The organism is Luteococcus peritonei, assembly GCF_039526385.1.
GTDB classification, from domain to species: Bacteria; Actinomycetota; Actinomycetes; order Propionibacteriales; family Propionibacteriaceae; genus Luteococcus; species Luteococcus peritonei.
In genome coordinates this window covers 1-56,712 of sequence record NZ_BAAAIX010000037.1, presented here as the reverse complement: position 1 = coordinate 56,712, position 56,712 = coordinate 1, and the positions used below count along the sequence as shown (strand labels likewise).

Below are 56,712 nucleotides of genomic sequence, written 5' to 3'. Positions count from 1 at the left end.
TAGCTGGCCAGATAGGCGTCCACCTCGGGGAACTGCGCGATGTCATGGGGATTGCGCACCGCGATCACCACCACCGGGGTGTCGGTGGCCAGCAGCGCCTGCACCAGCGTGCGCTGGGCCGAGGTGGCCGTCACGTTGTAGGTGGTGACCACCACCAGGTCGGCCTTCGCGGCCGCGGCCACCGCGGCGTCGATCTGCGCGTGGCCGGGCGCTGCCCCGGTGGCGACGGTGACCGGGCGCGCCTTGTGCCGGGCCAGTTCTGCGGCCACGACCTCCAGGGTGGTGGTGCCGCTGCTCCAGCCGCAGACCACCACATCGAGTCCCTTGGCCCGCACCGGCAGCACGTCCTGGTTGCGCAACAGGGTGGTGGAGTCGTTGGCCACGGCCTCGGCGATCCGCTGGTTGCGGGCGGTGCCCACCAGGCGCCCCAGCGCCCCGACCTCCACCAGGGGCCGCTTCACCACGCCCCGCTTGGCCTTGAGCTGCAGGTTGCGCAGCACCGCCTCGTCCAGCCGGGCCATCGGCAGCCGGCCGCTGCGCACCGCCGCCAGCACCGCATTCCAGGCCTTCGGCAGGTCCGGCGACTGCAGCAGCATGTCGTCGCCGGCCAGCAGGGCCCGCACCGCCACTTCGTCGTCGCCGTACTTCTCGCGCACGCCGGCCATCGCCAGGCCGTCGGTGACCACCAGGCCGGTGAAGCCGAGCTCCTCGCGCAGCACGCCCGTGATGATGCGCGGGCTGAGCGTGGCGGGATCGCCGGAGTCGTCGAGGGCGGGCACCAGCAGGTGGGCTGTCATGATCGCGTCGATGCCGGCCTCGATGGCGGCCCTGAAGGGCGGCAGGTCGGTGGCCTCCCACTGCTCGCGGCTGTGGGTGATGACGGGCAGGCCGAGGTGGGAGTCGGTGGCGGTGTCGCCGTGGCCCGGGAAGTGCTTGGCGGTGGCGGAGACGCCCTTGGCCGACTGCAGCCCCTCCACCTGGGCGGCGACGACGGCGGCCACCAGCTGCGGGTCGCTGCCCGAGGAGCGGACCCCGATCACCGGGTTGGCCGGGTTCACGTTCACGTCGGCCACCGGCGCGAAGTCCATGGTGATGCCCATGGCGCGCAGTTCCTCGCCGGTGACCCGGCCGGCCTTGCGGGCGTCCACGTCGGAGCCGGTGGCGCCCAGCGCCATTGCCCCCGGGAAGAGGGTGGCTGGGGCACCGATCCGGGTGACCAGGCCCTGTTCCTGGTCGGTGGAGATGGTGAGGGGAATGCCGCGCCCGTCGGCCAGCACCGCCCGCTGCAGTCCGTTGGAGAGCTCGGCGATCTGGGTGGGGTTGGCGACGTTGTTGCTCCAGGCGAAGTAGATGACACCACCCAGGTGGTACTTCTGCACCACCTCGGCCGGGGTGCGCACCCCGTAGAGCGCCAGGTTCTGGGCGGCCTCGGCCTCGGTGACGGTGGTGGCGGAGGCGCCGTGGACATAGGAGTTGAAGACCTGGCCCACCTTCTGCTCCAGGCTCATGCCGCGCAGCATGCGACGGGCCCAGGCGCGGTCGGCGGCGCTGGCGCCCGGGATGGCCACCTCACCGGGTCGTGGCCGGGGTTCGGCGAGCGCGGGGCTCGCCGCGCCGGGGCAGGCGTTGGCTGCGGCCGCGACGCCGAGGCCGGCGAGCAGGTGTCGACGGTTGATCTGGAAGTCCTGGGACATGGGGGCTGCTCCTGGGGTGTGCCAGCGGGTGGCCGCGCGACGCTGCCCGGCCACGCCCGCGACGATGCGGACCTCCGCAGGATTCCATCGCCATGCCGCCACGTCCAGAGCTGCGGCCCGATTCGCGGAGCCGGTCAGCGAGGCGAGCTGGGGGCTCCTCGGCGATCCGGGCGTCGACATCGCCGGACTGCGCGATGCCCGCGATCCCTTGCCCGCCACGCCTGTGGGCGCATCATGCCCGTGGCCACGCGGCAGAGACCGCCCCCTTGCACGGCGCCTGGTGGGTCGGTGCTGCACATCGCACCCGTTGGTTCGTGATCGCGGCGCATGGTGGCTCGTCACCCCTGTTCGAGCAGGGGCGATGCGACGCCCACGGCCGCGATGTGATGTCGCGGGGTGTGATGTGCCGGCGCGAGGGGTGATGTCCGGAACGGGGTGGAGACCGGGGCGACCTGCCTGCGCGGCGAATGCAAGGGGAGATGATGCCGGCGGACTCTGGCGAACCCTGAGATCCACGCCGTCGATCTGGCTTCGCGCCCGATTCGGGCCGTTCTCGTGATCGAGGGTGTGGATCCCCAGGGTTGGGCGGACGACCAATTCCGCCGGGATCGGTCTCTGCCCGGCGACACCGCCGCGGCCCATGCCAAGGCGCTGGCCAGCAGCAAGCTCGACAAGCCCAGCGAGGTCTTCCTCCTGGTGCGCGACGGCCACGCCATGGTCGTCGTACAGAGCCTGGACGCCTCGGGGTAGTCGACCAGGGGCCAGCAGCCGATCGATTGAGCAGGCCGTCGCGCTACTTGAGCAGTTTGCTCATCCGTCGGTCTGCCAGCACCTTGCCGCCGGTCTGGCAGGTGGGGCAGTACTGCAGCGAGGAGTCGGAGAAGCTCACCTCGGCGATGGTGGTGCCGCAGACCGGGCAGGCCTGGCCAGTGCGCCCGTGCACCTGCAGGTTGCTGCGCTTGTCGTCCTTGAGATCCTTGGCGGCCAGCCCACGGGCACGCTCCACCGCCGCGGACAGCGTCTCGCGCAGCGCGCGGTAGAGCTCGGCGCGCTCGTCCTCGTCCAGCGAGTTCGCGGCCTTGAAGGGGCTGAGCCGGGCGGCGTGCAGGATCTCGTCGGAGTAGGCATTGCCGATCCCGGCGATGGTCCGCTGCTCGCGCAGCACCCCCTTGAGCTGGGCCCGACCGGCCTGGTCCAGGATGGCGTCGAAGGCCTGCCGGTCGAAGTCGGCCGACAGCGGGTCCGGCCCCAGGGTGGCGATCCGCTCCACCTCCTGCGCCTCCGCCACCACGTGGATGGCCAACTTGCGCTGGGTGCCGGCCTCGGTGAGGTCGAAGCCGGACTCGTCGTCCAGCACCACGCGCAGCGCCAGCGGCCCCTTGCCCGGTCTCGGGATCCCGGCCGGGGCCACCTCGTGCCACTTCACCCAGCCGGCGCGGGCCAGGTGGAAGCACAGGTGCACGCCCTGGGCGTCCACGTCGAGGTACTTGCCGTGCCGGGAGACCTCTTCGATCTCCAGACCCAGCAGGGACTCCAGCGGCAGCTGGAAGGTCTTCAGGGCGCTGAAGGCGGTCAGGTGCAGCCGGGCGATGCTGCGGCCCACCAGTTTCTCGTCCAGGAAGCCGCGCAGCGCCTCCACCTCGGGCAGTTCAGGCACGGTGCTCCTTCGTGGTGGGCAGCTGGCTGACCAGTTCCAGCAGGGTGGCGCCGGCCATCGGGGCCTCCGGATCTGCGGAGCCCCGGGTCCAGTCGACGGGATCGGCGTCGAGGGCCAGGTCGAGCAGGCTGAGATAGGTGATCCGGCCCACCTCGACGACGCCCAGGCTGGCCAGGTGGTCGGTGCGCCACTGCACGTCCAGCAGCCGGTGGCGGCCGCCGTCGTGCAGCGCGGTCACCAGCCGCATCAGCGCCACCTTGGAGGCGTCGCGGCCCAGCACCGGGTCGTGGAACATGCTCTCGCCGGCGAACAGGCCGCGCACCGAGACCCCGTAGAGCCCGCCCACCAGGTGTCCCTGCTCGTCCCAGGTCTCGACGCTGTGGGCCACGCCCCGCTCGTGCAGCTCGGTGTAGACCCGGCGGATGTCGGCGTCGATCCAGCCGTCCGGCCGCGCAGGGTCCCCGCAGCGGTCCAGGACCTGGTCGAAGCAGGCGTCGACGGTGGTGGTGTAGCGGCGCGCGCTCTTGCGCAGGCTGCGGGTCACGCGCAGGCCCTCGAGCGGCAGGATGCCGCGCTTCACCGGCGACCACCAGCCCATCTCACCCTCGAAGCCGGAGTGGTGCAGTGGCATCGGGAAGAGCCCGGAGCAGTAGGCGGCCAGCGCGAGGTCCTCGTCGAACTCCGTGGAGAAGGCGACGAGGTCCTGGTCCGGCCACTGGGTCCAGGGGCCGAAGACATGAGCCAGCACGAGGGCCAGTCTGGCACCAGCCGCCGACAGTTTCGTCGCGTCCCGCCACCGGCGTTGCGCCGTGGGCGATATGGGGGTGATCCCGGGGTCGCGACGCTGGGTGGGGGACACCGGCAGCGACTACCGTGGAGGGCCAGGCACGCATCCGAGGAGGAAACCATGGCCACCGCACGCGACATCGGCAAGAGCATCCTGGCGCAGGCGCCGAACATCGCGCCCGGCGCCTCCACGATGGCGTTGCGCAAGGCCCTGGACCTGGCCATCGACGGGGTCTCGCGGATCCCGGGCGCCAAGGTGACCGCGGCCGGTGCGCTGCAGAAGGCGGGCTCCGCCGAGCTGGCCATCGACAGCCTGATCAAGCAGCACGTGGCGATGGCCGGGGCACAGGGCTTCGTCACCAACCTGGGCGGCGTCGCGACGCTGGCCGTCTCCATCCCCGCGAACGTCTCCGGCGTGACCGTGGTGCAGTGCCGCATGGTGGCCGCGATCGCGCACCTGCGCGGCTATGACATCGAGGACCCGCGGGTCCGTTCGGCCATCCTGATGTGCCTGCTGGGTGAGGGGAACGTGAAGGAGGCCATCGCGCGCCAGGAGCTGCCCAGCTCCGCGCTGGCCATCGCCACCGCGCCGGTGCACGACCCCGCGCTGGACAACACCATCTCGGAGAAGGTGCTCAGCCACCTGATGGGACAGGTGGGCGGCAAGCGCGTCGGGCTGCTGGCCGGCAAGAAGATCCCCGGTGTCGGTGGTGGCGTGGGCGCCGTGACCGACGGATGGTCCACCTGGTCCACCGGTTCCTATGCCAAGGCGCAGTTCATCAACCGTCGCCGCTGAGCCGGCTCCCGGAGGCCTCCCGGCCCCCGTCGATCCCTGGCCCCGCGAACCTCCGGTTCAGTCCTGCCCGCCGCCGACGTGGTGGCGCACCACCCGACGTGCCACGGCACAGGTGACCTCGTAGCTGATCGTGCCGATGGTGGCGGCGATCTCGTCGGCGTCAACCGTCTCGTCGCCCTGCCGCCCCATCACCACCACCTCGTCGCCGGCCCGCGCGGGCGGCTCGGGGAAGTCGGCCAGGGTGCCGAGCAGGATCATGGTCTGGTCCATGCAGACCCGGCCCACGACGGGCCAGCTGCGCCCGTGCACCAGCATCCGGCCGGTACCGGAGTTGCGTCGGCTGTAGCCGTCGGCATAGCCCACCGGCACGGTCGCCACCCAGCAGTCCTGCTCGGCGGTCCAGGTGCGGCCGTAGCCCACCGTCTGCCCGGCCCCGACGCGCTTCACGAAGGAGAGCCGGGAACGCACCTCCATGGCGGGACGCAGCTCCACCACGCGCGGCGTGCTGGCATCGGGGAAGTAGCCGTAGGCCATGATGCCGGGGCGCACCAGCGTCATGTCGGCCAGGTCGTGCCACAGCGTTCCGCCCGAGGGGGTGGCGTGCACCCAGGGCAGTCGTCGCCCGATCTGGGAATGGACGGCGGCCACCACCAGCCGGAAGAGGTCGATCTCGGCGGCGGTCCACTCCTGGTCGTCGGCCATGTCGCTGACCGGTAGGTGGGTGAAGATGCCCTCCAGCTCGACGTGCTCCAAGGACTCGGCCAGCAGCGCCAGAGCCGGTGCCTGCTCAGGCTCGGCGCCGATCCGTCGCATCCCGGTGTCCACCTTGAGGTGCACCCGGGCGGCTCGTCCTGTCCGCGCCCCGGCCTCCTCCGCCCGGCGCAGGGTCTGCTCGTCGACCACGGCAAAGACCAGGTCCGCGGCCAGGGCGGCATCGAGCTCCTCGGGGAAGCAGTGCGAGAGCTTCAGCACGGGCAGCGTGATCCCTGCCGCGCGCAGCTCGAGGGCCTCGGGCACCGTGGCGACGCCCAGCCAGTCGGCCGCGCCGGAGCGCTGGGCCATAGCGGCCACCGCCACCGCCCCGTGGCCGTAGGCGTCGGCCTTCACCGGCAGCAGGACGGCCCGGTCGCCGGCCCGGGAGCGGGCCTGCGCCAGGTTGTGTGCGATGGCGTCCAGGTCGACGACGGCGTGGGTTGCGTAGAGCACCCGTCGATCATCCCACCGCGCTGCGGCAGCGGCGCACAGCGACAGCCCGCACGCAGCTCCGAGCCCCCACGGCGTTCGACGTGCGCCGTGATGAGGTGGTCACCGTGGGACCACGCCCGAAAGACTATATCAGTCGATGGGTACTTAACCCATTGATACTAGTCGGCCTTTTTGCCTTCTGCCAGAAACCCACCCTTTTTGGGGCATACTGACCACGTGAAAAGTCGGACACTACGCATCGCCCTGGTCAACGACTACGAGATCGTGCTGGCGGGCATCAAGGAGATGCTCGCTCCCTACGCCGACCGTCTCGCCGTCGTCGAGATCAGCGCCAACACCGATGTCATCAGTCCGGTGGACATCGCCCTCTACGACACCTACGGCCAGGACCAGGCGGCGCTGGACTCGATCCGCCAGCCGCTGCGCGCCCGTCACGTGGACAAGGTGGTGCTCTACACCTGGGCCCACACCCCCGCGCTGGTGCAGGCAGCGTGGGCCGCCGGCATCGACGGCCTGCTGTCCAAGACGCTCGGTGCCGACGAGCTGGTGGACCAGCTGCTGCAGATCGCCAACGGGGAGCGGTTGCTCTCCTCTCCCGGCGAGCCCGCCCCCGACCTGGGCCCTCAGGACCAGTCCTCGGCCAACTGGCCGGGGCGCGAGGAGGGACTGACCATGCGGGAGGCCGAGATGGTCAGCCTGATCGCCCAGGGCCTGTCCAATGCCGAGATCGCCGGGCGCACCTACCTGAGCCCCAACTCGGTCAAGTCCTACATCCGGTCCGCCTACCGCAAGATCGGCGTACAGCGCCGCTCGCAGGCGGTGGCCTGGGGTATCGACCACGGCATGGTGCCGAACCGTTCGCGCCACCTGGTGGAGCCCACGCACATCCTCCCCACGGCACTGTGACGCCGGGCGGGGACCCCGCCTGATTTTTCACGTCACGCGCCTTGTAGAGTCGCCTCACAGGAGGTGACCATGCCACGCATCATCGTCGTCGGAGCCGGCATCACCGGTCTCGTGGCCGCTCGCGAGCTGGCCCGCGTCCCCGATCTCGACGTCACCGTGCTGGAGTCGTCCAGCCGTCCCGGTGGCCAGATCCGCACCGAGGACCTGGATGGTGCCCGCGTCGACGTCGGCGCCGAGGCCGTGCACCTGGGCGCACCGCACGTGGCCGCGCTGGTGCGCGAGCTGGGGCTGGACTCCAGCGTCGTGGGTGCCGCCCCCGGCGGTTCGGTGATGGCCACCCGCAAGGGTCTGCGGCCGCTGCCGGCAGGCGTAGGCCCCACCGGTCCCACCAGGATCTGGCCCGTGCTGAGGTCGGGCATCCTGACCCTGCCCGGACTGGTGCGCGCAGGCCTGGAACCGCTGATGGCACGCCGTGCCGTCACCGGCGACACCTCGGTGGGTGCCTTCACCACCGGCCGCTTCGGCCGCGAGGTGACCCAGACCTTCGTCGACCCGCTGCTGGGCAACCTGCACGGTGGCGACGTGGACCAGCTCTCGCTGCGCTCCACCGCCCCGCAGCTGGTGGGCGATGCTCGCGACCGGGTCTCGCTGCTGCTCAAGAACCTGCGCCGCAAGCCGACTGGCCGTCCCGGTGCCGCTCAGCCCTCCGCCCTGCCGATGTTCGCCACCTGGCCCGGTGGCCTGGCCACCTTCACCGACGCGCTCGCCGCCGAGCTGGGCGACCGGCTGCAGCTCGAGGCGCCGGTTGCCGCCGTGCATCGCGCCGGCGACGGCTGGGAGGTGGAGCTGGCCGGCGGAGAACGCCTGGCCGCCGCCCACCTGCTGCTCACGACTCCGGCACCGGTGACCGCCGAGCTGCTGCGGCCACACTGCCCCGAAGCCGCTGCGGCCCTGGAGGCGGTGCCGATGGTCTCGGTGGCCACCGTGGTGCTGGGCTATGACCCCTCGTCCGCCGCAGGCAACCAGGTGCTGCGCGAGCACAACGGCCTCCTGCTGCCCAGCACCCGGGTGCGCACCTTCAAGGCCGCCACGAACCTGAGCCGCAAGTGGCCCGCTCTGGGTGCCGCCCACCACCTGCTGCGCGCCTCCGTGGGGCGTGCCGGCAGCAGCTTGGCCGACGAACTGGACGACGAGCAGATCACCACCCGGGTGGCCGACGAGCTCGGTGAGCTCACCGGCCTGGCCGCGCGCCCGCAGCTGCGTCAGGTCTTCCGCTGGCCTGATGCCATGCCGCAGCTCGTGGTGGGCCACCAGGAACGCGTCGCCGGCCTGCGACGGGCCCTCGACGAGCTCGGCGGGATCGACGTGGCAGGCTGCGGCGTCGACGGCCTGGGCATCAGCTCCACCGTGCGCTCCGGCCAGCAGGCCGCCCGCAGCATCATCAGCAAGATCAACCAGAGCGAGGAATCGTGACCACCACCGTCCAGGGCACCAGTCACCGGCATGCCCCGGTCGTGCGCACCATCAAGCACGACATCAACACCAAGCCCTTCATCGTGATCTGGGAGGTCACGCGGGCCTGCGCGCTGGTCTGCAAGCACTGCCGCGCCGATGCCCAGCACCGGGCACACCCGCAGCAGCTGACCACCGAGCAGGGCAAGCAGCTGCTCGACGACCTGGCGGCCTACGACACCCCGCGCCCGCTGGTGGTCTTCACCGGCGGCGACCCCTTCGAGCGTCCTGACCTGGCCGAGCTGTGCCGCTACGGCACCGACCTGGGCCTGTCGGTGAGCCTGTCCCCCTCGGTCACGCCGCGGCTGAACCCGGAGCGGCTGCACGAGATGCGTGAGGCCGGCGGCAAGGCGATGAGCGTCAGCCTGGACGGCGCCACCGCCGAGACCCATGACGCCTTCCGCGGCTTCTCCGGCACCTTCGACAAGACCGTCGAGGCCGCCGGCTGGATCAATGCCGAGGGCTACCGGCTGCAGGTCAACTCCACCTTCACCAAGGGCAACATCCACGAGGCCCCGGCCCTGCTGCAGACCGTGCTGGGGATGGGCGCGAAGATGTGGTACACCTTCCTGCTCGTGCCCACCGGCCGCGGCGCCGACCTGCAGGCGCTCAGCCCCGAGGAGCGCGAGGACGTGCTCAACTGGCTGCACGACATCAGCGACCGGATCGCCATCAAGACCACCGAGGCACCGCAATACCGTCGCATCGCCATCCAGCGCGAGCAGGCCCGCAACGGCAAGCCGGTGCCCGAGCAGGTGGCGCAGCGTGGCGAGCTCTACCACTACCTCACCGAGGAGACCACGCGGCTGCTGGGCGAGCACCCCGAGAAGCCGCGCCTGCCGCGTGCCCCGATGGCGGTGAACTCCGGCTCCGGCTTCGCCTTCATCGACCACATCGGCGACGTCTACCCCAACGGCTTCCTGCCCAAGCACTGCGGCAACGTCAAGGAGCAGGCCTTCCACGAGATCTACGAGAACTCGCCGGTCTTCAAGGCGCTGCGCCGTCCCGACGAGTTCAAGGGCAAGTGCGGCGTGTGCGAGTTCAACAAGATGTGCGGCGGCTCGCGTTCCACCGCCTACGCGATGACCGGTGACTACCTGGCCAGCGACCCCACCTGCATGTGGGTGCCCGAGGCCTGGAAGGCGCAGACCGAGGGGATGCCGCGCCGCATCGGCTGAGCAGACCCGTCCGGAGCCGCCCCGTACCCACGCTGGGTCCGGGGCGGCTCTAGTCTGTGGCCATGCGCGCACTCGTCTTCGACCTGGGTGGCCCGCTGGTCACCGAGACCCACCAGCTCCCGCCGGTCGTGGCCGGTCTGGGGGCGCAGCCGCCCGCCGGGCACCAGGCCTACTGGGAGACCCGGCTGGGCTACGACGCCGGCACCACCTCCGAGGTGGACTACTGGAGCGGCGTCGCGGGACGCCCCGTCGAGCAGGCGGAGGCCGAGGAACTGGGCCGTCAGGACGCGGCCTACTGGACCAGCATCCGGCCCGAGGCGGAGCAGCTGCTGCGTGAGGTGAGGGCCACCGGAACCCCGCTGTGGGTGCTCTCCAACGCCCCCGCCCTGATCGAGCCGGCCATCGACGCCGCCGGCTGGCGCAGCCAGGTCAGCGGCCGCTTCGTCTCCGGCGTGCTGGGCCTGCTCAAGCCCGACGAGGCGATCTACGCCCACGTCGAGCAGGAGCTGGGCCTGCCGGGCAGCGAGCTCGCCTTCATCGACGACCGCCCCGCCAACCTGGACGCCGCGGCCGCCCACGGCTGGACCACCCACCTGTACGTCGACGACGCCGACACCCGCGCCTGGCTCGTCGAGCTGGGGGTCCTGCCGGGCTGACCGGCCCCCGACCGAGGACATGCCGGACCAACCGAGGCGACGAGGGCCGCTCCCCTGCTGGGGAACGGCCCTCGTCGGTGCGTGGAGCGGTGCGAGACCTCAGTGGGCCTTCTGCACCGTGATGGTCCAGCCGAAGTCGTCGGCCTTCTTGAACTCGGTGACCGGGTAGCCCGACTCGGCGGCCCACTCGGGGATGGACTCGGTGGCCTGGGTGCAGTCGAAGTTGATCACCAGCTCGTCGCCGACGCTCAGGGTCTTGATGGCCTGCTTGGCCTCGATCAGCGGGAAGGGGCAGACCTCGCCGCCGGTCTCCAGGACGTGCTTCGCCATTGTCTTCTCCTCGTGGTTGTGGTGGTTGTGGTTGATCAGGCGGGGACGGCCACGGCGACGGGGCGTCGCGCGGGGCTCTTGCGGCCGACGGGCAGGAAGATGCGGCTGCCGATGCCGACGCCGAGCAGGGTGAAGGCGAAGGCCAGCCACCCTTGGTAGGTGAACTGCGAGCTCTCCACCATCGAGTTGCCGATGGTGCAGCCGCCGGCCCAGGCGGCGCCGACGCCCATGCCCAGGCCACCGCCCAGCGAGCGCAGCACGATGGTGGCGTCGGGAACGCGCACCTTGAACTCGCCGGAGGCCTTGGCGGCGATGAAGCTGCCCACCAGGATGCCCACCACCAGGAAGACGCCCCAGTCGATGCGGTCCGGGTTGCCGGTGACCAGCCAGGCGGTCAGGTTGGCCGACGGGGTGGTGATGCCCAGGCCGGACTCACGGCCCGAGGCGAAGCTCAGCGGGTAGGCGGCGATCGCGATCAGGCCGATGATGACGGCGGTCACGAAGGGGTGCCAGCGCTTCTCGAAGAGCAGGTGGGACAGGCCGGTGCGCTGCGCCGGCAGGGCGGCCATGGCGGTGGAGCGCTTCAGCTCGCGACGCACCAGGACGGCGACGATGGCCACCAGCAGGGCCACCAGCACCCAGGCCGAGATGCCCAGCGAATCGTGGATGGTGGTCACCGGGACGGTGACCTCGCGCAGCGTGGTGTTGAGCTGCTTCAGGGCGCCGAACTTCATCATCGCGGCCGCCAGCGCATAGCCGGCCAGGGCGATCCAGGAGCCGACCAGGCCTTCGCCGGCGCGGTACCAGGTGCCGGTGGCGCAGCCGCCCGCGGCGACGATGGAGACGCCGAAGATCAGCGAGCCCACCACGACGGCCAGCCAGGGCAGCGGGCTGAAGCTGAGCTGGATGACGCCAGTGGACTGCAGGATGGCGACGCCGACGCTCTGCACGGCGATGGTGATCAGGAAGGCCACCAGCCAGCGCGTCTTGTGCGCGATCCAGACGTCACGGAAGGCACCGGTGACGCAGAAACGGCCGCGCTGCAGCACGAAGCCGAAGATGATTCCCAGCAGGAGTCCTGTGTAGACCATGCTCTTTTTCCTCTTGTTTTCCTTGTGGGGTGGGCGTGCCGACGCGTCGGGGCGCGGCATGACGCGGGCGCACGGCGGTGCCGGGGCAGCTGCGTCGGGGCCGGAGGGCGCACGGGGGCACTCCGGGGGCGGCCGTCAGTGACGGTCCGCAGGGCTGCGCTCAGTGACAGGCGCAGCGCTCGGGACAGCGGCACAGCGGGCGGCACTCGCGGAGCGCGGCCAGCGGGCTGCAGGCGCCGACGACCCGGTGCGCGCCAGCCACCGAGGCGCCCACGGGGGCGGTCCGGTCGAGGTGCTGGCGCATGGTCACGAGGCTCCTGGTGCAGGGTGCTGTCCTGGGTGCAACGCTACTGGACGCTGCGGCATTCCCGTCGCCATGGATCAATCGTGGTCACGGATTGCCCGTGCTGCAGGGGGTTGCGCGGGTTCACCACCAGGCGCGGGTGGTCTCCGTCGGCCCGTCCAGCTCGGTGAAGCCGGCGTCCACCACGTGCACCCGGCCGGCATCGGCGGCCCAGCGCTGCTCGTCGACCCCCTCCACCATCACCCGGTGGCCGTCTGCGGCCCAGCGTTGCCGCATCGGCTCGTCCATGGCCTCCCAGGCGAGCTGCGCGGCGTGGGCGCACTGGGCAGCGGCCTTGCCGGTGGTCATCGTGATCAACGGGCTGATCCCCACCCGCACCAGGGCCTCGGTGCTGGCGCTGGGCAGCTCGTCGGACAGCTCGGTGCCGCTGACCTGCAGCTTGTTGAGCCGCGGGTCCAGCGGACGGACCGGGCCGGGGACGAAGGCCCGGGCGGCCGCGAGGTTGCGTCCGGGCACCTGCTGCTCGACGCTCACCCCGTCGACGCCCTGCACCTCCTGCCAGCGCACCTGGCCGCGGGCCCGGCGCACCAGCTTGCGGATCCTGCCGTCGCGCCAGAAGTCGACGGCCTCGCGCCACTGCCCGGTGCGGGCAGCCTCGCTGGCCAGCAGCTCGACGACGGCCCGGGCCGCGGCCTCGCAGGTGTCCACGTGGCTGGCGGGCTGGTGCTTGTCGTAGAGGACGGCCAGCTGCATCGCCCACGGGACCTCGTGGTCGGTGTGGCCGTCGATCGGCGAGGCCTCGCTCACGAGCGGCGTCCCAGCAGTCGGGAGATCAGGTCGAGCTCCTCACGGCCGATGTTTTCCATACCGGCCACCCTAGTCCGGCCGTCGGCAGGCCGGATCCCAGACCTGGTGGGAAAGCGTGCCAGAGGCAGCTCTCCGCGCGGGTCACGGTCGGGTGAACGTTGTGGAAAACCTGCCGCCAGCCCTTGCCTGATCAGGCTGCTGTCAGGAAACGTTTGGCCTGTCGCGTCCCACGGACACCCGTCCGCAGCCGGGGCGTGCCCCCACCGTGCTGAACCGAGGAGTCCCCATGTTCACGTCTGGCCTGGCGCGCATCGCCGCCGCCGGCACCATCGCCGTCGCCATCGTCGCCACCGGAAGCACCGGCGCCCACGCCGGCAAGCCCGCCCCGAAGCCCAAGGCCCCCGTGGTCTGCGAGACCAGCACCACCACGCTGAACCTGCTGGGCTTCAACGACTTCCACGGCCGCATCGCGCCGTCCTCCCCCGACACCGTCGCCTTCTTCGGCACCGTCGAGGCCGCCCGGCAGGCCGCCGGCGAGGACAAGACTCTGCTGATCTCCTCCGGGGACAACGTGGGCGCTTCGCTCTTCCCCTCCGCCGTGCAGGATGACAACCCCACCATCGACATCCTCAATGCGATGGACGTGGACTCCTCCACCGTCGGCAACCACGAGCTGGACCGCGGCTGGAGCGACCTGGTGGGCCGGCTCACCGAGCGCTCCGACTTCCCCTACCTGGCCGCCAACCTCTACAAGGCCGGAACCGCCACCCCGGCCATGCCGGAGTACGCCACCTTCGAGAAGGACGGCCTCACCGTCGCCGTCGTGGGCGCCGTCACCGACGACCTGCCCAGCCTGGTGGGCACCGAGGTCTTCAAGAACGTGACCGTCGGCGACCCGGTGGCCGCCGTGAACCGCGTCACCGCCGAGCTCAGCGACGGCAACCTCGCCAACGGTGAGGCCGACGTGGTGGTGGCCAGCTACCACGAGGGCGCCGCGGTCAGCACCCCGAAGACCCTCGACGAGGCGCTGGCCAGCAAGGTCTTCTCCAACATCGTCACCAACACCTCGCCCGAGGTGGACGCCATCTTCACCGCCCACACCCACCAGAACTACGTCTGGGACGCCCCGATCGCCGGCACCGACCGCACCCGCCCGGTGGTGCAGACCGGCTCCTACGGCGCCTTCGTCGGCCAGGTGCAGCTCACCGTCGACACCTCCCAGCCCTACAAGCCCGGCAAGAACAAGGGCAAGGGCAAGGGGGCCACCAAGCCCGGGCACGCCGGCACCATCTGCTCCTACACCGCCACCAACCTGGCCGTGAAGCCCAGCAGCGAGGTTCCCGCCCTGGTGGCCGCCTACCCGCGCGTCGCCGAGGTGCAGAAGATCGTCACCGACACCCTGGCCCAGGCCAAGATCATCGGCAGCCGCGTGATCGCCACCTCCACCGCCCCGATCACCCGCGGCCTGAACGCCAACGGCAGCCTGGACAACCGCGCCACCGAGAGCACCATGAGCGACATGGTGGCGCAGATGTTCTACGACACCCTGAGCAACGGCGATCCCAACTTCATCGGCGTGCAGAACCCCGGCGGCACCCGCGCCGACCTGCCGCAGGGCGAGATCAGCTATGCCACCGCGGCCGCCGTGCTGCCCTTCGCCAACACCCTGATGACCACCCAGATCAGCGGCGCCCAGGTGAAGACCATGCTCGAGCAGCAGTGGCAGACCAATGCCGACGGCACCACGCCCTCGCGCGCCTACCTGCAGCTGGGCCTGAGCTCCAATGTCACCTACACCTACGACGAGTCCCGTCCCGCCGGTGACCGGATCACCTCGATCAGCATCAACGGCAAGCCGATCGATCCCGCCGCCACCTACACCGTGGGCTCGGGCAACTTCCTGGTCACCGGCGGCGACAACTTCCGCGTGCTGGCCCAGGGCAGCAACACCCGCGACACCGGCGCCAGCGACCTGGCCGCCTGGGTGGACTGGCTGACCACCAAGGGCACCGTCCAGCCCGACTTCGCCCGCCAGGCCGTGAGCGTCAGCCCGATGCCCACCACCCTGACCGCCGGTCAGGCCACCACCCTGACCGTGGGCGCCCCGCAGGGCGCGGTGCAGCTGGACACCCTGGACATGAAGTCCACCGCTGCTCCCGCCAACACCCAGCTGGTGGCCACCATCGGTGACGTGGAGGTGGGCACCGCGGCCGTGACCAATGGCCAGGCCACCATCACGATCACCGTCCCCGCAGGAACCCCGAAGGGCGCCGCCGTGCTGGTGATGAAGGCCGCCCCGACGGGCACCACCGTCAGCATCCCGGTGACCATCGCCTGACGGTCACTGCCTGACGACCTGCGGTGCCCCGGGACCTCCTGGTCCCGGGGCACCGTCCTGTCCGCGTCCGTCCGAGGATCGACCTGAAACCGCCACGATGGCTGGCCGGACTCCTTCCCCGATCACGGCCCGGAGAGCCGCATCACCCCCGTTTGCAGCCGCATCACCCCCGTTGCAGCCGCATCACCCCCGTTGCAGCAGGGGCGACGTGGCACCAACGGCCGTGATGCCGCGCCGGCGTCGGGCATCCAGCAGCATCAACCAGAATCCGCCACGATTCGCGCCCGAAGGCGCAGTGGAACCTGCCAAGCCTGCAGATCCTGGCGGATTCTGGTCAATGGTCGCCCCACCCGGTCCGGCCCGGGCCCGGCCGGCAGACCATGGACAATGAATGTCACAGTTTGGTGGCCGTAGTCCCCCACCAAACTGTGACACTGATGCCCGGGCCTCATTCGCGCCGCCGGATCACCCCGTCGTCCACGATGGCTGGCCGGACTCCTTCCACGATGGCTGGCCGGACTCCTTCCCCGATCACGGCCCGGAGAGCCGCATCACCCCCGTTGCAGCCGCATCACCCCCGTCGCAGCAGGGGCGACATGGCACCAACGGCCGTGATGGCACGCCGGAGCCGGCGGCGCGACCGGAGCACGAGGGCGCGGTCAACCCAGCGGGGCTCGACGCGTGGGGCAGCTCATGCAGCGAGGGCCGCCCCGGCCGCGGCCCAGCTCGTCGCCGGGCACGTCGACCACCTCGATGCCGTTCTCGGCCAGGAAGCGACGGGTGAGCACATTGCGCTGGTAGCCCACCACGACGCCGGGTGCCAGGGCCAGCACATTGCAGGCGTCGTTCCACTGCTCGCGCTGCGCCACCAGCGGGTCGTGCGGCGGGGTGAGCAGCCGCACCCGGTCCACCCCGAGCGCCTCGGCCAGCACAGCCGGGAAGTCCTCGGGATCGTTGCGGGTGATCGAGACCTGGTCGCCGTCGGGGCGCAGCACCCAGGTGGTGCGGTCGCCGAAGCCGGCGTAGCGGATGAAGGAGTGCTCGTCGACCATGGTCATCACGGTGTCCAGGTGCATCTGGGCACGCTCGCGCGGCATGTGCACGGCCACCAGGCAGGTGGCCGCTCCGGCTGCGAAGAGCCGTCTCGCCAGGCGCTCGGCGCCCATCGCCACGGTGCGCTCCGACAGGCCCACCAGCACCGCACCGTTGCCGGCCACCAGCACGTCGCCACCTTCCAGCGCGCCGCGCTCGTCGGGCAGGGCGCCGTGGTCCAGGGCCTCCACCTCGTCGTGCCAGACCCCGCCCCAGCGCCCCACTCCGGCGAAGCGTGGGTGCCAGCGGTAGATGGCCTCGTAGTTCAGCGCCTCGCGGCGACGGGCAGGCATGGCCATGGCGTTCACCTGCACCCGGTCGCCGACCCAGCAGGAGGTGTCACGGGTGAACAGGTGGTTGGGCAGCGGGTCGAGCACGAAGTCGTCGAGCCCCCGCGACATCACGTCCAGCGAGACCGGCTCGTCCACGCGGTCCAGCAGCTCACGTCGGGTGATGCCCGCCACCAGCAGCTGGGCCAGCTCCTGCGGCGTCATCTGCTGGGCCATGTGCTGCAGCACCTCGGCGCCTTGCGGCCCGAAGTGGTGCTCACCGAGGGCGCGGGTGATCACCGCCTCGCGGGCCTGCGGCACCTCCATGGTCTCGGCGAGCAGCTCGGACAGCTGCAGCACCTCGGCTCCGCCGCAGCGCAGCGTCTCGACGAAGGCGTCGTGCTCGGCCTGCGCCTGCTCCAGCCAGAGCAGGTCGTCGAAGAGCAGCTGGTCCATGTTGCCGGGGGTGAGCCGGGTCATCTCTGCGCCGGGACGGTGCACGATGACCTGTTGCAGGGCTCCCACCTCGGAGTCCACCTGGTAGTCCACAAGTCCTCCTCGTCGAGGCCGGCCTGACCAGCCGGTGGTGCCGAACCTACCCGCAGGATCGGCCAAAGTGTCAGACCCCTGGGGTGGGATGGAGCCATGGATGCACCCGTCGACGCGCGCCCCACACGGCTGTTCTACGTCGACGACTCTGGCGCCGAGCGCAGCGGGATCGCCACCTATTCATGGATCGAGCTGACCCTGGAGCAGTGGCGGCCGGCACTGTGCCAGGTGCTCGACTGGCGCGACGCCCTGGACGAGGCGCACGCCATCCCGAAGCAGCGCGAGCTGCACGCCGTGGAGTTCGCCAACGGTCGCGGCAACCCGTCGCTACTGGGCGACGAGTGGAACCGATGCAAGCCGCTGCGCCAGCAGGTGATGGACGAGACCTTCGCCTGCTTCGCCGGCTGGTCCTGGCTGCGTGGGGGCACCGTCTACTCGCGCAGCCGGCTCACCCGCGACGCCTTCGCCCGGGAGCGCGGCCGGGTCTACCGGGAGCTGGTGTCCCTGCTCGACGCCCGACTGGAGGCCGCCGGCGAGTGGGGGATCCTGGTGATGGACGGCGACGGGAGCGACCAGTCCTATGTCCAGGCCCACCGCGGTCTGCCGGTGCGACGTCGGGCCCTGATCGAGGACCCGTGCTTCCAGCAGTCGGCGCGCAGCCAGTGGGTGCAGGTGGCAGACCTGGTGGCCTATGCCGGCTACCAGCACCTGGCCCGGCTGCCGCACAAGCGCTTCGCCTGGGACTGGTATCCCTCCTTGGCCCCGGCCATGGCCGCGCCGGTGGAGGTCTGAGCCTCAGTAGACCTCCACCTGGGAGAGCCGGCAGGCGCCGGTGGCCAGCAGGCGCACCCCGTCGATCGGCTCGGGGCCCAGCAGGTGGGCCTGGGTCTGGTCGGCCCAACGGGAGGCGCGCGGCCTGATGCCGGCGTCCTGCCACTGGCCGGCGCGACGCACCTCGACGCGCAGCGCCGGGGCCTCGAGGCCGGGGCCGGTGAGTGTCAGGTGGCTGGGCACGAAGGGCTCGTCCCAGGTGAGCGTCACCACGTCACGGGCGGCCAGCCGGGTGACGGTGCGGCCACGGTCGTCCATCAGGCTCGCGTGCCCGTCGAGGGTGGCCTCACCGGTGCGGTCACGCTGCCAGCTGCGCGGCTCGCCACTGGCGGTGGAGGCGCTCCACGGCCGGGTGCCGGCGCCCCAGCTGGACGGCTCGGGGCCCAGCTCGAACTCCAGCAGGGCGTCGCCGCGCAACATCTCGGTGGGGATGGTCACCGCATTCCAACGCTCGCCGTTGACCCGCAGCGACTGGATGTAGCGGTGCTCGATGCCGGTGGCTCGGATCTCCAGCCGGCTGCCGTCGGCCCGATTCCAGGCAAGCTTCGCGAACAGCGGCGCGGTGATCGCCAGCTCTCCCCCGCCGACGTAGAGCGGGAACAGTCCCATGGCCAGCAGCAGCCAGTAGCCGCTCATCTCGCCGTTGTCCTCGTCGCCGGGATAGCCCTGGCCGATCTCGGAACCCACGAACTTCTTGTCCAGCAGCTCGCGGGTGAGCCACTGCGTCTTGTGGGGCTGCCCGGCGAACAGGTACATGAAGGGGATGTGGTGGGCGGGCTGGTTGCTGATCGCCAGCTGCCCGATGCCGTCAGCCTGCGCCTCGTTCATCTCCTGGGTGTTGTAGCTGTAGCTGCCCCACATCGAGGGACGGGTGGTGGCCGGGGTGGCCAGCATCTCGTCGAGCTTGCGGCCCAGGGCCGCCTCGCCGCCGAACTGGCGGGCCTGGGCGGCGCCGTCGTGCGGGGCGTGGAAGGCCTGACCCCAGGCATTGGTCTCGGTGTAGTCGTGGCCCCAGTGGCGCGGGTCGAAGTCGGCAGGCTCGACGCGGAAACGCCCGTCGGGACGCCGGCCCAGGTAGAAGCCCACCCGCGGGTCGAACATCTGCTGGTGCACCAGGCCACGGTTGGCGAACCAGGCCTCGTTGGCCTCGAACTCGGCCAGCCGGTCCACCAGCTGCTGCTCCTGGCCCTGCAGCAGGCCCGGGCGCTCCCCCAGCAGCGAGCGGGCGCGGGCGGCGAGCCGTCCCGACCACAGCGAGAGCGCCGCGTCGCCGCAGGCATTGTCCATGGTCCAGGCCAGACCCTCCTCGGTGTCGGTGTCGATCCAGCCGACGAAGCGGCCGTGACCGATGCCCTTGCGTCCGGTGAGCGCGGAGTCCGAGGGGACGCTGGCATTGCGCAGCGCCGAGTCGTAGGCCTCCAGCTCGTCGGCGGCCGAGAGGGTGCCGTGCAGCGAGGCGTCGGCGAAGACCACGTCGGAGCTGGTGCCCGGCATGCAGTCGACGTAGCCGGGCGCCGACCAGCGGGCCATCCAGCCGCCGTCGCGGTACTGCTGCAGGATGCCGCGCAGCAGCTGCGGTGCCTTCTCCGGCACCAGCAGCGAGTACAGCGGCCAGGCGGTGCGGAAGGTGTCCCAGTAGCCGTTGTTGACGTAGAGCTCGCCGTCCACCCGCTCGCAGCCGGTGCGCCGCGGTCCATGCAGCGAGGCGGGCCGGAAGGGCGAGGCATAGGCCCAGTGCGGCTCCTCGGGCGTGCCGATGTTCTCGTGGTGCTCGTTGGGCCAGCAGAACAGGGTGGCCAGGTTGCTCCAGGCGCTGACCCGTTGGTCCAGGGTGCCGCCGTCGATCTCCAGGCGCCCCAGCAGCTCGCGCCAGGCGGACTGGGCGCGTCCCGCCACGTCGTCGAAGACGTCGGAGCCCACCTCCATCTCCAGGTTGCGGCGGGCCTGCTCGACGCCCAGGAAGCTCATCGCGGCCCGCACCTCGACCACGTCCGCCTCGGTCTCCAGGATGGCGGCCTGCGGCCGGGGCAGCGGGACGGTGAGCTTGCCGAACCAGCTCTTGTGCAGCCGCTTGCCGTTGATGACCAGCCCCTCCAGCGGGCTGCGACGCTCGCGGGCGCGGTGGATCGTGGCGGGCACCGAGGTCTCGCCGTAGACATAGGCGGGCGGGCTGGGCCGGTGCAGGCCCACCACCCAGCCCTCGGCCGGGGCGACGGCGGCATGGAAGGCGACGCGGCCGTCGTCGAGCTGCTCGCAGTGCATCGAGCCCAGGAAGGGCTGGTCCAGCACGACGCCGTGGCGGCCGGGCTCGGAGAAGTTGAACTTGAAGATGGCGGCCCGCGAGGTGGGCGTCATCTCGGCCCGGATCCCGCCCTCCAGGTCAACCCGGTAGTAGTGGGGCCGGTCGATCTCGTCGTCATGGCTGAAGCCGCGCGAGCGCCGGGTGGGCGAGACGGTCATCCTCCCCTGCCAGGGCATCACCTGGAAGGCGGAGCGGTCGGCGATCCAGGGGCTGGGCTGGTGGCAGAAGGCCAGCGCCTGCAGCCGGGGGCTGGGGCCACCGTCGCGGTGCCAGCCGTAGAGCCAGTTGCGGTCGCGGCCCTCGGTGAGCGGCACCAGGAAGTTGAAGCCCTGCGGCACGCAGGTGAGCGGCAGCGCATTGCCGCGAGAGTAGAGGAAGGCGGAGTGGGTGCCGCGGGTGGTGCGCACCCGGTCCACCACGTCGGCCTGCTCGACGGGTCGGGGTGCGGGCCCGTAGGCCTGCAACCAGCCGGAGCCGGTGCGGCCGGAGGCACTGGCCAGGCGCACCTCGTGCACCTGCCGCCCCACCAGCGGTTCCAGGTCGAGCTGCAGCAGGTTCCAGTTGTCGGCCACCAGGCAGCCGCGCTCCTCGCCCCAGCGCACCAGGTGCTCGTGCTGGTCCTTGAGGTGCACCACCCCGTCGTCGGTGACCAGTTCGACGGTGACGTGGCAGCCGTCGAAGTTGGGCTCGGGCGAGTCGTTGCTGGTGGAGTCGTGCTCCAGGTCGGGGAAGAAGGCCAGCTCGTAGACCGTGCCCGGCTCCACCGTGAAGCCGTCGGCGATCCGGGTGCTGCCGCCGGAGGCCTGCTGGCGGTAGCGCCAGACCGGCCCGTGGCGCAGCCCGACGAGCGCCATCGAGGCCATCGGGCGGGTGGGTCCGGGTGAGCTGGTCAGCACCGGTCCCGTTCCTGCGGTGGTCTCGGGCATTGTTCCTCCAGCCTCGTGCTCAGGGTGCGTCAGGGCCGCACCCCGGGGTGGGCCCAGCGTAGCCGGGGCGACGCCAGACGGTGATGGGCCCCTCCTGGGCCACCGGCATGTAGCCGCGCGCGACGATCCGGTCCTGCACCACCTGCGGGGCGGGCAACGGGTAGCCCACCTCCTTCTGGCTCATGTCCAGCACGACGAAGTCGCTCTGCCGCGAGGTGAGGGTGGGCAGCGTGACCCGGTTGCTGCGGGTCAGGTGGGCCGCCAGCCGGTCGTCCACCTCGAGACAGGTGTGCGCCGGGATGTGGGCCAGCACGGCCTGCTGGTGGCGCATGATCGGCTTGGTCTGCCAGGACGACCAGGCGAGCCGGATGAAGGGGAAGTTGCGGCCGTTCACGGCCAGGTCGAAGACCGGGGTGAGCAGCAGCAGGACGGCGACGGAGCGGGCCAGCGGCCGGCGCCAGTTGCGCGGGAACCGCTCCAGGGCGTCGACGGTGGCGAAGAGCAGGATCACGAAGATCGGGCCGGAGTAGTGGAACTCCGTGGTCCACAGGTGGGTGCGCGAGCTCAGGAAGCGCTGCGCCAGCAGCGGCAGGGTGACCAGCACCAGCGGCGAGCGCAGCGGCAGCAGGGCCAGTGGCACCAGCAGGTAGAGCAGGGTGCGGGTCTTGACCCACGGAGTGAAGAAGATCTCGGCGGTGCGCAGCGGGTGCAGCAGGATGAACTTCACCGAGCTGGCGGCATCGGGGCCCAGCGCGTCATAGGTCCAGTAGGCGAACTGGCCGCTGGAGGCGAAGTGCGGCAGCACCACCTTGATCACCAGGAAGAAGACCACGGTGCCGAGGGCCACCAGCGCGCCACCCAGCAGCAGTCCCCGGCGCCGCCCCTGCCCGGGCGCGGGACGCTGCAGCATCCTCACCACGCCGAGCATGGCCAGCACCATGCCCATGTCCTCACGCACCAGCAGGAGCACCAGCGAGGCGAGGACGAAGGTGCGGTCGCTGCGTCGGTCCAGGGCATCGAGGGCGATGGCCAGCAGCGGGATGGCGAAACAGATCTCGTGGAAGTCGAAGTCCACCAGGCGTTGCAGCGGCCAGCTCAGCGCATAGCCCACCAGCAGCGCCCAGAAGATCCGGCCGCGGCCCAGGTGGCGCGCCAGGAAGCTCGCCACCACGGGGATCGACGAGGCCACCAGGGCGGCCTGCGCGATCACCAGGGTGCGGGGGTCGTCCCAGATCCAGTAGAGCGGTGCCAGCACGGCCAGGATCGGGTGGAAGTGGTCGCCGAGCAGGTTGTAGTGGTCACCCTTGAGCGGCACCAGCGGCGACTCGAAGTGGGAGTAGCGGCGCACCGCCTGGTCGAAGATGCCCAGGTCGTAACCGGCCGACAGGAACTGCGGGTAGCGGGTCAGCGAGTAGAAGGCATAGAGCCCGAAGACCGCCAGGCTGAACCACGCCACGGCGGGGATCCGGGAGAGCCGGCCGCCGGCACGACGGGGGGCGGGATGGCTCATGGCGGCCAGTCTAGGGGCGGCCCGGCCGCGACATGGGACGTCCTGGTGGCCCAGACCTGTCAGCGAGGCAGGAAAAATGTCTTCCCCGCTCCCTGAGGGTTTTGGCGGGTCATTAGGCCTTCTGCCCGGTCCCGTGTAGTGTTGAAGCCAGTTGTTGAAGTACCAGTACCCGCACGACGAACGGTTTTCGGCCCCAGGCCAAGGCTGTTTTCTGGACGGTTCAAGGTTTCACACAGCTACGGCCGGTTCGACAGTCGATCCGGTCAGCACCCAGAAAACAGGAGTAATTATGACTACCGGCATCGTCAAGTGGTTCAACGCTGAAAAGGGCTTCGGCTTCATCGCTCCCGAGGACGGCTCCGCCGACGTGTTCGCACACTTCAGCGCCATCCAGGGCTCGGGCTTCAAGACCCTCAACGAGAACGACCGCGTCGAGTTCGAGGTTGTCCAGGGCCCCAAGGGCGCCCAGGCTGCCGACATCCGCGTCATCGGCTGACACCAGCTTCCACAACCGCCCATCCGGCTTCGGCCGGGTGGGCGGTTGTCTTTTTCCCGACGAATTTCTCAGACCACTGCAGAACCGAACTCATTCCACCCCACCCGCAACGGTGGGAATGTGAGCGAAGTTCCGGCCCGTATTTGCTTGAACCATAAAATTCATCTGCCCTGCGCGACGAAAGCCGACGGCCCCACCGGAAATCCGGTGGGGCCGTCGTGGTGGGTCGGTCGTCACGTGACTCAGAAGCGTCCCTGCTCGATCAGGTGGGTGCGCTCCTTCTGCAGCGCCACGTCGCGGGGGTAGATCTTGTAGAACATGAACCAGAGCACCGCGTTGAGGATGTAGGGGATGGTGACGAAGTAGAGCAGCGCCCGCTGCAGACCGAACTGGTCGGCCATCCAGCCGGTGGCCAGCGAGTAGACCGCCGTGAGGAAGCCCTGCACCAGGCTGAAGAGCACCGCGAAGCCGGTGGCCGAGAGCTGCTTGGGAGTCACCGAGGAGACCATCGGCAGCACGCAGCCGGAGAAGCCGATCGAGAAGACCAGGCCCAGGCAGAAGGCCACGACGTAGTAGGCGTGGTAGCTGAACTTCACCTGGAAGGCGATGAAGGTCATGGCCGCGAAGCACAGGGCGTAGATCTGGAAGAGCAGGATGCGGCCCTTGTCGCCGAACTTGCGCTGGAACAGGTCGCCCAGGAAGCCGCCGAGGAAGGCCGAGCAGAGCATGCCCAGCTGCATGATCGTGTACAGGTAGGAGGCATTCTTGACGCCGAAGCCCAGGTCCTTGGCCCAGAACTTGGCCTGGAAGCCGAACATCACCAGCGAGGTGATCAGCGGGAGCATCACGGCCATGCCCACCAGCGTCGGGATCTTGAACAGCTTGGCGGCATCGGACCACTTGAAGAAGCCGGCATCGGGGTCGTCGGCGATCCGCTCGGTGCCGCGCTCCGGCTCCTTGACGAAGATCAGGATCAGGATGCCCGAGATGATCGACAGGGCGCCCATCGCGAACATGGCATAGCGCCAGCCGTCGGGATTGTCGCCGAACTGGCCCAGCGCCGGGGTGAGGGCCATGCCGATGAAGGAGGAGACGCCGCGCACCGTGCCGAAGGCCTTGCCCCGCTCGCTCTTCGCGTAGAGCGAGCCCAGCAGGCCGTTCATGATCGGCTCGGAGGCGACGGTGCCCACCAGTGAGATGCCGTAGAGCACCAGCAGCTGGTTCCAGGTCTGCGCGAAACCGGTGGCCAGGGTCCACAGGCCCCACAGGCCGGTGACGATGAACAGGATCTTCTTGCGTCCGAAGCGGTCGGCGGCGATCGCCCAGGCCGGGCCGAAGAGCATCCGGGCGAAGTTGCCCAGCGAGTTCAGCAGGCCCAGTGCGCTGTTGCCCACCTCGAAGGCGGTCATGATCTGGGGGAAGAAGACCTTGGAGACGCCGCCCTCGGTGTTGTCGATGGACTGCGCGGTGGCCAGCGAGACGGCCGCCATGGTGCGGCCCTGGGGCCGGACGAAGTCGGCCTCCTCGTCGACCGGCACATAGGACACGCCGCCCGGGCTGGCGGGGACGGCCACCAGGTCCTCCTGGCCGGGGACCTGGGTGATGGAGGGATTCTCCGGAAGTTGGTGCGTCATCGTTGACCTTTCGCGTCGCGTCGTTGCGGCTGGGTCAACTCTGGGGTCCGCACCAGCAGCCTGATCCGGGTTGCCAACTATTGCTTTGCCAGTCGCTGTGCGAATCGGGACGAGCATCGCCCCGGGCCGCGGTGAGGCGCGGCCCGGGGCGATGGACAGTGGGTGGTCGTCGCAGGATCTGGCTCAGAACTTGCCCTGCTCGATCAGGCGGGTGCGCTCGGCCTGACGGGCGACATCACGGGGGTAGATCCGGTAGAAGATGAACCAGTAGACGGCGTTCAGGGCGTAGGGGATGGTGACGAACCAGAAGAGCGTCTTCTGCAGGCCGATGTCGTCGGCGATGTGGCCCACGAAGATCGAGATCGTCGCGGTCAGGAAGCCCTGGATCAGGCTGAAGAGCACCGCGAAGCTGGTGGCCGAGAGCTGCTTGGGGCAGACGCTGGAGACCATCGGCAGCACGCAGCCGGAGAAGCCGATCGAGAAGATCAGGCCCAGCAGGAAGACCACCACGTAGTAGATGCCGCGTCCCCAGCTCACCTGGAAGGCCAGGAAGGTCATGGCCGCGAAGGTGAGTGCATAGAGCTGGAAGAGGGCGACGCGTCCCTTGTGGCCCATCTTGCGGACGAAGAAGTCGGCCAGGAAGCCACCCAGGAAGGCCGAGAGCATCGAGCCGGCCTGGAAGATCGTGTAGAGGTAGGCGGCATTCTTCACGCCGTATCCCAGCTCGACGGCCCAGTACTTGCCCATGAAACCGAACAGGACCATGGAGGTGATCAGCGGGAGCATGAAGGCGGTGGCCGTGATGGTGGGGATCTTGAAGAGCTTGGCCGCGTCGGAGAGCTTGAACATGCCCGCATCCGGGTCGTCGCTGATGCGCTCGGCCTTCTCCGGCTCCTTGACGAAGGCCAGGATCAGCAGGCCGGAGACGATGGACAGCACGCCCATCACCATCATCGCGTAGCGCCAGCCGTTCGGGTTGTCGCCCAGCTGGCCGATCGCCGGGGTGAGGGCCATGCCCAGCAGCGAGGAGGTGCCGCGGATGGCGCCGAAGGCCTTGCCCCGCTCCGACTTGCGGTACAGCGAGCCGAGCAGGCCGTTGACGATGGGCTCCGAGGCGACCGTGCCCACCAGTGAGATGCCGTAGAGCACCAGCAGCTGGTTCCAGGTCTGCGCGAAACCGGTCGCGACGGTCCACAGGCCCCACAGGCCGGTGACGATGAACAGGATCTTCTTGCGGCCGAAGCGGTCGGCGGCCATCGCCCAGACCGGGCCGAAGATCATCCGGGCGTACATGCTGAGCGCATTGATCAGGCCGAGCCCGGCGTTGCCGACGCCGAAGGCCACCATGATCTGGGGGAAGAAGGTCTTGGAGATGCCACCCTCGGAGTTGTCGATGGCCTGGCTGGTGCCCAGGGCGAAGACCGCCTTGCCGCGGCCGGGAGGCTGGACGAAGTCGCGGTCCTCCTGGGCCTCCTCGTCCACCGGGACATAGGCGGCACCGGTGGTGGGGCTGACCGCCACCAGGTCCTCCTGGTCCGGGAGCTGGGTGATCGACGGGTTCCCGTCGGGATGGCTGAGGGTCATGGAAAAGCCTTTCGCTGTGCGCCGTTGCCCAGTGGTGAGGCCCGGTCATTACGACATCGGGTAGTGCTTCCAGCGTGCGGGCGGGGTCGACGCCGCGGCCTGCACTTGCCGGAAGTTGGCCGCGCCTGACCGCTTGGAAGGCACAGCCGGGCAGCCTGCGAACACCGGCGGGCGGCAGTGGATGGATGCGGCATGATCGAGGACATGGTTGATCTCGAGTCCCTGTCCCCCGACGCCCTGCGAGCTCGCGGCAGCATGAAGTGGAACCGCTTCGGTGCCGACGTCCTGCCGATGTGGGTGGCGGAGATGGACTACCCCATGGCGCCGGCGGTGCTGGAGGCGGTGCGACGCACCGTCGAGCGCGACGGCTTCGGCTATGCCCACGTCGACCAGCGCGTTCCCGAGGCCTTCGCCGACTTCGCTGCCCGTCGCCTGGGGATGCAGGTCAACCCCGAGTGGACCACCGTCGTGCCCCACGTGCTCTCCGGCATCGAGTGGGCGCTGGACGCGATCACCGAGCCCGGCGCCGGCGTCGTGGTGACCACGCCCGCCTACATGCACTTCCTGGAGATCCCCGGCATGATCGGCCGGCCCGTGGTGGACGTGCCGCTGCTGGAGGACCGCGGCGCCACCGACGTCGCCAGCCGCTGGAGCCTCGACCTGGAGGGCATCGAGAAGGCCTTCGCCAACGGGGCCCGCAGCATGATCCTGTGCCAGCCGTACAACCCGGTGGGCAAGGTCTTCAGCCGCGAGGAGCTGGCCGGCATCGCCGAGATCGTCGAGCGGCACGGTGGCTGGGTGCTCAGCGACGAGATCCACGCCCCGCTCACCCTGCCGGGCGTCGAGCACGTCGCCTATTCCAACGTCAGCGAGGCCGCCGCCGCGCACTGCATCACGGTGACCAGCGCCTCGAAGTCCTTCTCCATGCCGGGCCTGCCCTGCGCCACCGTCACCCTGCACAGCCAGGAGGCGCACGACCACTTCCGCGGCAATGTGCACGAGGACCACCTCTACGGCGCCACCACGCTGGGCGTCGAGGCGAACATCGCGGCCTACACCCAGGGCGACGAGTGGCTCGACCAGGTGCGCGAGCACATCGCGAGCAACACCGCCCGGCTCAAGGCCTTCACCGAGGGCCTCGACGGGGTGACCTACACCGCGGCCGAGGCCACCTACCTGGCCTGGATCGACTTCCGCGAGGCCGGCATCCCCGGCGACCCGGCCGACTTCCTGCGCGAGCAGGGCAAGGTGGCACTGAACTCCGGGCCCGCCTTCGGGCCCGTGGGCCAGGGCTTCGCGCGGATGAACCTGGCCACCACCACCGAGCTGCTGGAGGACGGGCTGGAGCGGATCCGCACCGCGCTGGCCAGCCTCTGAGCCGACGCACGGCTGCCGGCTTCCTGGGCCGGCAGCCGTGCCGGCTCCCTCGCGTCCCCGTGGCTGCGGCTCCACAGGGTCGACGCGGTGTCAGTCGACGCTGCCCAGCCGGAACTCGTCCAGCAGCCGGGGCGGCGTCGCGGGGTCACGCACGTCCGCGACCCACGAGCTGACCGTGCCACGGCCACTGTCCAGGCACTGCACCACCACATGGTCATTGCTGGCGACGAAGGGCTGGCCCGGCGCAAGGCCACCCTCGCTGGGCAGCACCGGCTCCAGGCCGCCGGGATCCCCCATGGCGACGTGGTCCTTGGCCGGCCACGGCGCCCCCGGTGCCGGACGGGCCAGGCCCGAGGCGGGATGGTGGGCACCGTAGGAGTTCCCGGTGTTCGACGCCTCCAGGTAGTGGGTCCGACCCCGACGGAAGCGGTTCCACAGGTGCGAGTGGCCGTTCAGCACCAGGTCCACCCCGTGCTCCTCCAGCAACGGCGCCAGCTCGTGCACCAGGGCGTCGCGCTCGATGGGGTACTCGTAGCGGATGCCCACCAGCTCGCCATCCGCATCGCGCTCCTCGACGGTCACCGGCTCCACATAGGGCGGCACCATGTTCTCGCCCAGGCCGTGCGGGCCCTCGTGCAGCTGCACCACGGTCCAGCGGCAGCGGCGTCGGGCCGGTGAGCGCAGCTCGGCCTCCAGCCAGCGGTACTGCTCCGACCCGGCGCGGATGTCGTCGAACCAGAACTCGCCGTGGGAGCGGCGCAGCGGGTCGGTGAGGGTGTCGGCCGCGTCCTGGTGACGCGAGTTGACGGTGCGCTGCGAGGGATCGGCCTGGGCCTGCGGTCCGCGCCAGGCGCGCGTGACGAACAGGGTGATCAGCCGCACCTCACCGATGCTCACCGCATAGCGCCGTACCCCGTCGCCGCCGGTGGTGGGCAAGGAGGAGAAGACCTCCTCGTAGCTGCGGGTGGAGAAGGAGTTGCGCTCGATCCAGGCCTCCCGTTCCGGCCCGTCGACGGTGGGATGCAGCCGGTCGTACTCTGCCGCGGCCACCTCGCGCGGCACGTGGGACAGGGTGGCGGCCTGCAGGTCACCCACGCCGTCGACCCGGCCCATCACCTCGTGGTTGCCGATGACGGGCCAGATCGGCACGTGCTGCAGGATGGCCGCGCCGTGGGCCACCCGACCCGCGGTGTCGGGGCGGTCACCGTGGCCCTGCATCACCGCGAAGAACGCGCTGCCGGAGCCGGAGTCGAACCACTCGCTGGTGCGGTCGGGCACGTCGGCCAGGTCTCCCACCGCCAGCACCGCGTCGAGCGGTCCCAGCACCTGCGCGGCCAGCTGGATGTTGCGGGCCACATTGGGCTTGTCCTGGTGGTCGCTGGTGAGCATCAGGCGCACCGGGTCACGGCGCGATGGCGCCGGCGCCAGCGTGTAGACCGCCGACATCACCACCTCGCCGCCGTCGCCCGAGAGAACGCGATAGGGGGTGCGACGGCCGCGGCGCAAGGGTCCCACCCGGGCCTCATGGCGATGCGCCGGTCGTGCGCTGGGCCCTGCGGGTGGCTCGGGCACCTGCGAGGCCGCATCCTCGCCCATCCGACTGGTCACCGCCGTCGAGGCGCGGAAGACCTGCAGCCCGTCGAAGGCCTGTCCGGCCGCCAGCGCGGGAAGATCCGCCTCGCTGAGCCGGTGCACGCCGCGCCCCAGCAGCACCAGGTTGGTGGCGCAGGGCCGCTCGGTGAACCAGACCACGGTGCAGGTGCGGCGTCGGGGCACCATCAGGAAGGGATCGCTGAGCAGGCGCAGGCTGCCGGTGGCGAGCTGCTGCCCGGCCGGTTCGTCGACGCGTCGTGCGGTGGTCATGCGCACCTCCTGCTGCGATCCAAGGCCGCCGCGGTGACCGAGGCGGGTCGGGTGGTTGAACGGGTGCTGAACACTCTCGCCGCAGAGCCCCTGGCTGTCTAGGGTTGGGCGCATCGACGACCGATGACGCCCGATCGACCCGGAGGATGCCATGCCGCTTCACGGACCCCTGTTCAACGACTTCCGCGAGAAGGAGTCGGAGTACCAGTTCGCCCTGCAGAACAAGAAGCTGCTGAAGGTGAACATGGCCTTCGGGCCGATCTGGGCGCGCAGCGGCTCGATGGTTGCCTACCAGGGACAGATCGCCTTCGCGAACCGTGGCTCGGGGGGTCTGGGCAAGTTCATGAAGCAGGCGGTCACCGGCGAGGGCGTGCCGCTGATGGAGTGCACCGGCAACGGCGAACTCTTCCTGGCCGACGAGGCCGCCGACGTGCAGGTGATCTACATGGAGAACGACTCGATCAGCGTGAACGGCGGCAACGTGCTGGCCTTCAGCCAGTCGATCGAGTGGGACATCCACCGGATCCAGGCCCGGGGCGCTGCCATGACCGGCGGCCTGTTCAACGTCTCGCTGCGCGGCACCGGCTTCGTGGCAATCACCACCAAGGGCGAGCCGGTGGCCCTCGACGTCTCCCAGGCCCCCACCTTCGCCGACGCCCAGGCCGTGGTGATGTGGACCAGCGGCGTGCGGATGGACGTGAAGCTGGACACCGGCGGCCTGAAGTCGATGGTGCGCGGCGGCACCGGCGAGATGCTGCAGATGGCCTTCGGCGGCCAGGGTCACGTGGTGGTGCAGCCCTGCGAGAACGTGGTGGCCACCCCCGGCGACGGCGGTGGCGGCGGCGCTGCTCGGGCCCTCGGGGACCTGTTCGGCTGAGTCCCCAGCCCGACAGTCACGGGCGCGGGAGCTCTGAGGACTGGATGCCCGCAGTTTCCGCGCCCTCCGTGCCGCCCTCAGGCGAGGATCCCGGCCGCCCGGGCCGCCTCCGCATAGCTGGCGGCGAGCGAGTCGATGGTCTCGTGGGCGTTCAGCCCCGACGGGTTGGGCAGCACGAACAGTCGCGCCCCGGCCAGCGGTTCGGGCTGCTCCCCCAGCGTCGCCCGGGGCCGCGCGAAGGCCTGTCGGTAGGCGGTGACCCCGAGCACGGCCACCACGGCGGGCCGGCGCTCGGCCACCAGAGCATCCAGCCGTCGGGCACCGGCACGCAGTTCGTCGAGGTGCAGCTCGTCGGCGCGCACCGTGGCCCGCGCGACCAAGTTGGTGTTGCCGATCCCCAGCCGGTGCAGCTCCGCGAGGTCGTCGGGCTGGTAGCCGTCCGCGGCGTCGAAGGGATGGGAGATGATCCCGGCCCTTGCCAGCGCCGGGTAGTAACGGTTGCCCGGCCGCGCGAAGTGGGCCCCGGTGGCCGCCGTCCACAGCGACGGGTTGATCCCCACCACCAGCATCCACAGCGGCTCGGGCAGCAGGTCCGGCACCTCCGACCCCGCGAAGGCCTGCAGCTGCTCCTTGGTGAATCCCATGCCCCCATCCTGCCGGGAACAATGTCACAGTTTGGTGGGCGTACTCCCCCACCAATCTGTGACATTGCTGCACCGACGGCAGCCATGGGCCTCGGAACGCTCACCCACCATGAGCAGTCCACGGTGCACCACCCAGGCTGTCTCGCAGGGGCGGTGCTCACAGTCCCACCATCCGAAGCGCAGCGTGAACTCGCCACCCAGCAGGTGCTCGTTGTCCCGGTACATGTCCCGGAAGGCACCCTCGCCGGTGTGCCCCAGCCGCCCGTCCAGCTCCACCAGCAGCGCTCCATACTTCACGTCGCGGATCCTTCCCCGCCGAACATGCTGCCGCTGCCCACGAGGAAGCCCGTGCGCGCGTTCCACGTCGCGCAGGTAGCGCAGTTCCAGCGGACTGACAGCCCCGTCCTGCACATCCTCCAGGAGGTCATCCAGCAGCCGACGGCCCGGCATGCGACGGTAGAGGGCCAGCTCCTGACGCAGCCGAGCCGGTGGAATACCCCGGTTGACCGCCTTCGTGACCACTGACAGTGCCCGCTCCGGTTCGTGTTCGCACAGGTCGAGCACGGTGCTGGCGAGGGTGGTTCGGGCCAGCGTGCCCGTGCTGCGGATCGGACGCCGGGTGGACCTGAACTCCACACCGGGTACCGCAGCCCGTCTCGCCGGGTAGGGAAGGTGCACCTGCAGAGGGGTGCTCGGCTCCTCGAGATCCCACAGCTCGGCAGCGGTGTGCAGGGCCAGGCAGGCTCCCTGACCACCCGCGAGGAGCGCCGCCCAGTGGCATGCAGCACGGGAGGGCTCACCGGCATGCGTGAGGTAGACACCAGACGACAGCCGCGCCCACGTGCCCTTGGTCAGCAGCCGTCGCAGCACATCAACGCTCAGCCAGTGGCAGGCCTGCTCACGGGTGATGACCCCTGCCTGGGCATGGGCAAGACGTACCAGCTCATCGGGGACCGCGACGGTGTGGTGCACAGCCGCACTCTGCATGTGCGGGCAGGCGCTGCCAAGCATCAGCCAGGCAATCTGTGGATAACTCCCTCGAGCCGCGATCCCTTGACCGCCTCCACGTACCCAGATGCAGGATTGTCACACTTTGGTGGGCGTACTCGCCCACCAAACCGTGACACTGTCTCCAAGCAGGCCTCAGGCGTCGCCCAGGGTGGCCACCATGACCGCCTTGATGGTGTGCATCCGGTTCTCGGCCTGGTCGAAGACCACGCTGGCGGGGCCCTCGAAGACCTCGTCGGTGACCTCCAGGGCGTCCATGCCGGTGGCCTGGAAGACCTCCTCGCCCACGGTGGTGGCGCGGTCGTGGAAGGCCGGCAGGCAGTGCAGGAACTTCACGTCGGGGTTGCCGGTGGCCTCGAGCATGGCCTGGTTCACCTGGTAGGCCTTGAGAGCCTCGATCCGCTCGGCCCAGACCTCCTTCGGCTCACCCATGGAGACCCAGACGTCGGTGGAGATGAAGTCGCAGCCCTTGACCCCGGCCGCGACGTCCTCGGTGATGGTGATCCGGGCGCCGGTGCGGCCCGCGATCTCCTGGGCGATGTCCACCACCCACTGCTCGGGCTGGTAGGCGGCGGGCGCGACGATGCGAATGTCCATGCCCATCAGCGCACCCGAGACCAGGCAGGAGTTGCCCATGTTGTAACGGGCATCGCCCACATAGGCATGAACCACCTGGTCCAGCGGCTTGTCGCAGTGCTCGGTCATGGTGAGCTGGTCGGCCAGCATCTGGGTGGGGTGCCACTCGTTGGTGAGGCCGTTCCAGACCGGCACGCCGGCATGCCGTGCCAGGGTCTCCACCCGCTCAGTCTCGAAGCCGCGGTACTCGATGGCGTCGAACATCCGGCCCAGCACCCGCGCGGTGTCGGCGACGGACTCCTTGTGCCCGATCTGCGATCCGGCAGGGTCCAGGTAGGTGGTGCCGGCACCCTGGTCGAAGGCGGCCACCTCGAAGGCGCAGCGGGTGCGGGTGGAGGTCTTCTCGAAGACCAGCGCGATGTTGCGGCCCACCAGGCGCTTGCGCTCGCGGCCGGCCTTCTTGTCCGCCTTGAGCTGGGCGGCAAGCTCCAGCAGCTCGCGCCACTGCTCGGGCGTGAAGTCGGCTTCCTTGACGAAGTGGCTGCCGGTGAGGCTCATCGTCGGGTCCTTCCAGGGTCGGCTGAGGCCAGCATTCTTCCAGCTCGGGGCTACGCGGGGCAGCCCGTCTCGCCCGTGCCGGGCCAACCGGCACACACGCGGCCGCACGACGACGCGCGAAGGCACGGGGATGTGGCGACGACCAGCACCGTGAGGAGGAAGGCGGTGAGGAGGAAGGCGGTGAGGCCGAGCACGAGAAGTTCCATGCCGGGCTGGGGCCGACGGGGATGCGCAGGCGCACGCGATCAACGGGCACCGGCGGACGACCCCGGGAAGCCGGACCTGCTGCCCAGCACCTCGACGCGGGCCGGATGCAGCGCCTCCTCGAGCGTCACCTCCACGGCCCCACCCGTCACCCGGCGGCCTGGCGGGACGCCTGTTGCACCTCCGGTGTGCATGGCACGCTGGAGGCATGCTCACTCGACTCATGGCCAACGCCGCGGCGCTGGCCGTGGCCACCATCCTGCTGCCGGGGATCTACCTGGAGACCGAGACGCCGGGCCACAAGGCCTTCGCGATCCTGCTGGTGGCCACCATCTTCGGGCTGCTGAACGTGCTGGTGAAGCCGCTGCTCAAGGTGCTGACCTTCCCCGCCATCGTGCTCACGCTGGGCCTCTTCCTGCTGGTCGTCAACGCCTGCATGCTGATGCTGACCAGCTGGGTGGGCCAGCAGGTGGGCCTGGCCTGGCACGTGGACGGTTGGCTGAGCGCCATCCTGGGCTCGGTGATCATCTCGCTGGTGAGCGGACTCGTGGGTGGCCTGCTGAGCGGGGAGGAGCGGTGAAGGTCCTGTTCATCTGCCACGGCAACATCTGCCGCTCCCCGATGGCCGAGCGGGTGGCCCGTCGCGTCGCCGAGCAGGAGGGCGTCGAGGCGACGTTCACCTCCGCCGGCGTCAGCGCCGAGGAGCTGGGCAACCCGATCGACCGCCGCGCGCAGCGGGTGCTCACCGAGGCCGGCTACGACGCCTCGCAGCACCGGGCCCACCAGGTGAGCGCCGAGGAGATCCGCGAGGCCGACCTGGTGCTCGCCGCCGAGCAGCACCACGTGGAGCGGATGCGTCGTCTGGTGCCGGAGGCCGACCACCTGGCCCTGATCAGCGACTTCGACCCCGAGGCCGAGCCCGGCGAGGGCCTGCCGGACCCCTGGTACGGCGGCATGGAGGGCTTCCACGAGACGCTCGCCGCGGTGGAGCGGGCCATGCCCGCCCTGATGGAGGAGATTCGGCGACGCGGCTGATCCTGGCCGGGATCAAGGGCCCGGGTGGGTCCGCGAGTCAGGGCGGTGGCCGCTCCCACCGTCGACGGGTGGCGCAGCCCGCCAGCCTGACTAGGCTGGGGCCATGACCATGTACCTGGTGGGAAGCGGCCCGGCCGACACCCTTGATGCCGTCCACGAGCAGTTCGTCGAGTCCGTGAAGAAGCGGGGCACGCGGATCGCCGTGGCCATCCTGGGCACCCAGGACGAGGTGGGACAGTTCCTCGACGGCTACGTGGCCCCCATCACCAGCCGCTGGCCCGAGGCCCAGGTGGAGCCGATCTGGCTGGAGGACGAGCCCGAGGTCTCCGGCCAGGAGACCGCCTGGCCGCAGGAGATGGAGTCGCTGGCGGGCATCGTGGTCTGCGGCGGCCCGACGCCCGGCTACCTGGAGGCGCTGCGCCCCCAGCAGCAGCTGATCGCCAAGCTGGTCCGCCAGGGCGTGCCCTACATGGGCTACTCGGCCGGTGCCATGGTGGTGGGCAAGCGCGCCATCGTCGGCGGCTGGAAGTTCCGCGGCCGCCAGATCGTCCCCGAGGTCTGGGGCGAGGGCCTGGAGGAGCTGGAGCTGCGCGACGGGCTGGCGCTGATCGGGCCGGCCGTCGACGTGCACAGCGACGTCACCGGCCTGGGCCGTGGCCTGGCCGCCCTGGAGAAGGGCGAGGTCTCCACCGTCGTGGCCATCGACGAGGGCTGCTGCCTGGTGGTGGACCCGGTGAGCGGGCGCACCACCGTCGAGGGTGACCAGCGGATCCACTGGCTGCAGGGCGAGGGCGGCGCCACCGTGGTGCGCCACGAGTCGAGCACCACCGAGACGCGCCGCGTCGAGGACTACCTGCCGAAGGAGAAGGAGAAGGCCGACGCCGAAGAGGCGGTGCGCGCCGCCGAGCGCGCCCGGCTGGCCGAGCTGAAGCGCCAGGCCGACGAGGAGCGCCGGATCCGACAGGAGGCCGAGCGCGCCGAGCGTGAGCGCCAGGTGGCCGAGCAGAAGAAGATCGTGGAGGCCGAGCAGGCCGAGCTGCTGCGCAAGGCCGAGGAGCAGGCCGAACGGGACCGTGCGCGCGAGGCCGCGCGTCGTGAGGCGGAGCGTCGGGAGCGCGAGGAGCGGGAGGCCCGCGAGGCCGCCGAGAAGGCGGAGCGCGAGGCCCGTCGTGCCGCCCAGCGCGAGGAGCAGCAGGCCCGCAAGGCGGCCCAGCGGGCGGCTCGGCTGGTGGAGCAGAAGCGTGCTGCCGACGGCCGCTTCCCGCGTCCGGAGCCGACCTCCGAGGAGCCTGCCGAGGGCGAGGACAAGCCGCGTCGCCGGGGCCGCGGCCGGGGTGGCCGATCCCGTGGCGGCCGCTCCGAGGCCGCGCAGCAGACCTCGGCCAAGCAGCTCACCCGTGCGCGTCGCGCCGCCGACGGCCGTTTCGCCGGAGCCAGCGGCTCGCAGCCGACCCTGGCGGCGGGCACCTCCCCGCAGGCCATCGACCCGGCTCCGGCGCAGGGAGCCATCGAAAAGAGCGCTGATCGGAAGGGCCGGGCGCGGCGTGGTGACAGGGCCGGCCGGGCCCAGCGAACCGACGAGACCGAGGCGCAGCCGTCCTCGCGTCCCACCGAGGGTTCGCGCGAGCAGCGTGACCTGGACCGTGCCGCAGCCGAGCGCGCCGCCGCCCTGGAGGCTGCCGAGCGCGCTGCCCAGGAGCAGGCCGCTTGGGAGCAGGAGGACTTCTCCGACTACGTCGACGAGCCGGACGAGACCGAGCAGGCCGGTGACATCACCCAGCAGACCCCGGGCCAGCAGACCCCGGGCCAGCAGACCCCGGGCCAGCAGACACCGGACCAGCAGACCGGCGGGGCCACGGCCGTGCAGGTCTCGCAGGAGCGCGCGGTCGGCCCGGCCAACCCGTCGAGCGCACCCGCCACGGACTCGCCGGACTCTCCCGAGAGCCCGGACTCCCCTGACAGCCCCGATTCCCCTGACAGCCCGGACTCCCCGGACTCGCCCGATTCACCCGCCAGCCCCGACAGCCCGTCGGAACCGGCGGCCGATGAGAAGGAGCACGAGATGACCGATCCCACTGCCGATCCGCAGCACGTGCCCGGACCCGCCGAGCCCGGCGCCGCCCAGGAGATGCCCACCCCGTCCGCCGAGCCGGGGGTCGACGCCCCCGCCGGTGCCGGGTCCGTCCGCCCCGACACCGCGCTCACCGATCCCGAGGCCGACCAGCCCCAGGTGGTGCCGGTGCACCAGGAGGACGACGAGCTCACCACCGTCGGCCAGGCCAGCACCGGCCCGGACGGCGAGCCGCTGCTCGATGCCTTCGACGGCCTGCCCTCCGGCCCGGTCTCCTCCAGCGTCGCCGACGAGCCCTTCACCGACGCCGCGGAGCAGCAGGCACGCGAACAGTGAGCCCACGGGGCCATGCCCCGGGTGAGCCGGCCTACCGCCGGCTCACCGTCGCGCTCTTCCTGGCCGGGCTGGTCAGCTTCGCCGCCATCTACTGCACCCAGCCGCTGCTTCCGCTGCTGGGCGAGGCCTTCGGTCGCAGCCCGGCCGAGACGGCACTGACCGTCTCGGCCACCACCATCGCGCTCGGGCTGGCGCTGCTCTTCCTGGGCCCGGTCTCCGACGCGATCGGCCGCACCACTGTGATGCTGGCCAGCTTGTGGGCCACCGGCCTGGTGACGCTGGCGGGTGCCCTGGTGCACTCCTGGCACCTGCTGCTCGCCCTGCGGCTGTTGGTGGGGGTGTGCGCCGCGGGCCTGCCGGCGGTGGCCGTCGCCTACCTGCGCGAGGAGGTGACCCCGGCCTTCGCCTCGCGCGCCACCGGGCTCTACATCGGCGGCACGGCGCTGGGTGGCATGTCGGGGCGGCTGGTCTCCGGCCTGCTGGCCGACCTGTGGGGCTGGCGGGCCGCCGTGCTCGGCATCGGCCTGCTGGCCCTGGTCTGCGCGGCGGCGGTGCAGCACCTGCTGCCCCGCTCCACGGCCTTCGTGGCCCAGCCCCTGGACCCGGCCGGCCTCACCCGCAAGACCCTCGCCCTGCTGCGCAGCCCGGTGCAGCTGGGCCTGATGGCCATGTCGCTGTGCGCCATGGGCGCCTTCGTGGCCTGCTTCAATGCCATGGGCTTCCGGCTGGAGGGTCCGCCCTACCACCTCTCGGTGGGCGTGGCCGGCCTGGTCTTCCTGGTCTACGCCTTCGGCTCGTGGAGCTCAGCCCGGGCCGGGCGGGCGGCCCAGGACCGTGGGCCGGCCGTCGTGGCGCTGGGCGGGCTGGCCATCCACCTGGCCGGGATCGTGCTGCTGACGGCCCGGCCGCTGCTGCTGGTGCTGGTGGGGCTGGCGCTGACCACCATCGGCTTCTTCGCCGCCCACGGCGTCGCCTCCGGCTGGGTGGCCGCAGCGGCCGCCCAGCGAGGGCTGGGCACCGCCCAGGCCGCCTCGCTCTACCTGTTCGCCTACTACCTGGGCAGCTCGGTGGCGGGCACCGCGGCCGGCTGGGCCTGGAGCAGCCACGGCTGGCCCGGCGTCACGGTGCTCACCGGCAGCCTGGTGCTGCTGGCCGGTCTGGCCGTGACCCTCGCCCATCGCGGCAGCAGGTGACACAATCGCCGGCATGGCACATGTCCTGGTCACCGGCTCCGCCGACGGGATCGGCCGGATCACCGCCCGACGCCTGGCCGAGGAGGGCCACCGCGTCGTCCTGCACGCCCGCACCCGGGAGCGCCTGTCTGGCGCGCAGGACCTGCTGGAGGCCGGCGCCGAGGTGGTGCTGGGCGACCTGGCCGAGGCCGACCAGGTGCGCGACCTGGCGCGGCAGGCCGCCGAGCTGGGCCCGCTGGACGCGGTCATCCACAATGCCGGCGTGATGGACGGCCCGCAGCTGCTGGCGGTCAACGTGGTGGCCCCTTGGCTGCTCACCACGCTGCTGCCCACCGGGCGGCAGGTCTACCTGTCCAGCTCGATGCACCGGGGCGGGCGCCCCGATGCCTCACTGCTGGACGATCCCGGCCGGGCCGGCTACTCGGACTCCAAGCTGCTGCTCACCACGCTGGCGATGGCCGTCGCGCGTCGCCGGCCCGAGGTGCTGGGCCATGCCGTGGACCCCGGGTGGGTGCCCACCCGGATGGGCGGCCCCTCCGCGCCCGACGACCTGGAGCTGGGCGCCCTCACCCAGCGCTGGCTGGCCACCACCGACGAGGAGCAGGCGCTGCGGCCCGGCGGCTACTGGCACCACCAGCGTCGCCAGGAGCCGCATCCGGCAGCCCTGGATGCGGGATTCCAGGACGAGCTGCTGGAGCGCCTGGAGCAGGCCACCGGATGCACCCTGTGAGCCGCGTCCTGCCGCGGGTCCGTGGCTGACTTCGGTTCATCCGTCCAGCAGCGGCTGCTTCCGACTGGCGAACCGCCCCACCCCCGACGCGAATTCCGCGCCCGGAGGTGGCATGCTGGGCCCCATGCACATCCTCGTGGTTGACGACGACCAGGCCGTCCGCGACTCCCTCGCCCGCTCCATGCAGTACAGCGGCTACGAGGTGAGCACCGCGGCCGACGGCCTCGAGGCGCTCGCCAAGCTCTCCGCCATCAAGGCCGAGGCCGTGATCATGGACGTGATGATGCCGCGGCTCGACGGGCTGGAGACCACCCGGATGCTGCGCCAGACCGGCAACGACGTGCCGATCCTGATCCTCACCGCCCGCGACGCCGTGGGCGACCGGGTGGACGGGCTGGACGCCGGCGCCGACGACTACATGGTCAAGCCCTTCGCGCTCGACGAGCTGCTGGCCCGGCTGCGCGCCCTGACCCGTCGTTCCCGCACCGAGCAGGACTCGGGCAGCGAGACGCTGGTCTTCGACGACCTGATCCTGGACACCCAGACCCGTGAGGTCTCGCGCGGCGGACGCCGGATCAGCCTCACCCGCACCGAGTTCGCGCTGCTGCACGTCTTCATGGAGCACCCCCGCAGGGTGTTGGAGCGTGGCTGGCTGCTGAACGAGGTCTGGGGCTTCGACTTCCCCACCACCGCCAACTCGCTCGAGGTCTACATCGGCTACCTGCGTCGCAAGACGGAGTCCGAGGGTGAGTCCCGGCTGATCCACACCGTGCGTGGCATCGGCTACGTGCTGCGCGAGACGCCCCCGTGATCGACCGCTTCATCCGCGCTTTCTCCTCGAGCCGACGTCCTCGCGCATCACTGAGCCGTCGGCTCGTCTTCCTCTCCGCGCTGGCGGTGAGCCTGGCCGTGGTCATGGTGGCGCTGGCCGCCTACTGGATGACGCGCTTCATGCTGGTCAACCAGCTGGACAACGAGCTGCTGGACGTCGCCACGGTGACCGCGACGCCGGTGGCCGCCGATGTCGAGTCGATGGGCGACCTGAACGCCGATGCGCTGCGCGCCGCCAACGTGACCCTGCTGCTGGTCTCCTCCGACGGCAGCGCGCGCGGCATCCCGGGCGCCACCATCACCCTGGAGCCCGGCGACGAGGAGAAGGCGGTCGCCCGGACCCAGACCGGCAGCTCGGCGCGCACCGTGACCGACAACGACGGCACCCGCTACCGGATGGTGGCGGTACCGCTGACCATCGGCGAGGACCAGTACGCCCTGGTGATGGCCCGCCCGCTGGCACCCACCGAGCGCACCCTGCACTGGCTGTGGATCACCATGATGTCCACCGGCGCGCTGGGCGTGATGCTGGCCGTGGCGCTGGGCTGGTGGAGCTCGCGCCAGGCGCTGCGCCCGCTGCGCAACCTGTCGGAGGCGGTGGCGCACGTCACCGAGACCGACGAGCTGACCCCGATCGAGATCCACTCCGAGGACGAGCTGGGAGACCTGACCCGCTCCTTCAACACCATGCTGAACTCGCTCAGCTCCTCGCGCGAGCGCCAGAAGCGGCTGATCGCCGACGCCGGCCACGAGCTGCGCACCCCGCTGACCAGCATGCGCACCAACATCGAGCTGCTGGTGGCCGACGAGAAGACCGGCATGCTCCCCGAGGGTGCGCGGGGCGAGATCCTGCACGACATCGCGGCCCAGCTGGGCGAGTTCACCTCCCTGGTGGGCGACCTGGTGCAGCTCTCCCGCGAGGACCGGGTGACGGTCAACCCGGAGCCGCTGGACTTCCGCGACGTGGTGGAGTCGGCCATCGTGCGCGCCAAGCGACGCGGCCCCGGCCTGGTCTTCGACGTCGAGCTGAACCCGCTCTACCTGGTGGGCGAGCCGGACACCCTGGAGCGCGCCGTGACCAACCTGCTCGACAATGCGGTGAAGTTCTCCCCGCCCGACGGCACCATCCACGTCCACCTGGAGGGCGACCAGCTGCGGATCGCCGACCAGGGCCCCGGCATCGCCGAGGAGGACCTGCCGCACGTCTTCGACCGCTTCTACCGCTCCGACCGGGCGCGCAACACCCCCGGCACCGGGCTGGGCCTGTCGATCGTGGCGCACACCATCACCGCCCACGGCGGCCAGGTGACGGCGCGTCGCTCCGCGGAGGGCGGCGCCGAGTTCGTGGTGCGCCTGCCGGGCCGCAACGCCCCGGAGGCGCTGGAGGAGTCCGGCGACGACACCATCACCCTGCCGGCCATCAAGGACTGAGCCAGCGGCGTCGGCGCGAGGCGCTCCGACGCCCAACCCTCACCGACGCTCGGAGCCGGGCCTCACAGCCCGATGTGGCCGGGCAGCGTGCGGCGCGGGCCGTGCCGCTCGACGGCCACCCCGGCCCGCCCCAGCAGCAGCTCGACGCGGTAGCGGTGCCCCGCGAAGGGTTCCAGCAGCTCGGCGCAGCCGTCGTCGTCCAGCTGCTCGCCGCACAGCGCGAAGCTGATGGCGCGCGGCACGTGGTAGTCGCCGATGCTCCAGGCGTCGGCATCGCCGTGGGCCTGCTGGCGGGTGCGGGCACTGGTCCACGGCCCGATCCCCGGCAGGCTCTGCAGGGCCACGTCGGGGTGATCGTGGGACAGGGTGCGCTCCAGGGCACGACCGCGACGGGCGCAGCCCACCACGGTGGCCGAGCGCTTCTGCTCCACGCCGGCACGCAAGTAGTCCCAGCTGGGGACAGCCGCCCACTGCTCGGCGCGCAGCGGCAGCCGCATCCCGTGCGCCGGGTGCCCTTCGCGGGTGGCCGGACCGGGCGCGGGGTCGGCGAAGAGCCTGGTCAGCCGGTGGATGGCGCGGAAGGCCTCGGCGCCGGTGACCTTCTGCTCCACCACGCTGGGCAACAGGCTCTCGCAGACCAGGTCGGTGGCCCCGATGCGCAGGGCCGGATGGCGCCGCACCAGGGTGGCGAGCAGCGGGTGGTGCGGACGGAAGTCGGCCTCGTCGTGGCAGCCCAGCAGCCGCGGCGCCTGCTCCAGCGCCCAGTGCCGACCCTCTCCCCAGGCGCGCACCCGCACGTCGGGGCCCTGGTCGCGCAGCTCCAGCAGGACGCCGCCCTCAGGGCTGTTGCAGGCGCGGTACCAGGTGCCGGACACCCGGCGGTGGGTGGGGTCACCCGGCCCGCGGTTCAGCCTGCCGATGCACACCGACAACCGTCCCGCCGCGCCCCGCACCAGCCTCTCGTGGCCCGCGCCGGCCAGCATGCGGGGAGCATTGGGCGCGACCGTGGGATTCGGTAGGGTCGAGGCGGCACGCTGCGCCGGGGGATGCAGTGGGTCAGCCATCTCCTACAGCCTAGGCGTCGAGGAACCATGTCACACTCCCACTCGCACAGCAGCGGCCCCACCAGCCCCCAGATGGAGCGCCAGGAGCGCCGCGCACTGGGGCTGATGATCAGCTTCCTGGTGCCGGTGGCCGTCTTCACCCTCGTGGTGCTGGCCTGGCTGTGGCCCCGCGACGTCTCCAGCCACATACGCGCCGACTCCGCCACCGTGATGGTGGAGGGGGTCACGCTGCCGAAGGCCACCGTCGCCCGCGTCAACCAGACCTCCTGCGAGGGCATGACCGGGTCGGTGGCCAACGATTCCCGCGCCTGCGGCAAGCTCACGGTCCAGCTCGACGAGGGCCCCGAGAGCGGCCAGCAGAAGGAGGTGCCGGTCACGGCCCCGGTCTTCGCCTCCGGGATCGAGCCGGGTGACCAGGTCAAGCTCTACCGGATGGCCTCCCCCCAGGACGGCACGGTCACCTACCAGTTCGCCGACTTCCAGCGCACCGTGCCGCTGGCCTTCTTCGCGGCGGTCTTCGCGGCCCTGGTGGTGCTGGTGGCCCGCTGGCGCGGCTTCGCCTCACTGGTGGGCCTGGTCTTCGCCTGCTTCGTGCTGGGCAAGTTCCTGTTCCCCGCGCTGATCGTGGGCCACAACCCGATCCTGGTGGGCCTGGCCGCCAGCTCCGCGATCATGTTCGTGGTGCTCTATGCCGCTCACGGCTTCTCCACCCGCACCACCACAGCCCTGGTGGGCACCGTCTTCGGGCTGATCACCAGCGCCCTGCTGGGCTGGTGGGCCACCCGCTGGACCCACCTCACCGGCGTCTCCAGCGAGGACGACTTCCTGCTGGCCTCCGCGGCCCCCGACCTGCAGCTGCGCTCGGTGGTGATGTGCGGCGTGATCGTCGCCGGCCTCGGCGTGCTGAACGACGTCACCATCACCCAGGCCTCCGCGGTCTGGGAGCTGGCCGGCACCGGCCGTTCCCGTCGTGACCTCTTCCTGGGCGCCATGCGGATCGGGCGCGACCACATCGCCTCGACGGTCTACACCACCGCCTTCGCCACCGCCGGCGCCATCCTGCCGATCCTGCTGCTGCTGACCATCTACCAGCGCCCGCTCGGCGAGACGCTGACCGGGGAGATGTTCGCCGCAGAGCTGGTGCGCACCCTGGTGGGCTCCATCGGGCTGGTGCTGGCCGTCCCGCTGACCACCGCCATCGCCGTGGTCGCGGTCACCGCAGGGCCTTCGCGCCGGCGTCCGGACCAGTTGCAGGCCAGCCGTCGCAGCACCGTCGAGGAGGCCCGGCCGGTGCGCGCCGCTCGCGCCGCCCAGGGCGAGGAGGAGAAGAAGCTGGCCCGGCGCCGCCCGGCCAGCCCAGATGCCGCCTACCGCCGCCCGAAGCGCTCCGACGGGGCCTGAGCCCCAGCTGCCCCAGGTCTGCCTGCTGGGAGGCACCCCCATAAACACTGCGAAAGCGGTGTCAATTACTGTGGTGCCGGAAGGTACAGGGCGACCATGCCCCGACCTGGCCCAGGGAGCGGGAGGAGGTGCGCGATGGCACAGACCCCCCGCCCTGCCCCCGGACCGTGACTGGGACGTCGAGGGCTGGCTCACCCGGCTGCGGCTGACCGCCATCGTGGCGCCGCTGGTCTTCGTCACCACCCTGCCACTGCTCGAGGAATTCCTGCTCAGGCCGGTCTTCGGGCACCGCGCGAAGGTGGCCGCCGCCAGCCTGGCGGCCCTGTGCGTGGTGGCCTTCGGGATCGCCATGTTCGTGCTGATCGAGCGGGGCTACCGTCGGGTGCTGGACCTGCAGTCACGCGCGGTACAGGCCGAAAGGTACAGCGCGGTGCTGGCCGAACGGGACCGGATCGCCCGCGAGATGCACGACTCGCTGGCCCAGGTGCAGTCGCTGCTGCACCTGCGGCTGTGCACGCTCTCGGCCCGGCCCGAGCTCGCCGGGAGCCCGCCGCTGCGCCAGGAGGTGGACGAGCTGGCCGAGATCTGCCGCGAGTCCGTGCGCGACACCCGGGAATCGATCCTGGGCCTGCGCGAGGGCAGCCGGCCCAACCAGTCGCTCTCCGAGGGCCTGGACCGCTACCTGCGGGGCTTCTCGCGCACCAGCGGGATCGAGGTCTCGCTGGAGCAGCCCGATGAACCGGTGCGGCTGTCCGCACCCCAGGAGCTGCAGCTCAGCCGGGTGGTGCAGGAGGCGCTCACCAATGTGCGCAAGCACTCCGGCGCCCGCCGCGTGACGGTGGCGCTGGAGCCGCTGGCCTGCGGCACCCGGATCTCGGTCACCGACGACGGCCACGGCTTCGACCCCGAGCAGGAGCACGCCGAGCAGCAGCCCGGCCACCTGGGCGGCTACGGCCTGCACACCATGCGCGAGCGGGTGGAGGAGCTGGGCGGAGTGCTGGCCATCCATTCCCGGCCGGGCGCCGGGACCCGCGTGGTCGCCGACCTGCCGGCCACCCCGGTCCCCGTCGCCCCCACCAGTCGCAGCATGCGCCCGCTCCCCCGCACCCGAGGCCACCGATGACCGATCCCACCGGCGACCAGCCGATCCGCGTCCTGCTCGTGGACGACCAGCCGCTGTTCCGTCGAGCCATCGCCAGCCTGGTGGACTCCCAGAGCGACCTGGAGGTGGTGGGCCAGGGCGACAACGGCGTGCAGGGGGTCGAGCTGGCCGCGCAGCTGCGCCCTGACGTGGTGCTGATGGACGTCGAGATGCCCGTGATGGACGGGGTGGAGGCCGCCGCCCTGATGATCGCGGCGGATCCGGACCTGAAGGTGGTGATGCTCACCATCAGCGAGGCCGACGAGCACCTGCTGCCCGCGGTGCGCGCCGGCGTGCACGGCTACCTGCTCAAGGACATGCACCCCGAGGAGCTCTTCCAGACCTTCCGGCAGGTGGTGCGCGGCGAGACCCCGGTGGCCCCCGCCCTGGTGGGGCGCCTGCTGGCCGAGCTGCGCCGGCCCGCCACCCTGGCCCGCCAGGCAGCCGTGGAGGAGCAGGGCCCGGCGCTGAGCCAGCGCGAGCTGGAGATCCTGCAGCTGGTGGCCGCCGGGCTGAGCAATCGCGAGATCGGCAGCCGGCTGTCCATCACCGAGGGCACCGTCAAGAACCATGTGCACAATGCGCTGCGCAAGCTGCACATGGACAACCGGATCCAGGCCGCCGCCTACATCGTGCGCCAGGGCCTGGCCCGCCCCGACCGGGCACGCTGAGCCGGCCGGGTCGGCCCCGCCCGGGGCGGCGCACACCCCGCTGGGGCGGCGCGCAGGCCTGCCGCGGCCGGGAAACCGCCGTGACAATTGCCGCCAGGCCGTGACAATTCACGAATCCGACCCCCACTGGTGCGCCACAACCAGTCCATGACTACTGTGGGAACCGGTACTACGACATGTCGTTGGATGTATCCACGACGCCAGTGAAACAGCCAGGATGTGCCGGATCTGTACCGCCCGACGGATGGGCAGCACGCTGATTCGTCGGAAGGATGTCATTACTGGGCGCCCTGTCTGGTCTGCGAGGTCCGCAGTCCGGTGGGCACGGAACGGGAGGTGCGAGATGGCGGGAGGTGGACTCGTCGGCTTCGTCAAGCGAAACCTGGACATGAAGACGATCGTCCTGTCGACGCTCGCAATCGCCATCGGGGCCGTCATCGGCCTCGGTGCCTACACCTTCATCTTCGCGAAGGGCTTCTCCTACTTCAGCACCGATCCCAAGGCCTGCGTCAACTGCCATGCCATGAACGAGCAGTACGACGCGTGGATGGCCGGGAGCCACTCCAAGGTGGCCACCTGCGCGGACTGCCACCTGCCGCACGACAACATCGTGCACAAGTACTGGGTGAAGGCTGAGGACGGATTCCTGCACGGGCTGAAGTTCTCCACGGGCTGGTACCCGGAGAACATCCAGATCCGCGACGTGAACAAGAAGGTCGCCGAAGGTGCATGCCTCCACTGCCACGAGGACCTCACGGAGGAGATGCGCATGCCCTACGAGAATGCCAACCACGGCACCCAGGTCTCGTGCCTGAAGTGCCACAGTGAAGTCGGTCACAGGAAGTGAACTGCCATGAGTACCGCTGAGCCGAGCAACCGGTCTGACCAGCCGAAGCTCTCAACCAAGATCCTCCTCGGAGCGCTGGTGCTGGCCAGCCTCCTGGTCACCCTCGTCATCGCGGCCCTCCTGGTCGACGTCGCGAAGAAGCAGAACGAGGCGGAGGTCCCCTACTTCGAGGCCGTCAAGATCACCGATGACACGGTCGATCCCGCGGTCTGGGGAAAGAACTTCCCCATCCAGTACGAGATGTTCAAGAAGACCACCGAGATGGAGCCCACCGAGCACGGCGGCTCCAATCCCACCAAGCAGACCCCGACGGCCACCGACCCGCGCACCGTGGTGCCGGCCCAGGAGCTGGAGCGTGAGCCCCGCCTGGTGAAGCTGTGGGCCGGCTACGCCTTCGCCACCGACTACCGCGAGGCCCGCGGTCACGAGTACATGCTCACCGACCAGCGCCTCACCCGTCGCGTGACCGAGTTCAAGCAGCCCGGCACCTGCATCAACTGCCACGCCTCCACCTACACGGTCTTCAAGGAGGTCGGCGGCGGCGACCAGATGAAGGGCTTCGACATCATCAACCACATGTCGTACGCCGAGGCCACCAAGAAGTTCAACCACGCGCTGAGCTGCATCGACTGCCACAACCCGAAGGACATGAGCCTGCGGGTCACCAAGCCGGGCTTCATCAACGGCATCAAGGCGCTGAAGGCCAGCGAGGGCATCAAGAACTACGACGTCAACCGCGACGCCACCCCGCAGGAGATGCGCTCCTTCGTGTGCGGCCAGTGCCACGTCGAGTACTACTTCAAGGGCGATGCCAAGACCCTGACCTTCCCGTGGAGCAAGGGCACCAACATCGACCAGGAGTACGAGGTCAGCAAGGACCACGTCGACTGGACCCACAAGATCACCGGCGGCAAGATGCTGAAGGCCCAGCACCCGGACTTCGAGACCTGGCGCGAGGGTGTCCACGCCAAGGCCGGCGTCTCCTGCGCCGACTGCCACATGCCGTACAAGCGCGAGGGCGCGAGCAAGGTGAGCGATCACCAGATCAAGTCCCCGATGCTGGACGTCAACGCCTCCTGCCAGACCTGCCACAAGGCTGACGCCGAGGAGATGAAGTCCCGCGTGTCCACCATCCAGAACCGCTTCCTGACGGTGATGGACGACACCTACACCGCCGTCGACGAGCTGATCGACGACATCGAGAAGGCCCAGAAGGCCGGTGTCGCGGAGGACCGCCTGGAGGCAGCCCGCCTGTACCAGCGCAAGGCCTCGTTCTACCTGGACTACTCGGAGAGCGAGAACTCCAACGGCTTCCACGCCCCGGAGTACAGCCTGCAGATCCTGGCCGACGCGACGAATGCGGCCCGCCAGGGACAGCTGGCCCTGATGGGCAAGAAGACCGAGCCCGCGCCGATCCCGCTGGGAACCGGTGACGAGAACGATCCCTTCGCCGGGCCGGACGCCAAGCCCACCGAGCAGGTGTCGCCGCTTCCCTCGAAGCTCCCGGCATCGAGCACCAGCCCCACCCCGAACCGGTAGGGCCTGGAGCACAGGCAGCACTTCCCGGCAGGGGGCGGACCGCATGGTCCGCCCCCTGTCGCATGCCCGGCCGCCGCCCGAGGCCAGCCCCTGCCATCCAGCCGGACCCCCAGCTCCCGGTCCGGCTACGACACTGTGTAGAGTCAGCGACATCGGAATATCACCAGCGCCGACCGTTTCAATCCGTATCCCTCCACGTCAGGCGGGAAATGCGAAGCGTCCGGCACGGATCTGACCTAGCAGGGAGCTGGCCAATGAGCACGACGAACCCATCCGGCAGCCAGGGCAATGAGCTCGAGCGGCTGGAGGCCTTCCTGGCCGGCGCCCCCGAGGAGCTGAAGCCCTGGGCTGAGCAGCAGCTGGCCCGGGCGCGCAAGGCCGCCGCCGCGCAGGGTGCCGCCACCGAGGCTGATCCCGAGGCCGAGGCGGTGGCGGAGGACTTCGACCTGCTCGGCCTCGACGACGACGAGGCGGTCACCCCCACCGGCTCCACCAAGGCCCGCCCGGTGGCCGTGCGCACCCAGCGCAAGGGCCTCAAGCCCCTGATGCTGGCCGGCCTGAGTGCCCTGGTGGTCTTCGGTGGCTACACCATCTACGCGCAGGGCAAGAATCCCGACGCGACCACCCCGAATGCGGCCAACCCGGCCAGCGCGGCGAGCGTGCAGGTCTCCACCCCCAAGCCGGTGGACCCGCAGATGGTCGCCTCGCTGGAGAAGAAGGTCAAGGACAATCCCAAGGACACCCTGTCGATGAAGGCGCTGGGCGAGATCTACTCCCAGGCCGCGCAGTACGACAAGGCCGCCACCTGGCAGGAGCGCATCACCACGGTGGATCCCAAGGATGTCGACGCCTTCCTGGCGCTGGGCGTGGCCCAGTTCAACCAGGCCAACCTGGACGAGGCCGAGAAGGCCTGGACCCAGGCCACCAAGCTCGCGCCCAAGCGCGCCACCATCTGGTACAACCTGGGCTTCCTCTACCTGTCGAAGAACCAGATCTCCAAGGCGCAGGATGCCTGGCAGAAGGTCGTCGAGATCGACCCCGACTCGGACCTGGCCAAGACGGTCAGCTCCCACCTGAAGGCGATGGCCAGCGCCAAGCCCTCCGCCTCCGGCACGCCCGCCGCCAGCGCCGTCCCCAGCCCCTCGGCCAGCCAGAGCCGCTGAGCCATGACCGAGGTCTCCCTCCCCTTCGCGCTGCTGGCGGGCATCGTCAGCTTCGCCTCGCCATGCTTCCTGCCCATTGTGCCGGTCTTCGTCGGCTACCTGGTGGGCGCCGACGAGCAGCAGCGCACCCGGGGCAATGCACTGCGCCAGTCGCTGGCCTTCGTGCTGGGCTTCAGCCTCGTCTTCACCGCGATCTTCGCCTCCATCGGCCTGGTGGGCTGGGGCCTGCTGGGCGACCACCGCGACGGCCTGCGGATCGCCGCCGGCCTGCTGATGGTGGTGCTGGGCCTGCACATCGCGCGCCTGGTCAACATCCCGCTGCTGGGCCGCTCCTTCGGCGGCCCCACCTCGGGACGTCCCGCCGAGGCCCCCTCGGTGCGTCGCTCGCTGGTGCTGGGGATGACCTTCGGAGCCGGCTGGACGCCGTGCATCGGCCCCATCCTGGGTGGCATCATCTCGTTGGCGATCGCCAGCTCCAGCGTCTGGCACGGCACCGGTCTGCTGGTCGCCTACTGCCTGGGCCTCGGCATCCCCTTCGTCGCCGTGGCTCTGGGCGCCAGCTGGGTCAGCGCCCGGCTGTCCTGGCTCACCCGGCACGAGAGTGCCGTCCAACTGGTCTCCGGCGCCCTGCTGGTGATCACCGGTTTCCTGGTCGTGACCGACCAGTTCTCCCGACTGTCCGGCTTCGGCGTATGAGGAACATGACATGAGCACAGCCACCACCGATCCCGGCGCTGACATCTCCGTCAAGGAGATGTTCCTGCGGATCTACCGCCTCTTCTGGAACAAGCGCTTCGGCCTGATGCTGATCTTCGCCATGGCGCTGTGGACCCTGTTCGGCGTCCTGTTCGCGCAGGTGGATGCGGAATCCTTCGCGGACAAGGAGCGTTACGCCTCCTTCCTGGAGCAGACCCGCCCCAAGTACGGCGGCTGGACCCCGATCCTGTCGGCACTGGGCATGTTCCACGTCTTCAGCTCCTGGCCCTGGCGCATCATCATCGTGCTGCTGGTGCTCAGCATCATCGCCTGCACGGTGCACCGCCTGCCGCAGCTGTGGAAGAACGCCACCGCTCCGCACACCCACGTGCGCGAGGGCTTCTTCGAGCACTCCCGCACCCGTCGCACCGTCGAGCTCCCGATCGGCGCCGACGAGGCCATCGCGGAGATGGAGCACAAGCTGGGCAAGCAGGGCTACCGCACCATCCGCGACGACCGTGACGGCGCGCTCAACCTGTATGCCGACAAGAACCGCTTCTTCCCGCTGGGCACCGCCGTCGCGCACCTGGCCTTCATCCTGATCCTGCTGGGCGCGCTGGTGACCTCCAACACCGGTTTCCGAGAGGACGAGTTCACCGTACCGGTGGGCATGGGCGCGCAGGAGGTGGGCCACGACACCGGCCTGTCGGTGGAGGCCAAGAGCTTCACCGACAGCTACCACGACGACGGCCGCCCGATGGACTATGCCGCCGACCTGGTGCTCTTCAAGGACGGCCAGCAGGTCAAGCAGCACCTGGTGCGCGTGAACAGCCCGATGAACTACGACGGGGTCTCCTTCCACCAGTCCTACTTCGGCTTCGCCGCCGAGATGACGGTGGCCGACGCCAAGGGCCAGCAGATCACGCACACCGCCGTCCCGCTGCAGTACTCCACCGAGGACAAGACGCAGAACTACGGCAAGCTGGACCTGCCCCAGCAGAACCGCCAGGTCTTCGTGGTGCAGCCGGCCTCGGGCCAGACCGATGCCCAGATCGGCCCCGGCCAGGTGATGGTGGAGGTCTACGACGCCACCACCGAGCAGCAGGTGGACCGCCAGGTGCTCACCCAGGGCGAGCCGCTGACCGTCGGCGACCTGAAGCTCACCTTCCAGCGCGAGCGCCAGTTCACCGGCCTGATGATCAACAAGGACTACGGCGCCCCGCTGGTGTGGACCGGCGCCGGCCTGCTGCTGATCGGCATGGTCTGCACCATGCTGCTGCGCCACAAGCGCCTGTGGGTGCGGGTGCGACCCACCTCCGACGGCGCGCAACTGCGCGTCGCCTCCCCCGACCGTCACGACATGCTCTTCGAGCAGAAGGTGACCCGACTCGTCGACTCGATCGGCGAGAAGCACGACGACAACTCCAGGAGCGACGACCGTGTCCATGCTTGATCTCTCCCAGTACTGCGCGGTGGCGGCCGCCATGCTGACGGCCATCGCCTCGGTGGCCTTCATCGCCTCGCAGACCACCACCCGACGGGTGGCCGTGGCCCCTGCCGGCGGCCCCGGCGGCACCGCCGACGTCACCACCGCGGCGCGCGGCGTGAGCTGGTACGCCACCAAGTTCACCCAGCTCGCCTTCGCCCTGCTCACCGCCTCCCTGGTGCTGCGCTGGATCGTGGTGAAGCACGCCCCCTATGCCAACCAGTACGAGTTCGCCTGCTCCTTCGCCTGGGGCATGCTGGCCGTCTTCGTCTACTTCGAGGCCCGCCACCACGCGCGCTCGTTGGGCCTGGCCCTGCTGCCGATGACCCTGGCGATGCTGCTCTACGCCGAGACCCGCTCGGCCGAGGTGGCACCGCTGGTGCCGGCCCTGCAGCACCCGCTGATGCTGACCACCCACGTGCTCTTCGCCGTGCTGGGCTACGGTGCCGCCGCCGTCGCCTCCGCGGCCGGCATCCTCTACCTGATCAAGCCCCGCGTGAAGTGGGCCGCGATCCCGAGCCTGGACCGGATCGACGAGCTGGGCTACCGCGCCGTCGTCTTCGCCTTCCCGCTGCTCACCGTGATGAACATCCAGGGCGCCATCTGGGCGAACATCGCCTGGGGCCGCTACTGGAGCTGGGACCCCAAGGAGACCGCCGCGCTGATGACCTGGCTGATCTACGGGGCCTACATCCACGCCCGCGTCACCAAGGACTGGCGCGGCAGCCGCTCCGCCTGGCTGCTCATCCTGGGCTTCGTCGCGGTGCTGTTCACCTTCTTCGGCAACCACTGGTTCGGTGGCCTGCACTCCTACGGATAAATCGCCCGTCGCCGTCGGTTCGGACGGCTCGACGAGGGGGTCATGGGCCAGGCCCGTGGCCCCTTCGTCGTGTCATAGCATCCACGTGAGAGACATCAGGAGGAAGTCGTGAGCCACAGCCCCAACAGCGCGTCCGAGCAGGACTGGCGTGCCCGCACCCGCAACAGCAAGGGCGGCAGCGCACTGGTGCTGCTGCTCACCCTCGCCCTCGTGCTGGGCGGCGCCTGGCTGATGGAGAACCGCAAGCAGGACAAGGGCACCGACGCCTCCGGTGGTGGTGCGGCGGCCGCGTCGGTGGAGCTCAGCGGGGACCAGACCGGATCCGCCCCCGAGATCGGCCAGCCGGCGCCGGACTTCACCGCCATGACCATGGACGGCAAGAAGGTGCGGCTCAGTGAGCTGAAGGGTCACCCGGTGTGGATCACCTTCGGTGCCACCTGGTGCACCGCCTGCCGCGCCGAGGCCCCCGACATCGAGCAGGCCTGGAAGGGAGCCCAGCCCAAGGGCACGCAGATCCTGGCGGTCTTCATCAAGGAGGACGCCGCCACGGTGCGCACCTATGCCAACCGGCTGGGGCTCTCCTTCCCGATGATCAGCGACCCGGAGACCACCATCGCCTCCCGCTACCGCTCGATCGGCATCCCCTCGCACTTCTTCATCGACTCCGACGGCATCCTGCGCGCCAGCTACGTGGGCGGCCTGACCGCCGAGAAGATGGACGAGAACCTCAAGCTGATCGGCGGCTGATCAGCCGCCCGCCACACGTGGCCATCCACGGGCCCCGTCGACCACCGGTCGGCGGGGCCTCGTGCTGTCCGGCGGTCGTGGTCCCCTGTACTCGTCGATCTCTGGATCTCCTCAGAGAAGTGTGTGCATGCACACTCGTCCCGTGGAGGCACCCCGGGGACACGTCGGAAGAAGCCGGTGGGCCGGCCCGGACTGGTGCGTGCCCCAGCAGACAGCCTTGCCCATGACACCGCCAGCGGTGTGTGCATACACACCCGCGCAGGCACGTCGGCGGGGTCCGGTGTGGTTCCCAGGAGGAGGGTGAGCGACGGGCGGCGATCACGCGACAGAGTCACGCACCGTGCACCGCGAGCAGAACGGACCCAGCGGAACCGATCCTCAGGCGTCCTGCGCCGGGGACCAGCCCGGCGGGCGCACCACGCCGATGCCGGCCCCCTGGTCCTCGATCAGGTTGCCCGGCGCCTCCGCCGCAGCGGCCCAGCAGAGCCAGGCATCGCCCACACCACCCGACAGGTGCATGGCGAAGGGCACCACGAACCAGGCGGAGTCGTCGCCGAAGGCAATCATGGCCAGCAGCGCGATGTTGATCACCACATTGGGCAGCGCCGCGATCGCGATGAACTGCGTGCGGGTGAACAGGTGGCCCTCGCTGGTGGTGTACAGGTAGGGCATGCTCGGGCTCATCACCCCGGCGCCGAAGCGTGGCCGGGCGCCCACCGCCAGCATGCCGAGGCCGTGCAGCAGCTCGTGCACCGCCAGCGTGGCGACCGTCATCACCGTGGTGCCCAGCACCATGCGCAGCACCCGCCGGGCGTCGATCACGACGGTGCCCTCGGCGATCCCCTGCCAGTCCAGCAGGGCGATCCCGACCGCGGCGCCGCCCAGCAGCAGGCCGGTGGCCAGGGCGGCCATCCATGCCTGGGAGCGCTCGCCGGGCGTCTTGCCCACCACCTCGGGCCGGGCTGCCGTCGCCGGCCGGGGATCGGGGTTGGTCATGTCCTCGATCCTATGCCAGTCCCTGACACAGACGAACGTCCCGGATCCCTGACGGGGATCCGGGACGTCGCGTGCGGTGCGGCGGCACTCAGCTGGGCGAGGCCATGATGGAGCGCATCAGCTCGGCGGTCTCGGAGGGGGTGCGGCCCACCTGCACGCCCGCTGCCTCCAGGGCCTCCTTCTTGGCCTGCGCGGTGCCGGCGGATCCGGAGACGATGGCGCCGGCGTGGCCCATGGTCTTGCCCTCGGGCGCGGTGAAGCCGGCCACATAGCCGACGACCGGCTTGGTGACGTGCTGCTTGATGTAGTCGGCGGCCCGCTCCTCCGCGTCGCCACCGATCTCGCCGATCATCACGATGGCATCGGTCTCGTCGTCGGCCTGGAAGGCCTCCAGGCAGTCGATGTGGGTGGTACCGACGATCGGGTCGCCGCCGATGCCCACGCAGGTGGAGAAACCGAAGTCCCGCAGCTCGTACATCATCTGGTAGGTCAGCGTGCCGGACTTGGAGACCAGCCCGATCCGGCCGGGGCCGGCGATGGTGGCCGGGATGATGCCGGCATTGGACTTGCCGGGCGAGATCAGACCGGGGCAGTTGGGCCCGACCAGGCGGGTCTTCGAGCCCTTGGTGAGGGCGTTGAACTCGGCGGTGTCGCCCACCGGGATGCCCTCGGTGATGCAGACCACCAGGTCCATCTCCGCCTCGACGGCCTCGATGACGGCCTGCTTGGCGTGGGCGGCGGGCACGAAGATGACCGAGGTGTTGGCCCGGGTGGCGAGCTTGGCATCGGCGACCGAGTCGAAGACCGGCACCGGGTTCTCCTCGAAACGCACCGACTCACCGCCCTTGCCGGGCGTGACGCCACCGACGATGCGGGAGCCGGACATGATCATGCGCTGGGTGTGCTTGCGACCCTCGGAGCCGGTCATGCCCTGCACCAGGATCCGGGAGCTGTGGTCAAGGAAGATGCTCATGCGGAGTCCCTCAGTTCTTCTCGGTGATGGCGGCGGAGGCCAGCTCGGCGGCCTTGCGGGCGGCGGCGTCCATGGTGTCGACGACGGTGACCAGCGGGTGGTCGTACTCGGCCAGGATGGCGCGGCCCACCTCCACGGAGTTGCCGTCCAGGCGCACCACGAGCGGCTTGGTGGCGCGGTCCCCCAGCTGGTCCAGGGCCTCGACGATGCCGTTGGCCACCTCGTTGCAGGCGGTGATGCCGCCGAAGACGTTCACGAAGACGCTCTCCACCTGCTCGTCGGAGAGGATGATGTCCAGCCCGTCGGCCATCACCTTGGAGTTGGCGCCGCCGCCGATGTCCAGGAAGTTGGCGGGCTTCGGGCTGCCGGGCAGGTCCTCGCCGGCCCCGGCCACCACGTCGAGGGTGCTCATCACCAGGCCGGCGCCGTTGCCGATGATCCCGACGCTGCCGTCGAGCTTGACGTAGTTGAGGTCGCGCTCCTGCGCCTTGCGCTCCAGCGGGTCGGTGGCGGCGTGGTCCACCAGGGCCTCGTGGTCGGGATGGCGGAAGGCGGCATTGTCGTCCAGGGTGACCTTGCCGTCGAGCGCGATGATGCGGCCCTCACCGGTCTTGACCAGCGGGTTCACCTCCACCAGCGTGGCGTCCTCGTCGCGGTAGACCTCCCAGAGCTGCTTCAGCACGGGCGCGATCTTGACCGCGTCGCGGGTGCTGAAACCGGCGGTCTCCAGGATCTCGCCGGCCTTGTCGTCGTCGATGCCCACCAGCGGGTCCACGGCCACCCGGGCCAGCGCCTCCGGCCGCTCGACGGCAAGCTGCTCGATGTCCATGCCGCCCTCCTTGGAGCACATGGCCAGGTAGTTGCGGTTGGCACGGTCCAGCAGCAGCGAGAAGTAGTACTCCTCCGCGATGTCGGCACCCTGGGCGATCATCACGCGGCGCACCTCGTGGCCCTTGATGTCCATGCCGAGGATCTCCGCGGCCTTCTGCTCCGCCTCGTCGGCACCCTTGGCCAGCTTCACGCCGCCGGCCTTGCCGCGCCCGCCCGTCTTGACCTGGGCCTTCACGACGACGACCGGCCCACCGATCGTCTCGGCGGCCTCACGAGCCTGCTCCGGGGTGGTGGCCACGACGCCCTTGAGCACCGGCACACCGTGCGCCTCGAACATGTCGCGCGCCTGGTATTCGTAGAGATCCACTCTGACTCCACTCTCGTCTGGTTGGACCGCAGGGGTCCGATGACCTGTCTGCCGCACGATAACAGGACGAAAGTGCCTCGGACAGACCCCTTTGCGCACAGAAGAAGCGGCTTGTCAGGACGACGAAGCGTAGGATTTTCGGCGGAGGGGGAGTTCCACGATGGATCTGCAGGTTCGGCCCGGCCCGGGCGTGCCCCGCGGGCTGCTGGTGCCGGCAGCGGAGCTCGCGGAGTCCTTCAGCCGCGCCTCCGGCCCGGGCGGCCAGGGCGTCAACACCACCGACTCGCGCGTGCAGCTCTCGCTCGACCTGGCCACCAGCCAGGCCTTCGACGACAAGCAGCGCGCGCGGCTGCTCACCAACCTGGCCGGACGCCTGGATGGCACCGTGCTCAGCGTCGACGCCTCGGAGGAGCGCCACCAGCGACGCAACCGGGTGCTGGCCCGGGAACGGATGGCCGACCTGCTCCGCGAGGCGCTCGCTCCCCCACCGCCGCCCCGTCGCGCCACCCGCCCGACGCGCGGTTCGGTGCGTCGCCGGTTGGAGGCGAAGAAGCAGCGCAGCCAGACCAAGGCGCTGCGCGGCCGCCCGCGCGACTGAGACACCGGCGCACCTGGGGCTGGCGACACCTGCTGCGCTGGACCGCGCGGCTCCGTGCGCCGAGCCGAACCCTGACATCCGCCCCGTCGATCTGGATTTCGGCCCGGATCGAGCGGCGGATTCATGTGGTCAGCGCAACGGTTCTGTGAGGAGGGGTTGTGATGGCGCATGGGGTCGAGGTTCG

Annotated in this window: 50 protein-coding genes (1 of these 50 only partly in view); 29 read left to right on the top strand and 21 right to left on the bottom strand. The window is 70.5% G+C overall.

Annotated elements, in window-relative coordinates:
• Positions 1-1,694, bottom strand: partial view of a glycoside hydrolase family 3 protein gene (locus ABD073_RS15460; RefSeq protein ID WP_343876078.1) — the 5' portion only. The gene continues 139 nt to the left of window position 1, outside the view; the window shows 1,694 of its 1,833 coding nt (coding positions 1-1,694); it begins with the start codon at positions 1,692-1,694; its stop codon lies off the left edge, out of view.
• A gap of 555 nt (positions 1,695-2,249) precedes the next feature.
• Here ABD073_RS15460 and ABD073_RS15455 point away from each other — a divergent pair.
• Complete coding sequence (locus tag ABD073_RS15455; protein WP_343876076.1) at positions 2,250-2,444, top strand: hypothetical protein; 195 nt, start codon at positions 2,250-2,252, stop codon at positions 2,442-2,444.
• A 43-nt stretch (positions 2,445-2,487) separates the two neighbouring features.
• Here the strand turns inward: ABD073_RS15455 and ABD073_RS15450 are convergent, their stop codons facing one another.
• Positions 2,488-3,351 (bottom strand): Fpg/Nei family DNA glycosylase, encoded by an 864-nt coding sequence (locus tag ABD073_RS15450; protein WP_343876075.1) that lies wholly within the window; start codon positions 3,349-3,351, stop codon positions 2,488-2,490.
• Positions 3,344-4,108, bottom strand: a complete 765-nt coding sequence (aat, locus tag ABD073_RS15445; protein ID WP_386751637.1) for a leucyl/phenylalanyl-tRNA--protein transferase — start codon at positions 4,106-4,108, stop codon at positions 3,344-3,346. Before aat ends, ABD073_RS15450 begins: the two co-directional genes overlap by 8 nt.
• 150 nt (positions 4,109-4,258) lie before the next feature.
• On the opposite strand from aat, the gene ABD073_RS15440 reads away from it, so the two are divergent.
• Positions 4,259-4,933 (top strand): EcsC family protein, encoded by a 675-nt coding sequence (locus tag ABD073_RS15440; protein WP_343876072.1) that lies wholly within the window; start codon positions 4,259-4,261, stop codon positions 4,931-4,933.
• A gap of 57 nt (positions 4,934-4,990) precedes the next feature.
• On the opposite strand, the gene alr is transcribed toward ABD073_RS15440, so the two are convergent.
• A complete protein-coding gene (alr, locus tag ABD073_RS15435; RefSeq protein WP_343876070.1) occupies positions 4,991-6,139 on the bottom strand; it encodes an alanine racemase in 1,149 nt (382 codons plus the stop codon).
• Positions 6,140-6,355: 216 nt separating this feature from the next.
• Here alr and ABD073_RS15430 point away from each other — a divergent pair, with 216 nt between their 5' ends.
• The 4 genes from ABD073_RS15430 (at position 6,356) to ABD073_RS15415 (ending at position 10,391) form a co-directional block, all read left to right on the top strand.
• Positions 6,356-7,045, top strand: coding sequence for a LuxR C-terminal-related transcriptional regulator (locus ABD073_RS15430; protein ID WP_343876068.1), 690 nt, complete (start codon positions 6,356-6,358; stop codon positions 7,043-7,045).
• A gap of 69 nt (positions 7,046-7,114) precedes the next feature.
• Positions 7,115-8,518, top strand: a complete 1,404-nt coding sequence (gene hemG, locus ABD073_RS15425; protein WP_343876067.1) for a protoporphyrinogen oxidase — start codon at positions 7,115-7,117, stop codon at positions 8,516-8,518.
• Positions 8,419-9,735 (top strand): TIGR04053 family radical SAM/SPASM domain-containing protein, encoded by a 1,317-nt coding sequence (locus ABD073_RS15420; RefSeq protein ID WP_386751638.1) that lies wholly within the window; start codon positions 8,419-8,421, stop codon positions 9,733-9,735. The genes hemG and ABD073_RS15420 overlap by 100 nt, the downstream gene beginning before the upstream one ends.
• Positions 9,736-9,797: 62 nt before the next feature.
• Positions 9,798-10,391 (top strand): HAD family hydrolase, encoded by a 594-nt coding sequence (locus ABD073_RS15415; RefSeq protein WP_343876065.1) that lies wholly within the window; start codon positions 9,798-9,800, stop codon positions 10,389-10,391.
• Positions 10,392-10,490: 99 nt separating this feature from the next.
• On the opposite strand, the gene ABD073_RS15410 is transcribed toward ABD073_RS15415, so the two are convergent.
• From ABD073_RS15410 to ABD073_RS15395, 4 genes are all read right to left on the bottom strand, one after another.
• Positions 10,491-10,721 carry a sulfurtransferase TusA family protein gene (locus ABD073_RS15410; RefSeq protein WP_343876063.1) on the bottom strand — a complete coding sequence of 77 codons (231 nt, stop codon included), beginning with the start codon at positions 10,719-10,721 and terminating at the stop codon, positions 10,491-10,493.
• A gap of 35 nt (positions 10,722-10,756) precedes the next feature.
• The gene (locus ABD073_RS15405) at positions 10,757-11,812 is read right to left on the bottom strand and encodes a YeeE/YedE family protein (protein WP_343876062.1); all 1,056 of its coding nucleotides are present in this window, start codon (positions 11,810-11,812) and stop codon (positions 10,757-10,759) included.
• Between the two features lie 160 nt (positions 11,813-11,972).
• Positions 11,973-12,122, bottom strand: coding sequence for a hypothetical protein (locus ABD073_RS15400; RefSeq protein WP_343876060.1), 150 nt, complete (start codon positions 12,120-12,122; stop codon positions 11,973-11,975).
• A 117-nt stretch (positions 12,123-12,239) separates the two neighbouring features.
• Positions 12,240-12,869: a peptidyl-tRNA hydrolase gene (locus ABD073_RS15395; protein WP_343876084.1), complete on the bottom strand. Its 630-nt coding sequence runs from the start codon at positions 12,867-12,869 to the stop codon at positions 12,240-12,242.
• 340 nt (positions 12,870-13,209) lie between these two features.
• On the opposite strand from ABD073_RS15395, the gene ABD073_RS15390 reads away from it, so the two are divergent.
• Positions 13,210-15,261: a bifunctional metallophosphatase/5'-nucleotidase gene (locus ABD073_RS15390; RefSeq protein WP_343876059.1), complete on the top strand. Its 2,052-nt coding sequence runs from the start codon at positions 13,210-13,212 to the stop codon at positions 15,259-15,261.
• A 659-nt stretch (positions 15,262-15,920) separates the two neighbouring features.
• On the opposite strand, the gene ABD073_RS15385 is transcribed toward ABD073_RS15390, so the two are convergent.
• Positions 15,921-17,171, bottom strand: a complete 1,251-nt coding sequence (locus tag ABD073_RS15385) for an arginine deiminase (RefSeq protein ID WP_343876057.1) — start codon at positions 17,169-17,171, stop codon at positions 15,921-15,923.
• Positions 17,172-17,267: 96 nt separating this feature from the next.
• Between ABD073_RS15385 and ABD073_RS15380 the strand changes: the two genes are divergently transcribed.
• Positions 17,268-17,963 carry a DUF3800 domain-containing protein gene (locus ABD073_RS15380; RefSeq protein WP_343876055.1) on the top strand — a complete coding sequence of 232 codons (696 nt, stop codon included), beginning with the start codon at positions 17,268-17,270 and terminating at the stop codon, positions 17,961-17,963.
• Between the two features lie 3 nt (positions 17,964-17,966).
• Here the strand turns inward: ABD073_RS15380 and ABD073_RS15375 are convergent, their stop codons facing one another.
• Together ABD073_RS15375 and ABD073_RS15370 are read right to left on the bottom strand one after the other, a co-directional pair.
• Entirely contained in the window at positions 17,967-21,230 is a 3,264-nt protein-coding gene (locus ABD073_RS15375) for a GH92 family glycosyl hydrolase (RefSeq protein ID WP_343876054.1), read from the bottom strand.
• Positions 21,231-21,249: 19 nt separating this feature from the next.
• A complete protein-coding gene (locus ABD073_RS15370; RefSeq protein ID WP_343876053.1) occupies positions 21,250-22,740 on the bottom strand; it encodes a DUF2079 domain-containing protein in 1,491 nt (496 codons plus the stop codon).
• A 289-nt stretch (positions 22,741-23,029) separates the two neighbouring features.
• Here ABD073_RS15370 and ABD073_RS15365 point away from each other — a divergent pair, with 289 nt between their 5' ends.
• Entirely contained in the window at positions 23,030-23,236 is a 207-nt protein-coding gene (locus tag ABD073_RS15365) for a cold-shock protein (protein ID WP_342090287.1), read from the top strand.
• Between the two features lie 242 nt (positions 23,237-23,478).
• On the opposite strand, the gene ABD073_RS15360 is transcribed toward ABD073_RS15365, so the two are convergent.
• Positions 23,479-24,870, bottom strand: a complete 1,392-nt coding sequence (locus ABD073_RS15360; protein ID WP_343876050.1) for an MFS transporter — start codon at positions 24,868-24,870, stop codon at positions 23,479-23,481.
• Positions 24,871-25,053: 183 nt separating this feature from the next.
• Complete coding sequence (locus ABD073_RS15355; protein WP_343876048.1) at positions 25,054-26,454, bottom strand: MFS transporter; 1,401 nt, start codon at positions 26,452-26,454, stop codon at positions 25,054-25,056.
• A gap of 192 nt (positions 26,455-26,646) precedes the next feature.
• Here ABD073_RS15355 and ABD073_RS15350 point away from each other — a divergent pair, with 192 nt between their 5' ends.
• Positions 26,647-27,831: a MalY/PatB family protein gene (locus ABD073_RS15350; RefSeq protein ID WP_343876047.1), complete on the top strand. Its 1,185-nt coding sequence runs from the start codon at positions 26,647-26,649 to the stop codon at positions 27,829-27,831.
• A gap of 90 nt (positions 27,832-27,921) precedes the next feature.
• On the opposite strand, the gene ABD073_RS15345 is transcribed toward ABD073_RS15350, so the two are convergent.
• Positions 27,922-29,694, bottom strand: a complete 1,773-nt coding sequence (locus ABD073_RS15345; protein WP_343876045.1) for a metallophosphoesterase family protein — start codon at positions 29,692-29,694, stop codon at positions 27,922-27,924.
• Between the two features lie 151 nt (positions 29,695-29,845).
• Between ABD073_RS15345 and ABD073_RS15340 the strand changes: the two genes are divergently transcribed.
• Complete coding sequence (locus tag ABD073_RS15340) at positions 29,846-30,571, top strand: AIM24 family protein (RefSeq protein WP_343876044.1); 726 nt, start codon at positions 29,846-29,848, stop codon at positions 30,569-30,571.
• A gap of 77 nt (positions 30,572-30,648) precedes the next feature.
• On the opposite strand, the gene ABD073_RS15335 is transcribed toward ABD073_RS15340, so the two are convergent.
• The 3 genes from ABD073_RS15335 to argF form a co-directional block, all read right to left on the bottom strand.
• On the bottom strand, positions 30,649-31,215 hold the full coding sequence (locus tag ABD073_RS15335; RefSeq protein ID WP_343876043.1) for a mismatch-specific DNA-glycosylase: 567 nt from the start codon (positions 31,213-31,215) through the stop codon (positions 30,649-30,651).
• Positions 31,216-31,239: 24 nt separating this feature from the next.
• Complete coding sequence (locus tag ABD073_RS15330) at positions 31,240-32,226, bottom strand: hypothetical protein (protein WP_343876042.1); 987 nt, start codon at positions 32,224-32,226, stop codon at positions 31,240-31,242.
• Positions 32,227-32,358: 132 nt separating this feature from the next.
• The gene (gene argF / locus ABD073_RS15325; RefSeq protein ID WP_343876040.1) at positions 32,359-33,357 is read right to left on the bottom strand and encodes an ornithine carbamoyltransferase; all 999 of its coding nucleotides are present in this window, start codon (positions 33,355-33,357) and stop codon (positions 32,359-32,361) included.
• Positions 33,358-33,769: 412 nt separating this feature from the next.
• On the opposite strand from argF, the gene ABD073_RS15320 reads away from it, so the two are divergent.
• The 7 genes from ABD073_RS15320 (at position 33,770) to ABD073_RS15290 (ending at position 41,188) form a co-directional block, all read left to right on the top strand.
• Positions 33,770-34,141, top strand: a complete 372-nt coding sequence (locus ABD073_RS15320) for a phage holin family protein (RefSeq protein WP_343876038.1) — start codon at positions 33,770-33,772, stop codon at positions 34,139-34,141.
• A complete protein-coding gene (locus tag ABD073_RS15315; RefSeq protein WP_343876036.1) occupies positions 34,138-34,596 on the top strand; it encodes a low molecular weight protein-tyrosine-phosphatase in 459 nt (152 codons plus the stop codon). The genes ABD073_RS15320 and ABD073_RS15315 overlap by 4 nt, the downstream gene beginning before the upstream one ends.
• A 103-nt stretch (positions 34,597-34,699) precedes the next feature.
• Positions 34,700-37,003, top strand: coding sequence for a Type 1 glutamine amidotransferase-like domain-containing protein (locus ABD073_RS15310; protein WP_343876034.1), 2,304 nt, complete (start codon positions 34,700-34,702; stop codon positions 37,001-37,003).
• Complete coding sequence (locus tag ABD073_RS15305; RefSeq protein WP_343876032.1) at positions 37,000-38,196, top strand: MFS transporter; 1,197 nt, start codon at positions 37,000-37,002, stop codon at positions 38,194-38,196. The genes ABD073_RS15310 and ABD073_RS15305 overlap by 4 nt, the downstream gene beginning before the upstream one ends.
• A gap of 13 nt (positions 38,197-38,209) precedes the next feature.
• Positions 38,210-38,926 carry an SDR family NAD(P)-dependent oxidoreductase gene (locus tag ABD073_RS15300; RefSeq protein WP_343876031.1) on the top strand — a complete coding sequence of 239 codons (717 nt, stop codon included), beginning with the start codon at positions 38,210-38,212 and terminating at the stop codon, positions 38,924-38,926.
• Between the two features lie 124 nt (positions 38,927-39,050).
• Positions 39,051-39,737 carry a response regulator transcription factor gene (locus tag ABD073_RS15295; protein WP_343876029.1) on the top strand — a complete coding sequence of 229 codons (687 nt, stop codon included), beginning with the start codon at positions 39,051-39,053 and terminating at the stop codon, positions 39,735-39,737.
• A gap of 104 nt (positions 39,738-39,841) precedes the next feature.
• Positions 39,842-41,188 carry a sensor histidine kinase gene (locus ABD073_RS15290; RefSeq protein WP_343876083.1) on the top strand — a complete coding sequence of 449 codons (1,347 nt, stop codon included), beginning with the start codon at positions 39,842-39,844 and terminating at the stop codon, positions 41,186-41,188.
• Between the two features lie 62 nt (positions 41,189-41,250).
• Here ABD073_RS15290 and ABD073_RS15285 read toward each other — a convergent pair whose 3' ends face one another.
• Positions 41,251-42,252 carry a DNA-3-methyladenine glycosylase family protein gene (locus ABD073_RS15285; RefSeq protein WP_343876027.1) on the bottom strand — a complete coding sequence of 334 codons (1,002 nt, stop codon included), beginning with the start codon at positions 42,250-42,252 and terminating at the stop codon, positions 41,251-41,253.
• A 27-nt stretch (positions 42,253-42,279) separates the two neighbouring features.
• On the opposite strand from ABD073_RS15285, the gene ABD073_RS15280 reads away from it, so the two are divergent.
• The 10 genes from ABD073_RS15280 to ABD073_RS15235 all read left to right on the top strand — a co-directional run bounded on the left by ABD073_RS15280 (position 42,280) and on the right by ABD073_RS15235 (position 52,763).
• Complete coding sequence (locus ABD073_RS15280; protein WP_343876026.1) at positions 42,280-43,653, top strand: YibE/F family protein; 1,374 nt, start codon at positions 42,280-42,282, stop codon at positions 43,651-43,653.
• Positions 43,654-43,726: 73 nt separating this feature from the next.
• On the top strand, positions 43,727-44,776 hold the full coding sequence (locus ABD073_RS15275; protein WP_343876024.1) for a sensor histidine kinase: 1,050 nt from the start codon (positions 43,727-43,729) through the stop codon (positions 44,774-44,776).
• A complete protein-coding gene (locus tag ABD073_RS15270; protein WP_343876022.1) occupies positions 44,773-45,465 on the top strand; it encodes a response regulator in 693 nt (230 codons plus the stop codon). Before ABD073_RS15275 ends, ABD073_RS15270 begins: the two co-directional genes overlap by 4 nt.
• Before the next feature lie 343 nt (positions 45,466-45,808).
• Positions 45,809-46,312 (top strand): cytochrome c nitrite reductase small subunit, encoded by a 504-nt coding sequence (gene nrfH / locus ABD073_RS15265; protein WP_343876020.1) that lies wholly within the window; start codon positions 45,809-45,811, stop codon positions 46,310-46,312.
• 6 nt (positions 46,313-46,318) lie between these two features.
• Positions 46,319-47,851, top strand: coding sequence for an ammonia-forming cytochrome c nitrite reductase subunit c552 (locus ABD073_RS15260; RefSeq protein ID WP_343876018.1), 1,533 nt, complete (start codon positions 46,319-46,321; stop codon positions 47,849-47,851).
• Positions 47,852-48,105: 254 nt separating this feature from the next.
• Entirely contained in the window at positions 48,106-49,014 is a 909-nt protein-coding gene (locus tag ABD073_RS15255; protein WP_343876016.1) for a tetratricopeptide repeat protein, read from the top strand.
• 3 nt (positions 49,015-49,017) lie between these two features.
• Entirely contained in the window at positions 49,018-49,710 is a 693-nt protein-coding gene (locus tag ABD073_RS15250) for a cytochrome c biogenesis CcdA family protein (RefSeq protein WP_343876014.1), read from the top strand.
• A 10-nt stretch (positions 49,711-49,720) separates the two neighbouring features.
• Positions 49,721-51,163, top strand: a complete 1,443-nt coding sequence (gene resB / locus ABD073_RS15245) for a cytochrome c biogenesis protein ResB (protein WP_343876012.1) — start codon at positions 49,721-49,723, stop codon at positions 51,161-51,163.
• The gene (gene ccsB, locus ABD073_RS15240) at positions 51,156-52,016 is read left to right on the top strand and encodes a c-type cytochrome biogenesis protein CcsB (protein ID WP_343876081.1); all 861 of its coding nucleotides are present in this window, start codon (positions 51,156-51,158) and stop codon (positions 52,014-52,016) included. The genes resB and ccsB overlap by 8 nt, the downstream gene beginning before the upstream one ends.
• A 108-nt stretch (positions 52,017-52,124) precedes the next feature.
• Entirely contained in the window at positions 52,125-52,763 is a 639-nt protein-coding gene (locus tag ABD073_RS15235; RefSeq protein WP_343876011.1) for a TlpA family protein disulfide reductase, read from the top strand.
• 378 nt (positions 52,764-53,141) lie between these two features.
• On the opposite strand, the gene ABD073_RS15230 is transcribed toward ABD073_RS15235, so the two are convergent.
• From ABD073_RS15230 to sucC, 3 genes are all read right to left on the bottom strand, one after another.
• Entirely contained in the window at positions 53,142-53,759 is a 618-nt protein-coding gene (locus ABD073_RS15230; protein WP_343876010.1) for a DUF3267 domain-containing protein, read from the bottom strand.
• Between the two features lie 88 nt (positions 53,760-53,847).
• Positions 53,848-54,732 (bottom strand): succinate--CoA ligase subunit alpha, encoded by an 885-nt coding sequence (sucD, locus tag ABD073_RS15225; protein ID WP_343876008.1) that lies wholly within the window; start codon positions 54,730-54,732, stop codon positions 53,848-53,850.
• A gap of 10 nt (positions 54,733-54,742) precedes the next feature.
• The gene (gene sucC, locus ABD073_RS15220; protein WP_343876005.1) at positions 54,743-55,930 is read right to left on the bottom strand and encodes an ADP-forming succinate--CoA ligase subunit beta; all 1,188 of its coding nucleotides are present in this window, start codon (positions 55,928-55,930) and stop codon (positions 54,743-54,745) included.
• Between the two features lie 160 nt (positions 55,931-56,090).
• Here sucC and arfB point away from each other — a divergent pair, with 160 nt between their 5' ends.
• Positions 56,091-56,528: an alternative ribosome rescue aminoacyl-tRNA hydrolase ArfB gene (gene arfB / locus ABD073_RS15215; protein WP_343876003.1), complete on the top strand. Its 438-nt coding sequence runs from the start codon at positions 56,091-56,093 to the stop codon at positions 56,526-56,528.
• Positions 56,529-56,712: the final 184 nt, after the last annotated feature.

What these genes read in the sequence shown, in the direction of transcription:
- ABD073_RS15440 (WP_343876072.1), top strand. Translation starts at nt 4,259, where the DNA reads ATGGCCACCGCACGCGACATCGGCAAGAGCATCCTGGCGCAGGCGCCG.
- hemG (WP_343876067.1), top strand. Translation starts at nt 7,115, where the DNA reads ATGCCACGCATCATCGTCGTCGGAGCCGGCATCACCGGTCTCGTGGCC.
- ABD073_RS15415 (WP_343876065.1), top strand. Translation starts at nt 9,798, where the DNA reads ATGCGCGCACTCGTCTTCGACCTGGGTGGCCCGCTGGTCACCGAGACC.
- ABD073_RS15410 (WP_343876063.1), bottom strand. Translation starts at nt 10,721, where the DNA reads ATGGCGAAGCACGTCCTGGAGACCGGCGGCGAGGTCTGCCCCTTCCCG.
- ABD073_RS15405 (WP_343876062.1), bottom strand. Translation starts at nt 11,812, where the DNA reads ATGGTCTACACAGGACTCCTGCTGGGAATCATCTTCGGCTTCGTGCTG.
- ABD073_RS15395 (WP_343876084.1), bottom strand. Translation starts at nt 12,869, where the DNA reads ATGCAGCTGGCCGTCCTCTACGACAAGCACCAGCCCGCCAGCCACGTG.
- ABD073_RS15390 (WP_343876059.1), top strand. Translation starts at nt 13,210, where the DNA reads ATGTTCACGTCTGGCCTGGCGCGCATCGCCGCCGCCGGCACCATCGCC.
- ABD073_RS15380 (WP_343876055.1), top strand. Translation starts at nt 17,268, where the DNA reads ATGGATGCACCCGTCGACGCGCGCCCCACACGGCTGTTCTACGTCGAC.
- ABD073_RS15375 (WP_343876054.1), bottom strand. Translation starts at nt 21,230, where the DNA reads ATGCCCGAGACCACCGCAGGAACGGGACCGGTGCTGACCAGCTCACCC.
- ABD073_RS15370 (WP_343876053.1), bottom strand. Translation starts at nt 22,740, where the DNA reads ATGAGCCATCCCGCCCCCCGTCGTGCCGGCGGCCGGCTCTCCCGGATC.
- ABD073_RS15365 (WP_342090287.1), top strand. Translation starts at nt 23,030, where the DNA reads ATGACTACCGGCATCGTCAAGTGGTTCAACGCTGAAAAGGGCTTCGGC.
- ABD073_RS15360 (WP_343876050.1), bottom strand. Translation starts at nt 24,870, where the DNA reads ATGACGCACCAACTTCCGGAGAATCCCTCCATCACCCAGGTCCCCGGC.
- ABD073_RS15355 (WP_343876048.1), bottom strand. Translation starts at nt 26,454, where the DNA reads ATGACCCTCAGCCATCCCGACGGGAACCCGTCGATCACCCAGCTCCCG.
- ABD073_RS15350 (WP_343876047.1), top strand. Translation starts at nt 26,647, where the DNA reads ATGATCGAGGACATGGTTGATCTCGAGTCCCTGTCCCCCGACGCCCTG.
- ABD073_RS15345 (WP_343876045.1), bottom strand. Translation starts at nt 29,694, where the DNA reads ATGACCACCGCACGACGCGTCGACGAACCGGCCGGGCAGCAGCTCGCC.
- ABD073_RS15340 (WP_343876044.1), top strand. Translation starts at nt 29,846, where the DNA reads ATGCCGCTTCACGGACCCCTGTTCAACGACTTCCGCGAGAAGGAGTCG.
- ABD073_RS15335 (WP_343876043.1), bottom strand. Translation starts at nt 31,215, where the DNA reads ATGGGATTCACCAAGGAGCAGCTGCAGGCCTTCGCGGGGTCGGAGGTG.
- ABD073_RS15330 (WP_343876042.1), bottom strand. Translation starts at nt 32,226, where the DNA reads ATGCTTGGCAGCGCCTGCCCGCACATGCAGAGTGCGGCTGTGCACCAC.
- argF (WP_343876040.1), bottom strand. Translation starts at nt 33,357, where the DNA reads ATGAGCCTCACCGGCAGCCACTTCGTCAAGGAAGCCGACTTCACGCCC.
- ABD073_RS15320 (WP_343876038.1), top strand. Translation starts at nt 33,770, where the DNA reads ATGCTCACTCGACTCATGGCCAACGCCGCGGCGCTGGCCGTGGCCACC.
- ABD073_RS15310 (WP_343876034.1), top strand. Translation starts at nt 34,700, where the DNA reads ATGACCATGTACCTGGTGGGAAGCGGCCCGGCCGACACCCTTGATGCC.
- ABD073_RS15300 (WP_343876031.1), top strand. Translation starts at nt 38,210, where the DNA reads ATGGCACATGTCCTGGTCACCGGCTCCGCCGACGGGATCGGCCGGATC.
- ABD073_RS15295 (WP_343876029.1), top strand. Translation starts at nt 39,051, where the DNA reads ATGCACATCCTCGTGGTTGACGACGACCAGGCCGTCCGCGACTCCCTC.
- ABD073_RS15290 (WP_343876083.1), top strand. Translation starts at nt 39,842, where the DNA reads ATGGTGGCGCTGGCCGCCTACTGGATGACGCGCTTCATGCTGGTCAAC.
- ABD073_RS15285 (WP_343876027.1), bottom strand. Translation starts at nt 42,252, where the DNA reads ATGGCTGACCCACTGCATCCCCCGGCGCAGCGTGCCGCCTCGACCCTA.
- ABD073_RS15280 (WP_343876026.1), top strand. Translation starts at nt 42,280, where the DNA reads ATGTCACACTCCCACTCGCACAGCAGCGGCCCCACCAGCCCCCAGATG.
- ABD073_RS15270 (WP_343876022.1), top strand. Translation starts at nt 44,773, where the DNA reads ATGACCGATCCCACCGGCGACCAGCCGATCCGCGTCCTGCTCGTGGAC.
- nrfH (WP_343876020.1), top strand. Translation starts at nt 45,809, where the DNA reads ATGGCGGGAGGTGGACTCGTCGGCTTCGTCAAGCGAAACCTGGACATG.
- ABD073_RS15260 (WP_343876018.1), top strand. Translation starts at nt 46,319, where the DNA reads ATGAGTACCGCTGAGCCGAGCAACCGGTCTGACCAGCCGAAGCTCTCA.
- ABD073_RS15255 (WP_343876016.1), top strand. Translation starts at nt 48,106, where the DNA reads ATGAGCACGACGAACCCATCCGGCAGCCAGGGCAATGAGCTCGAGCGG.
- ABD073_RS15250 (WP_343876014.1), top strand. Translation starts at nt 49,018, where the DNA reads ATGACCGAGGTCTCCCTCCCCTTCGCGCTGCTGGCGGGCATCGTCAGC.
- resB (WP_343876012.1), top strand. Translation starts at nt 49,721, where the DNA reads ATGAGCACAGCCACCACCGATCCCGGCGCTGACATCTCCGTCAAGGAG.
- ccsB (WP_343876081.1), top strand. Translation starts at nt 51,156, where the DNA reads ATGCTTGATCTCTCCCAGTACTGCGCGGTGGCGGCCGCCATGCTGACG.
- ABD073_RS15230 (WP_343876010.1), bottom strand. Translation starts at nt 53,759, where the DNA reads ATGACCAACCCCGATCCCCGGCCGGCGACGGCAGCCCGGCCCGAGGTG.
- sucD (WP_343876008.1), bottom strand. Translation starts at nt 54,732, where the DNA reads ATGAGCATCTTCCTTGACCACAGCTCCCGGATCCTGGTGCAGGGCATG.
- arfB (WP_343876003.1), top strand. Translation starts at nt 56,091, where the DNA reads ATGGATCTGCAGGTTCGGCCCGGCCCGGGCGTGCCCCGCGGGCTGCTG.